The sequence below is a fragment of the Vicinamibacterales bacterium genome (genome assembly GCA_036504215.1).
Lineage (GTDB): Bacteria > Acidobacteriota > Vicinamibacteria > Vicinamibacterales > Fen-181 > FEN-299.
Genome location: DASXVO010000035.1, coordinates 230,687 through 288,357, shown reverse-complemented (window position 1 = coordinate 288,357; position 57,671 = coordinate 230,687). Strand labels below are relative to the sequence as shown.

The following is a 57,671-nucleotide window of genomic DNA, read 5'->3' as shown; positions in this document are numbered from 1 at the left end:
GGCCGCTGAGGCTCCAGGTCGAAGGCCTCGTGCAGTGATCCGAGAGTGGTACAATGGCGCCATGGGTAGCCTGGGCTTGCCGGAACTGATCCTGATCCTCGCGATCCTCGCGCTCGTCTTCGGTGCGAATCGCCTGCCCGACCTTGGCCGCGGCCTCGGCAAGGCGATCCGTGGGTTCAAGGACGCGTCGCGGGACCATCACGACGCCCCGCCCCCCGGCGACCGACCTCACTAGTCAGATCAAGACCCTCGAATCGCCCACCCTCCGTGTGACCCGCTCTCGGTCGAGATACTCCAAGAGAGGGATCGCGAACTTCCGCGAGATGCCGTAGCGCTCCTTGAACGTCGCCACGTCAATCCGCGTCTCGCCGCCGGATGCCGCCTTCAGCGCGGCGATCTCGCGCTTGAGTTGTTTCAGCGCATCATCGTGGAACACCAGCGTGTCGAGCTTGACGAGCACCTTCTGACGGACGAGCAACTTGACCACACGGTCGAGCACGTCGGGCGGTATCCCGCCGGACGCGGCAACCGCCTGCGGGTCAGGTGGTTTCAAAGCGCCATCCAGGATCGCCCGCTCGATCACCTGGCGTCCTCTCTCCTCTTCGCCTGACAGCGCCACGCGGTGCGACGCGAGTGACAGGCGGTCGCGCCCAGCGACCCGCCGTGCGTCCTGGAGGGCGCCCACGACGTGCTCGAAGACGCCAAGGCCGGCGCGGGCAAAGGCCCGTTCGCGCACTTCTTCACGCGGCATGCCCTCGGAAAGCGGTTCGGTGCGATGATACTCGCCGAGCATCGCCATCACCTGGCGGGAGAGCGCCTCGAGCACGGCCGGCGCGACCAGCACGTCGGCAGCGCGTACGGCGGTCCCTGAATGGACCAGACGGGCAATCGTCTCGGCCACCTGCTGTGGTGCCACGCCCGCGCGGCTTGTCAGACTCGACACCGCCAGTCCGGCGATTCCCCGCTCGGTCACCATCGAGGCCACGGCCTGGTCGGTGGCCTCCTCGGCGGGTCGCCCCTCTGGATCGAGCGCCAGGAACCGCGCTCGCGCCGCAGCGGTGCGGATCGGTCCCCGTAACGGGTGCGGATCGAGAACGAGACCGCCGGCGATGGTCGTCGGCGGTGAATAGGCGCGCAGGATGAACCGATCACCGCGCGACAGTACTGCGGGACGTTCGAGCCGGATCCGCACGTAGGCCTCGCGTCCGGGCGGAATCTCCGCCGTCTCGCCCGTGCGGGCAGGCCCCGGCTCCGCCACCCGGTCGAGCACCGCGGCGAGCGCCACGCGGCCAAGGATCTCGCTCGTCCCCTGGTGAACGCGAACCCGTGCGCCGTGACGAATGGCATGCGCCGTCACCACGACGGCCACGCGGGCGTCGATCACGCGGGTCGGCTCGAGCACGCCAGGCGTCACGAGCGAATCGCCGCGGCCGACCTCGCCGAGGTCGATCCCGGCCAGGTTGACGGCGACGCGCTGGCCGGCTGTGGCCGCACTTTCCGCCTCACCGTGTACCTGCACACCGCGCACCTTCACAGGTCGGGCCGGCGGCAGCAACTGCAGTTCCTCGTCCACACGGATCTGGCCCGACTGCAGCGTGCCGGTCACGACGGTACCGAACCCCTTCACCGAGAACGCCCGGTCGATCGGGATCCGTACCGCGCCACCACGCCCACGCGGCGGGACCCGACGCGCAAGTTCGATCAACGCTCGTTCGAACCGGTCCAAGCCGTCACCTGTCTTCGACGACACCGCGACGACGGGGGCGTCCGCCAGGAAGGATCCGGCCGTCAGTTCACGAACCTCCATGCGCACCAATTCGATCGTTTCCGCGTCGGCCAGATCTGACTTGGTGATGGCGATCAGTCCGCTCGGCACCTGCAGGAGCCGACAAATCTCGAAGTGCTCACGCGTCTGCGGCATCACGGATTCGTCAGCGGCCACGACGAGCACGACGGCGTCGAAGCCGCCGACGCCGGCCAGCATGTTCTTGACGAACCGCTCGTGGCCGGGCACATCCACGAACGAAAAGGTGAAGTCGCCGCTCGACCAGTGGGCGAATCCGAGATCGATGGTGATGCCCCGCGCCTTCTCTTCCTTCAGCCGGTCCGGATCGGTCCCGGTCAGCGCTCTCACGAGGGCGCTCTTCCCGTGATCGATGTGCCCGGCCGTACCGACGATGATGTGTCGCATGGCCTATCCAGCTACCGACGGAGGCGTCCCCATCAGTGCCTCGATCCTCGTCGCGATCCGCGCGCGTGGGACGGGCGCTTGCGCAGCGTCTCACGTGCCGGCGAGGCCTTGCGGCGGCCGCCATGCGCTCGTCCATTCTTCCGCACGGCATCGAGGATGTCGACGAGCCCCAACTCGATTTGCCGCTTGTCCAGATCGACGCGGACGACCCGGACCCGCACACGGTCACCGAGGCGATACACCTTGCGGGTGTTCTCCCCGCGCAGCGTGTGAGCGGTCTCCACGAAGCGGTAGTAGTCGTCGGCCATGGTCGAGACGTGCACCATACCCTCGACGAGGTGCTCGGTCAGTTCCACGAAGACGCCGAACGAAGCGACGCCCGTGATGTAGCCGTCGAACTCCTCTCCGACCTTGTCGCTCATGAAGCGGACCTTCTTCCACTGCACGAGTTCCCGCTCGGCTTCGTCGGCACGGCGCTCGCGGTCCGAGGTGTGCCGGGCGATCTCGGGCAGATCCTTCTCGAGCGCCTCCCGTTCGGCTTCAACCATCGCGCCACGCCGCGCGAGCCGAAGCAGGCGGTGGACGACCAGATCGGGGTAACGGCGAATCGGGGACGTGAAGTGCGTGTAACTGGTGAAGGCGAGACCGAAGTGACCGAGGTTGGCCGCCGCATAGCGCGCCTTCTGCATCGTCCGCAGCATGAGCACGGCAATCGGCCGCTCCTCGGGTGTGCCTTGAATCTTCTGGAGCAGCGCCTGGAAGTGCCGTGGCCGCACCGCCTGCGGTGGCACGGACAGGCTGTGGCCGAGGCTCGAGACGAATTCCTCGAATCTGACCACCTTGAGCGGGTCCGGCGACTCGTGCACGCGATACAGGCCCGGCACACCGCTCGTATCCAGGAACTCAGCCACCGTCTCGTTGGCGAGGAGCATGAACTCCTCGATGATTCGGTGGGCGATGTTCCGCTCGGACGCGATGATCGCGTCGACTTGCCCCGCCTCGTCCAACACGACCTCCGCCTCGTCGAAATCGAAGTCGATCGACCCGAGACGATGGCGGCGCGCATTCAGGATCTCGAACAGCTCTCGCATCCGCTCGAAGAGCGGCACGAGTTCTCCGTGGTGGGCCGTCGTCTCGGGCGATGTGCCGGTCAGGATCGCGTTCACGTCGGTGTAGGTCATCCGGGCGCGCGTGCGGATGATCCCGTCGTGGAACTCGTGGCGAAGCACCTGTCCCCGGCGGTCCACCTCCATCAGGCACGACTGCACGAGGCGATCGACCTGCGGGTTCAGGCTGCACAGACCGGTGGCCAGATCCTCGGGAAACATGTGCAGCGCACGCTCGGGGAAATAGACCGATGTCGCCCGCTCATAGGCCTCGGTGTCGAGTGCGCTACCCTCGCGGACATAGTGCGACACGTCGGCGATGTGAACGCCCAGCCAGAAGTGTCCGTTCGGCAGCCGCTCGACCGAGATGGCGTCGTCGAAGTCGCGCGCGTGCTCGCCGTCGATCGTCACGATGTCGAGATTCCGGAAGTCGGTCCGATCGGCCAGATCCTGTTGACGCGCGTGCATCGTGCGGGGCGTCCCGCGTCCGTCGAGGAGGCGCCGCGCCTCCACGATCGCAGCGTCTCCGTGTGCATCCGGCAGGCCGTATTTCCGGATGATGATCTTCGTGTCGACACCGAGATCATCGATGCTGCCGAGCACCTCGGTCACGCGGCCGATGGGACCACGGGTGGCCGTCGGCCAACGCGCGATCTCGACGGCGACCATCTGTCCCGGCCTGGCCCCACCCGCGTCGTTGGCAGGCACCGCGACATCGGTGATCAGCCGCTGATCGAACGGGGTGACGAACCCGAGACCCGCCTCGTCGAAATCGAACCGCCCAACGACTACCGCGTTCGCCCGCGTCAGGATCTTGATGATCCGGCCCTCCGGCCGATCCCCATCGCGATAGCGTTCTATCCGCGCGACCACGCGGTCGCCGTGCATCGCTTCCTTCATGTGCGGTGCCGGGATGAACACGTCGCGTTCGCCGGGTTCCTGCGGCCGCTCGGCGATCACGAATCCGAAGCCGCCTGCGTTGGCCTGCAGGCGTCCAACGACGAGATCCATCTTCTCGGCCAGACCGTATCGCTTCCCGCGAACCTCGACCAGATCGCCGTCGGCGGTCAGGGCCTTCAAGTACCGCCGGAAGGTCGCGCGCTCCTCCCGCGGAATCTGGAGGAGGTGCATCAGTTCGCGCGCCGAGGCAGGGTGTTGAGCACGTTGGCGAACGAGCCGCAGAACGTCGTCGCGGGTCAGCATGGGATCAATCCTTGACGCGATCGAGAACGTTCAGGGCTTCAGCGGCCCGAGCGTTCGCGGTCTGATCGACGTTGCCGGCGAGTTGCTGCGCCTCAGCAGCCTTGGCCGCCGCCTCGCGCACGGCGGCTGCGGAGTCGGCGGGCCCGTCCTTCTCCATGCGGGCACCGACGTCGGCCAGCGCCTTCTTCGCGCGCTCCAGGTTCCGACTCGCCCGCCCGAAGTTGAGCTCGAATACGTCGACGCGGGCCGCAGCCAACGCGGCGCGTGCCTCGGTGACCTGCAGTCGCACCTCGGCGTCGCGCGCCTGCCGCTCGACGGCCCACCGCCCGCTCGCGCCCCAGAACCATCCGAGGCCGAGCGTGACGAGCAGGGCGACGAGCACCGCACCGCCAATCTTCAGTTTGCTCATCTCGTGCCTTCCTTGTTCCGCGTAGTCTGACAGAATCACTCGCGAACCGCGACGGTTCGCCGAGTAGCGAGGGAGAGCTACACGGGCGCGCACTGGAGCAGCACGATCTGCACGTCCCCGACGTTGGTGTCGGTGGGCCCGATGACGACGAGATCACCCAGAGCGTGGAGCAGCGGATAGGCGTTGTTGTCGGCCAGAAACGCCTCCGGAGTCCCGAGTCCAGCCTGCTCGGTACGGACGAGCGTGGTGCCGTCCGCGATGCCACCTGCCGCATCGGTCGGACCATCAATCCCATCTGTCCCGCCACTGAGCATCGCCGCCGGACCGCCGAGCGCGGCGATCGCGCGGGCCGCCGACAGGACGAGTTCCTGATTGCGGCCGCCGCGCCCGCGGCCGGTGACGTGGACAGTGGTCTCGCCCGCCGCGATCACGCAAGCGGGCCCACGCACATCCCGGGTCCGGTGACGTACCATTGCGACAAGCGCCGGCCCTGCCTCGCGCGCCTCCCCGACCACGGGCTCGTCGAGGACGATGGTGGCGTACCCCAGCGCCTCCGCGGCACGGCGGGCGCCAGCAACCGCGTCCATGCGAGTTCCAATCACTCGCGTGAGCACGCGATCCAGCCGGGGGTCGCCAGGCTTGGGCGTTTCCGGTTCCTCCCCGGCGGTTCCACGCCGCAGCAGATCGACCACCGCGGCGGGATATGACCCCACGCCGCCTAGTCGCTCGAGCATCCGCCACGCGTCGGCAAATGTCGTCGGATCCGGCACTGTCGGACCGGACCCAATCACGCTCGTGTCGTTGGTGACGACGTCCGAGACGGCGAGAGCCACTGTCCGCCCCGCCACGGCGGCCGCCAGCTGGCCACCCTTGATGGCCGACAGGTGCTTTCGCACGGTGTTCAGCGCATCGATGTCCGCGCCTGCCAGCAACAGCCGACGCGTGGTGCTCTGCTTGTCCGCGAGCGTGATTCCCGCTCGGGGCAGCGCCAGCAGGGAGGACGCCCCACCTGACAGCAGCACCACCAGCGCGCCGTTGGCCGGAACGCCGCGCGCGAGCTCCAGGCTGCGGGCGCCGGCGGCGACGCTACGGGCATCGGGCACGGGATGACTGCCGGGAATCCACTCGAATGGCGCCGGCAGCGCGCTGGAGGCATGCGTGCCGACGACGACACCGGCCACGGCGGGTGCTCCGGCACTGGCGTAGGCCACCGCCATGTGCGCGGACGCCTTGCCTGCGGAGAGTACGCGGACCGAGCCGGCGTCGAGGACCGATTGGATTTCCGGGAGAGCCAGAGCGACCTCGAGCAGCCGCGGCGTACTGACCGCCTCGACAGCCGCTCGGAAGAGCACGAGAAGATCGCGGCGAAAGCGTGGAAGGATGGACCTAGTTCACTTTGTTGGGGTCGGACCATGCCGACAGATTGGTGACCACGTCGAATTGCCGCAGCAGACGGCACATCACCTGGTCCGCGTTCTTCGATCGACACAGCTGGTCGAGTTGCGCGAGCAGGCGGCTCAGCGCCTTCTCCGCGCTCGCGTACGCGCGTTCGGAATAATACTCCCGCTGCCGCTGCAGACAGCGCTGATGCTTGATCAATTCCTCGCGGTAGAACTCGAAGAGGATTCCCGGACGATGCGCACTCAATGGCCGCGGGTCGAACAGGACACGATGCATGCGACTCCTTAGCCAAGCAGGAAGAAGCGGTAGGCAATTCCCAGTCTAGTGAGGGCTCGCACGGCTGTCAACGGCGACCAAAACGCTCCGATCTGAACTCAGCGCAGCCGTCGCGCCGCGACGAACCCGCCGACACAGCCGACCAGCATCCCACCAACGAGGACGAGCAGCACCGTACCGGTCGACAGGAACTCGATGCTCGCCGGGTCAACGATCCCGGACGCCATCGACGCGAGCCGGACCCGGGCGACAGCGAGACCGATGCGCAACGAGACGAGCGCCAGCAACGCGCCGAGGCCGCCCTGGAGTACTCCCTCGAACACGAATGGCCCGCGGATGAACGCCATCGGTGCGCCCACCAGTTCCATGATCTCGACCTCGTCGCGGCGCGCATACAGCGCGAGGCGGATCACCGTCGTGACCGTCAGCGCCGCCGCGAGGACGAGCACGGCGGCCAGCGCGAACCCGGCCCAGCGGGTGAACACGGTCAGCGACGCGAGCCGGTCGAGCCAGCGCCGGTCGTACCGAACGTCGGCCACACCAGGCATACTGGCGACACGCGATGCGAGCTGCGCGAGACCCGCGGCGTCGGCCATCGCCGACCCGAGCCGCGCTTCGAACGATGCGGGGAAGGGATTCTGAGGGGCACCCTGCGTTGCCGGGGCGAGGTCCGGGAAATCGCGACGGAAGCGCGCGAGCGCGGCATCCTTCGACACGAACTCGACCGACGCGATGGCCCGATCTGCCTTCAGGGCCTGCGCAATCGTGCCCCGCTCCTCCGTCGTGGCGTCGTCTCGCAGGTACACGGAGAACTCCGCGGAGCGGCTCCAGCGGTCGACCAATCGCTCGAGGTTCGCCGTGACGAGCAGAAACAGGCCGAGCATGAAGAGCGCGATGGCAATCGTGAGGATGGACAACGCGCTGGATCGTCGGCCGCGCCAGACGCTCGTCGCCGCCTCGACGATGAAATGTTTCAGCGCGCCGATCATGCGTGGGCTCCCGGCGTCATCCCGCCTTCACCACCCGCCCGCGGTCGAGGGTAATCGCGCGACGGCCGACCCGGCGGATCAACTCGCGGTCGTGCGTCGCGACGATCACGGTCGTCCCGGTCGCGTTGATCTCGCGGAACAGCGTCATGATCTCGAGGGCGAGGTCAGGATCGAGATTCCCGGTCGGCTCATCGGCCAACACCAGCATCGGCTCGTTCACGAGCGCCCGGGCGATGGCGATGCGCTGCTGCTCGCCCCCGGACAATTCCACCGGGTATGCATTGGCGCGGTGCTGCAGGCCGACCCACTTCAGCACCTGGAACGTGCGCCGCCGCTGCTGGACGTCCGGCACGCCGAGAATCCGAAGGGCGAAGATGACGTTTTCGAAGACCGTCTTGCGGGGAATCAGCTTGAAGTCCTGGAAGACGAATCCCACCGTGCGGCGGTAGGCCTGCACCTGGGCCGAACTCAGGCTCGCCAAGTCACGGCCGTCCACCGCAACTCTCCCACCGGTGGGGCATTCCTGTCTCAGGAGGATTCGAAGGAGCGTGGTCTTGCCCGCGCCGCTGGCCCCCGTGAGAAAGGCGAACTCTCCCCTTGCCACGGTCAGCGTGACGTCGTCGAGCGCGAACACATCGCGAGCGTAGAGCTTGGACAGCCCTTCGATCTCGATCACAGTGGCTCGTCCGTGCAGGCAACAGGCAAGTGCGTGGCCGTCCTCGAAGGCGACCGCGAGTATAGCACGTGCAGACGCGCCGCCCGGGCTACCGCGCGTCGCGTCGTTCGAGTTCGATGCGGAACGCGCCGAACGGCGCCTCGATGTCGAACCGGAGGGGAATGCGCTGCGCGTCACGGCTCAGCCACAGCGTCGCCTGGATCCCCCGCTGGCGCGCGTTCCCGGCCGACTCGAACCGCGGCACGACGCGGAACGCCTCCACCGGCTTTCCGTTCACGCTCACCGCCTCGATCTGCTGGACGTCGAGATCGACCAGATAGCTGCGGCCGCCCTCGGTGACCGGGAATCGCGTGCGATACCCCGGCACCATTGGCAGCGTTCGCGCGAAGAAGAACGCGGTCAGCCCATCGCGCCCGCCGCTGGGCAACGGCAGCGAGGGCCCGTCGCCGGTCGTGACGGTCCGGCTGACATGGTCGAACCGGGTCGTCCGATCGATGACGCGGCGCCCCTCGCGCAGGTGCTGCTCCTGGCGGAGGGGCAGCAATTGATCGTCCGTCCAGGATTCGAACCGGTCCCGCGCCTCGAAGAACCGTGCCACCCACGGCGCCGTCTCCACGTCCACGGCGAAATGGTGGGTGGACACGTCCGCTGTGAAGGTGGCCGTCCCGGCGGCGACGCTCATCGATCCCCCGGTCAGCCAGACGATCCGGTACACCGACCGTTCGCTGACGGCAAACGGCAAGGCACCCGGAACCGGCGGGGGCGGCAACTCCGGCCGCGGAATCGCGGCTTCCAGCGCCGGCGTCCAGACCACTTCGTAGATGATCGCGTCGTCGAAGCGCGCGCGCTCGACGAGCGGGCCTGGCGCCAACCCTGTGGCCAGCGCCTCGGAAGCGACGACGAACCGGACGTTGAGGTCGCGGAGCGTCCACAGCGCGTCGGCCGCCGGCAGCCGGTTCAGCGTGTCGACCAGGCCCATGAAGAACGCGGGCCGCTGACCGCTGTAGCCGTTCGCGATCGGCCGGCCGTGTTCGAGGGACGCCACCATCGCCGGTGTGTTCTCCAGGTCGCTCGACAGCGGAAGGTAGAGGACGGCGCCGGGTTGCGGCGCCGCCCGGAGCCAGGCTCCGGCGGGCGTCGATCGCGGTGGCGCCGGCACGGACGGCAGGGGCACGTTGATGAACTCGAGACCCACGAGCAGGACGAACGCCAGCGGGTACGGCCACGATGTCCGTTCGCCGCTGCTGCGGCGCCCTCCCCACTCGCGCACGCCAAGGGCCGCGAGGCCCGCCAGGCCGAAACCCACGAGCACGCCGAATCGCGCGGGAGCGCGGACGGCCTGGAATCCGAAGATGAACCGGTGGCACGCGGCGTACAGGACGCGCACGCCGTCCGGACCGAGCGACAGCACGAACCCGCCGAGTGCCACGGCACCCATCGTCAACACGAACGGCCGCGCATCAGACCGCCAGCCCTTCCACGCGCCATACCCGGCCAGCGCGAGGAGCACGAAGCCAGGGAACAGTTCCTGTTCCGGACCCTCGTGCTTCGCCGGGTTCGCAGGGCTGGCGGCGGGCGGACGCAGCCATCCCGTCCTCCCGTAGAGCAGGTTGCCCGGCGGGACGCGGAGGTAGCTGATCGGCTTCGCCTCGTGCTGCGATGCCTCGTAGAGGTTGCGCGTGAAGCCCTCGCGCCGCTGCACCTGCCAGTACGGCCACATGACGGGCGCAATGAGCAGGGCACCCACGGCGAACGCCTGCAGCAGCCGGCGCGCGATCACCGCGCTTCGCCACCGGCCGACGCCGACAGCGAGCGTCGCCGCACCCAGCACGAGCGCAACGGTTCCGATCACGCCCCAGTACACGCTCGACACCGCGGACAGCGCGGCCATGACGCCGAGCCACGCGGCGTCGCGGCGGCGACGGCCCGCCATGACGCGGTGGAGGAACAGGAATGCGAGCGGCAAGAAGTACAGCGCCTGCAACTGCAGGTGCAGGAGGTGCGCGAAGTGGAACGGCATCAGGCCCCAGGCCACTCCGGCGACGAGGGCACCGGCCCGCGAGCCGGTCACCGCCCGGACGAACGCGTACATCGCCAGCACGCAGCCGGCGACCGAGCCGAAGAGGAGCGCGTTGTAGCAGACCGTCAGGTTCCGCGTGATCGCATACAGCGGCCACACGGCGAGGGACTGCAGGAGGAGGTGGTCGGAGTACGCGAGCGTCCGTTCGGCGGGAAAGAAGATGTTCGCGTCGAACACTCGGCCGGTGAGCCATGCCACCGGCGTCTCGGTGAGCGTCCGCAGATCCCAACCGAGGATCCAGAGATTCAGATAGGGATCGCCCGGGCCGACCGGTGCCATCAGTCGCGAGAACGGATGGGCCACGAGCGGCCATGTGCCAATGACCGCCGCCACGACTGCGATCAGGGTGACACCGGACGCTTCGCGCCATGTCCACCCGGCGGCGTCCGGCGGCGTCGCGGTTTCGGTTGCCGGCGCCGCTGTCCCGGCCCGCCCGTCGCTCATGTCCGCTCCAGTTCGCGTTCGACGAGCGCCGTCACGATCGTCGGATTCGCCTTCCCGCCCGTCGCCTTCATCACCTGCCCCACGAAGAACCCGAATACCAGTTTCTTTCCGGCCTTGTACTGCGCGACCGGCGCCGGATTGCCCGCGACCACCTGCCGGACGATTTCCGCCAACGCGTCGCGGTCATCGATCTGTGACAGCCCGTCGCTGGCCACGATCTCCGACGCGCGACGGCCGCTCCCCCACATCTTCTCGAACACGTCCTTCGCGACGCTGCCGCTGATCGTTCCCTGGCCGACGAGCTGGATCAACTCGACGAGGGCCGCAGGTGCGACGCCCGCGGCCTTGATGCCGCAACTCCCCTCGTTCACCCTCCGCGTGACCTCGCCGCTGATCCAGTTGGCGGCCTCCTTCGGCTGCGCGCCCGCCGCGATCATGGACTCGAAGAAGTCGGTCACCGCCTTCGACGCGCCGACGTGCGCGGCGTCGTACTCCGAGAGGCCGAACCGCTCCGCGAGACGGAGCCGGCGAGCGTCAGGCAGCTCCGGCAGACGCTGCCGTTGCCGCGCGATCCGCTCCGGCCCGACGGCCAGTGGTGGCAGGTCGGGCTCAGGGAAGTAGCGATAGTCCTGGGCCTCTTCCTTGCTGCGCATCACCACCGTGCGGCCGCCGGCGACGTCCCAGAGACGCGTCTCGTGCTGAACACGCTCGCCACGTTCGAGCGCCTCGCGCTGTCGCTCGATCTCGTGGTCCAGCGCCTTGTGAAGGAACCGAAACGAATTGAGGTTCTTCACCTCGACAGCCGTCCCCAGCGCCTCACCGGCCCGCCGCAGCGAGATATTGGCGTCGCAACGGAGCTGCCCTTCCTCGAGGCTGCCGCCGTTGACCCCAATCTCGACGAGGATGTCGCGCACGCGCTGGAAGAACGCGGCGGCATCGGCCGCCGCCCGCAAATCCGGCCGGCTGACGATTTCGATCAACGGCACTCCGCTTCGGTTGAAGTCGATGTAGGCCCGGGACGCCGAATCCGGGAATCCTTCGTGGAGCGACTTCCCGGCATCCTCTTCCAGGTGCACGCGCGTGATGCCGACGCGCGTGACCCGGCCGCCGCTCCCCCACTCCAGGTGCCCGTCGAGCGCGAGCGGCCGATCGTACTGAGAGATCTGGTAGCCCTTCGGGAGGTCGGGATAGAAGTAGTTCTTCCTCGCGAAGACCGATACAGGCTGGATCGCACACCCCAGCGCGAGGGCCGCGAGGATGGCGTCGTCCACGACGCGATCGTTGAGGACCGGCAGCGCACCGGGGAGCCCGAGGCATACAGGGCACACCAGCGTGTTCGGCGCTGCTCCCGCACGGACCGCACACCCGCAGAAGATCTTGCTGGCCGTGGCCAGTTGGGCATGAATCTCGAGGCCGATCACCGGCTCCCAGTGCATGCGCGTATGGTAGCAGAGGCCGGCCTCCGTTGACCTTCGCTCAGAGCCGGCCGTTCGGCCGGCACTCGTCATGAAGCGTCGAAACCGGCGTGGCCGAGAATCTGAAGCAGCACGGCGGCCACGCGCGGATCGAACTGCGTGCCACGGCCCTCGGCAATCTCGGTTGCGGCGTCCGACGGGGTCAGCGGCTCGCGATGTCCTCGCGGCCGGATCATCGTGTCATACGAATCGGCCAGCGCCAGGATTCGCGCACCGACAGGGATGTCGAGGCCTGCCAGCCCCTGCGGATAGCCGGTGCCGTCGTAGCGTTCCCGCATGCTGCGGACAACCAAGGCAGCCGAAGCGAGCGCCGGAATCCCCGAGAACAGCTCGTACCCGAGATCCGGCTCGCGCCGGAGGATCGTCCACTCCTCCACCGACAGTTCGCCCGGCTTCCAGAGGATCGTCTCCGGAATCACCGTCCGCGCCACTTCGTGCACGATCGCCGCGCGTTCGAGATCCGCCGTCTCGGTTGGCGAGAGCCTCGCTTCGTTCGCGATCTCAACCGCCATCGCCGCGACGCGAAGCGCGTGTTCGAACATCGGCCGATCTCGAATCGTGAGCAGCCCCAACGCGCCCCGAATGGCGGCGTCGCTGCTCAGGTCGAGCCGCAGCACGGCATCGCTGAGCTGCCGTCGTCTCGTTTGGAGTTCGAGTTCCACCGACTGCCGCCATCTCAGGGTGTCAGCCGCCGCGCGATGCCACTGCCGCGCCCGATCCATCGCTTCGCGGAACCGCTCGCGCCCAAACGGCTTGAGGAGGTAATCGACGATGCCGGCCCGGAGGCCGCCAACGGCGGATTCGATATCCTGGATACCAGTCGCGAGAACAACGGCCGTGTCCGGGTGGAACTGCCGGATGTGGCGCGCGAGCCAGAGACCGTCGTGCCCGGGAAGGTTGACGTCACAGATCGCGACGTCGCATGGGGTCTGCGACATCGCTTCGACGGCCTGTTCTGCGGACGCGGCCTCGGCTGGCGTGCAGCCCAGCGACTCCACCCACTGCGTCACCAGCCCCCTAATTCCAGTTTCATCGTCGACGACGAGCACGCGGTCCATGCGGCCTCCCAGACTGCCCAGTGCGGATTAGCACGCGTGGGATCGACGATTGCAACCGGTCTGCCACCTCGGACGTCGGGGCGTCAGCCCTTTCGGGCCGATTCTCGACGACCAGCCAGTGCCGGGCCGTCAAGCCGTGCGGGATCGCACACCGTCACCAGCGTGGCCTGTGACGCGAGGGCACGCGCTCCTACTCCGCGGTGACCATGTCGTGCCCCTTGCGGCGCGTGATCGTCTCGTCGAGTTGATGGCGCTCGAGCCGTCGGTACAGGGCGCGGCGACTCAGACCGAGCATCTTGGCGGCCGCCTTCTTGTTGCCGCCAACGCGCCGCAACGTGCGCATGATGTGGTCGCGTTCGATGCTGGCGAGCGATTCCTGATCGTCATCTGCCGGCACGCGCTCGGCGGCCGACACCTGGACCAGCGCCTCGGCGAACGTCGGCGGCGCCAGCGCGACGGGCGGGTCGCCCGCCGCCGGCACGTTCACGGCGAGATCCTTCTCGGTGATGAGGTCCCCTTCCGCAAGGATGCACGCCCGCTCGACGACGTTCCGCAACTCGCGGACGTTGCCCTCCCAGGGCGCAGACGCCAGGAGGCGCTCGGCCGCCGCGCTCAAGCCGACGAGCGGCTTGTGCAATCGGCCCGAGCACTCGCGGACGAAGGCGGCCGTGAGATAGGGAATGTCCTCAGGCCGCCGCCGCAAGGGCGGCAGCCTGAGTTCGACCACGTTCAGCCGGTAGAACAGATCGCTGCGGAAGCGGTTGCCGGCCACCTCGGCGCGAAGATCGCGGTTGGTGGATGCGAAGACGTGAGCATCGATCCGCCGGGTCTCGAGCGATCCGACCCGCTGGACTTCGCCCGTCTCGAGCACGCGCAGCAGCTTCGCCTGGACGGTCAACGGCAGCTCCCCGATCTCATCGAGGAACAGCGTGCCGCCGTCCGCCAGCTCGAAGAGGCCCTGCTTGGTGTCGGTCGCCCCCGTGAATGCACCCCGGACGTGACCGAAGAGCTCGCTCTCGAACAGCGTCTCGACGACCGCCGAGCAGTTCACCGCCACAAATCGCCGGTCGCGGCGCGGCCCCATCCGATGGAGCGCGCGGGCCGCGAGCTCCTTCCCCGTGCCGGTCTCGCCCGTGACCAACGCCGTCCGGACGTGCGGAGCGAGCCGCCGGATCAGACTGAAGATCTCCTGCATGATCGCGCTCCGGCCGATCATCTCGCAGAACTCCAGGCGGCGTGCCACCTCGCCTTCGGCCGCGAGCAGGCCCCGCCGCCGCTCGGCCTCGTCCCGGACCGTTTCCAGCACGTGCGCCAGGCGCTCGAAGTCGAACGGTTTGGTGAGGTAGTCCACCGCGCCCAGCTTGATCGCCTCGACGGCGCTGTCGATGCCCGCGTAGCCGGTCATCAGGATGACCGCGCACCCGGGGACCGTCTCGCGAATGGCGCGAAGGACATCGAGACCGTTGACGTCTGGCATCCGCAGATCCACCATGGCGAGGTCGGCCGGTTGACGGCGCAGCTCGTCGATCGCCTGTTTGCCGCCCGCGCAGGTGATGACGTCGAAGCCGGCGCGTCGGGCGAAGCGGGCCACGACGTCGAGAATCCGTTCGTCGTCGTCCACGAGGAGCAGGATCGGATGCTGGGAAGTCATTGAGTCTCCAAGGCGCACGCCGGTGTGCGCGGCGTCGCACAGACAAACGGCTAGACCACTCACCAAACAGGAAATCGGCCTGGGCACTGAAATCTTGAGCAAAAGACGCGATCTGGTCCCCGCCCTGGTGATGGTCATGGCGGCTGTCGTGCTTCTCGCGGCGTGCGCATCCCGCGCACCCGGGCGGCCACGCGTGGCTCCGCCCGTACACCCGTTCCCCATCGACACACTTCGTGTGCGGCTCGATGGCGAGATCGAGACGATCGAGCTCGACGAGTACGTCGCCGGCTGCGTGGTGGCTGAACTCGGTTCGGTGGCGGTGTCGGTGGAGGCGGCCGTCCAGATCCGCGACGTGCAGGCCATCATCTGCCGCAGCTTCGCGGTCGCCAGCCTGGGCCGTCATGCCTCAGAGGGCTTCGATGTGTGCGCCGCGACGCACTGCCAGGTATTCCAGCGCGTGCCAGCAACGGCGATCGGCCGCCTGGCGCGCCGGGCGGCCGCCCGCACCACGGGCCAGATCCTGCGGGCCGGTGGCGCCGTCGTTCGACCCGTCTATCACGCCGACTGCGGCGGACACACGAGTTCGGCCGAGGAGGTGTGGGGAAGCCCCGGCGACTCGTATCTCGTCGCGCAGGCGGAACCCGTCTGCGCGCGACGTCCCGGGTGGCAACTGACGCTGCCACTCGCGCGCCTGGAGGCGATCCTGCGCGACGATTCCCGCCTCGCGGTCGAAGGCCGGCTGCGCGAGGTGGAGATCGCCGGGAAGGACGAGGCCGGCCGGGCCATGACGCTCCGTCTGGTTGGGGATCGCCCCCGCATCGTTCGCGGGAACGACTTCCGGATGGCCGTGCTGGCGGCGCTCGGCCCGCAGTCGCTCCGCAGCACGTTGTTCTCGCTCGTCCGCCAGGGCAACTCCTTCACCTTCGCCGGCCGAGGCAACGGCCATGGCGTGGGCCTCTGCCAGGCAGGCGCGACCTCGAGAGCGGCCCGAGGCGACTCGGCGGCCGCCATCCTCGCGCACTACTATCCGGGCACCTCCATTTCCCACGGGGCCGGAGGCCCTATTTCGCCAGTCGGCCGCTGAGCAGGACCGGCGTCTGCCGCCCAGTTGGCCGGCGGCGCCGATCCGCCCCTTCGGCGAGCGCAGGGCCGCCCCGAGCAGCGTCGAGGGGCGACTGTGCGCCTTCCGCCCGCACGTGCACACCGCTCAGTTCAAGTTCCCGCACCGCGCGCCGATTTGTCGCTGTAGCGACGGGTCTCGATCCGGCGTCTCACAACCGACGACCAAGGATGCGGCAATGGATGTCAAAACGATCTTGCTGGCCGAAGACGACCCCTTCATTCGACGCGTGTCGGAGGTATCCCTCAAGCGCTCGGGCTTCGCCGTGCGGTCGGTTGGCGACGGATCTGAGGCGCTGCAGTTGCTCGAAGATGGCCTCGTGGACCTCGTCATCCTCGATGGTCTGATGCCGAAGATGGATGGTCTCGAAGCGTGCCGGCGGCTGAAGGCGAATCCGAGGACCTCCGACATCCCGGTCATCATGCTGAGCGCGCGCACGCAGGCGTCGGACCAGGACGAGGGCTTTGCCGCCGGTGCGGCCGGCTACATCAAAAAGCCGTTCGACGCCCTGACGCTGGGTCAGCAGGTCCGTGATATCTGCTCCCGTCTGGTCGCCGCGTAGGTAGGGGATACAGTCGTGGTCTCAACAGAGGTGGACGCCGAGCGGCAGCGAGACCTGCTCGCCGCGATTTTCAACGCGAGCAGCGACGGCTTGCTCCTGTACGACGAGTCGCGCCAGATCACGGCGGCCAACACCGCCGTGGCCGACCTGCTGGGCCTCGGCCATCGAGATCTCGTCGAAGAAGGGGCTGGCATGCTCCAGCTCGACATCGCAGCGCGCTCCGAGCACCCCGAAACCTACTACGCCCGGCTCGATGCGCATTTCATCGCCGGCGACCGCGTGCACCAGGATCGGCTCGTCATCCTCAGGCCCCGGCGTCGCGTGATCCGCCGGTCGTCCCGTCCCGTCCTGACCAACGGGCGTCCTGCCGGCCGCGTGTTCACCTACACCGACATGACGACCGAGGCCGACGTCGACCGGATCAAGACCGAGTTCGTCTCGATGGCCAGCCACGAGCTGCGCACACCGCTCACCTCCATCCACGGCGCGCTGCAGCTCGCGCTCGCCGGGTCGGCCGAGCGTCTCGAGGCCGAGGACCGGGAGATGCTCGAAATCTCCCTCAAGAGCACCGAGCGCATGGTGCGGCTCGTCAACCAGTTGCTGGATCTGTCGAGAATCGAGGCCGGTGCGCGGACAATGGTGCCGGGTCTCGTGGACCCCGCCGAACTGCTGCACGAGACGGTGAAGGCGATGCAGGTGCAGGCGGTGGACCGGCAGGTTCGGCTGGAAGTCTCTTCGGACGACCGACTGCCGAAGCTGCACGGGTGCCACGATGATCTCGCTCGCGTCCTCGTGAACCTGCTCTCCAATGCCATCACCTACTCACCCCGCGGATCGACAATTCGCGCGACGGCGGCGCGGACGCCGGACGGCATCGAGTTCTCGGTGACAGATTGCGGCCCGGGCGTGCCCAGCGAACACGTGGACCGGCTGTTCAAACCCTTTTCCCGCGTCGGCGTCGAAGACCGCCAGGTCACTGGCGGAACCGGTCTCGGTCTCGCGATCTCGCGTGCCATCGTGGACCAGCACGGCGGGCGGATCTGGGTGGAGCCCTCGGCGCCGACCGGTTGTCGATTTGCGTTCGTCATTCCCCCCGCACCCGCCACCCGTGTGAGGGTGCGGTCGTGACCCGCGCTCCAGGAAGCCATCATGACACCCCGTGAACCGCATGCGGAACCACCTGCCGAGCGACGGCTGGAACGCGACCTGGGCATCGGAGTCCCCAGTGGCGTCCGGGCGTTCGCCGATCAGTTGCTGTCCTCCCGCATGCTGACCCGTGAGGCGCTGGTACAGGCCATCGAGCAGGCCACCGCGAAGAAGCAGGCACTGCAGGACGTTGTCGTCTCAATGGGACTCGTGGCGGAGGCCGACAGCTACGCGGCGTTGTCGAAGGTCACGGGGGTGCCATTGATCGATCTCGGCGACGTGCGGGTCAGCGAACTGGCCGTGCGCCTCGTGCCTGAGAAGATTGCCAGAAAGCACACGGTGCTTCCGCTCCACGAAGACAACCGGACCATCACCTTTGCCGTCACCCGCCCGCACGACATGGAAGCCGACCGCGACGTCGGTTTTGCCGCAGGCCGCACCACTCGAGAATTCCTCGCGGCACGAAGCCAGGTGCTCGAGGCGATCGACCGCCACTACCCGAAGATGGGCGAGGTCGAGCGTTTGATCGTCCGGCTGAAGTCGGAAGCACCGGTCGAGTCGCTGGAAGCCGCCCAGTCCGCAGTCAATGCCTCGCCGGTCATCGAGCTGTGCAACCACATCCTGGCCGGCGCCGTGCAATCTCACGCGAGCGACATCCACATCGAACCGTTTGCCGGATCGGCTACCGTGCGCTACCGCATCAGCGGCATCCTCGAGCAGGTCATCGAGCTGCCGAAGGAGGCGCGGCCGCACATCACGAACCGCTTCAAGATCCTGGCGAAGACGAATATCGCCGTGAAGCACCGTCCGCAGGACGGGGCGTTCCGTGTGCGCGTGAGCGGCCGGGCCGTGGACGTGCGCCTCTCGACGTTGCCCACCGTGCATGGCGAGAAGATCGTCATGCGGATCGTGGACGGCACGAGCGAACTCCAGTCGATCGACAATCTCGGATACGACGCCGCCACGTCCGAACGACTGAAGCGCGCGCTGAAGCGGCCGGACGGCCTGATCCTCTTCACGGGCCCGACCGCTTCGGGCAAGACGACGGGGCTCTATGCGAGCCTTCAGCTTCTGCAGAACGGCCGCACGAACATCGTGACGGTCGAGGATCCCGTCGAGCGATACCTCGAGGGCATCAACCAGATCCCCGTTCACAAGGAATCGGGTACCGGTTTCACCCAGGTCCTCCGATCGGTGTTGCGGCAGGACCCGAACGTCATCATGATCGGCGAGATTCGCGATTCCGAAGTGGCGTCGATTGCCGGGCAAGCCGCGTACACGGGCCACCTGGTCCTCAGCTCGCTGCACACCATCGACGCACCATCGGCCGTGGGCCGGCTGCTCAACCTCGGCCTCGAACCGTTCCGCGTCTCGGAAATCCTGAACGCGGTATTCGCCCAGCGCCTTTTGCGACGACTCTGCCCCGACTGCCGCGCGACAATCCCGGCGGATGAGGCCCGGCGACTCGGCGAGGCCCATGGCATCAAGGCCGTGGTGGCCCGCCCGGGTTCCGGCTGCGATCGCTGCCGGCAAACCGGGTATCTCAGCCGGATGCCGGTCGCCGAGGCACTCGTACCAGACGATGCCATGCGGCGAATGATCCGCGACTCCGCGTCGGCGGTCGATCTGCGGGCGGCCATGCGTCAGGCGGGTTTCCGTTCGATGCGCGACGTGGCCCTGGACGCCGTGGCGCAGGGCATCACGTCGATCGAGGAAGTGAACCGCGTCCTGGCCGACGACGACACGGCGCGCGTCCAGACGCGCACCAGACAGCGTGTGTTGATCGTGGACGACGACCGCATGATCCGCATGCTCGTCAAGCTGCTCCTCGAGAAAGAGGGCTACGAGGTCCTCGAGGGCGAGAACGGCCTTCACGCGGTGGAGTTGTCACGTCGTGAACGGCCCGACCTGCTTGTTCTCGATTTGATGATGCCGGAGATGGACGGGTTCCAGGCCATCGACCGGCTCCGTCGTGAGTTGACGCTGGCGACGCTCCCCGTGATCGTGCTGACGGCCGAGAGCGGGCCGGACACCGAGCGGCGGGTCCTCGAGCTCGGTGCCGACGACTATCTGATCAAGCCGTTCGAACCAGGCGTCCTGATCTCGCGCGTTCGCGCGGCGTTCAGGCGCGCCAACCGGTCTTCGGCGTAGGATCCACGCATGATGCCAGAACCCGACGACGAGATGGCCGCGCTACTGGCCTCGATGCGGGTCGAATTCCTGGAGACGGCGACCGACCGGGTGGCCACCATCCGCGCCGAAGCGGACCGGCTGGCAATCGCGGCAGAGCCGATCCCAGGGCTCACCACGCTCATCCGTGAGGCGCATACGCTCAAAGGTGGCGGGGCGACATTTGGTTTTCCTTCGCTCACCGACGCCGGCGGCGAAGTCGAGACCCAGGCCAGGATCCTCGCGGCCGCCGGCACGCCGCTGCCGCCGGTCGAACCCCTCCACGCTGCGGTGGCTGTGCTCGAGGCAACACTGGCCTCGCTGAAGGTCTGACCTCCTCCCGGCCGTCAGCCCCGCAATCGTCGGGCGGCGCGTCATCGTTCGCCGGTCTCCGGCCGCGGTAGAATGTCCCTGTAAACATTTGCCGTCACGAAGCGTAATTCATAGCAGACAGGTGAGCGGTTCGGTGATGCCAGACGTCCGGATGCTCCAGTTCGCTCGCGACGCCGAACGGCAGGACGGTCCGACCGACGAACTGCAGGTGTCGCTGCCCGAACTCGCCAGGCCCGATGAGGACTCGCGGATTGCCGCTGAGGTCAAGGCGCTCGTCGGGCGTGCCGAATTCGGGGCCGCGCGCGAACGGTTCGCGGCACTCGTGGCGCGGCAGCAGCGTCGGGCATCCCGTATCGCCTACCATTTCCTGCGCGACGCGGCCGACGCGGACGAAGCGGTGCAGGACGCCTTTTTCAAGGTATTCTCGCACATCGAGTCGTTTCGGGAGGAGTTGCCGTTCGAGGTGTGGTTCACCCGCATCCTGATCAACGGATGCCTCGATCGTCAGAAGGCCCGACAGCGCCGGTTGCGATGGATCGTGTCGTCGATCGACGGCGACATGGGCGAGCGGTCCCGGATCGATTCCACACCCGGCCTGGGCCCGTCGCCCGAGGAACGGTTGCTGTTGCGGGAACGCCGCACGCAGATTGCATCGGCAGTGAGCCGGCTGCCCGACCGTCAACGGACCATCTTCCTCCTGTGTCACTACGAGGGATGTTCGTCGAAGGAGGTCAGCACGATTACCGGGCTCAACGAATCCACCGTGCGGGTGCATCTGTTCCGTGCGGTTCGCAAACTGCGTGCGCTACTCGGAGGAAACCTGTGAAACCGCTGGATCGTCATCACCCCGGCGACGACCGGCTGATCGCGCTCTACTTCGGCGACGAGGCGACGGCCGACGAACAGGGCAACGCGCTGCGTCAGCACCTGCTCGGCTGCGAAACCTGCACGTGGCGCTACACCGAGTTGACGGCGCCGCTGCAGCGCCTGCGGCACGACGCCGCCAGCGAGGCCGACGAAGTGTTCACGCCGGCGCGGCTCGACGCGCAGCGCGACTCGATCCTCGCCAGACTCGACCACGAAGCGGCCTCGCCGCGCGTCATCCCCTTCCCCGCCTCGACGGCCCGCCTCGACCGGATGGGCGTCCACCGGCCCGTCGCCCGTTGGATCGCCGCCGCGGCCGCGGCGGGTCTGCTGCTCGGTGTCGCGGCCGGACGGTTCCTCAACACGGGGCCCGTCCCCTCGTGGACCGTCGCAGAGGTCGCCGCCACGCGGCCGCCCGTGCCGACGACCGCCCGGGTCAGCCCGCAGGCGGACAACGCGGCCGTCATCAGCGAAACCGGTGACGAGGCGTTCCTTACCGCAGTCGATCTGGCGCTGACCCGTCACCGCATTTCCGCGCTCTCGGTGATCGACGATCTCACCCCGCACGTGCGTGAAGCCGTCATGGCGCGCCGGTAGACTGGTATAATTTGGGCATCCATGCCCCAACTCATCTACCGCAAGGGCTTTGCCCTCGAGCAGGCCGTTGCCGGCGCCCTCGACGCCGACTACCACAGCACGCTCATCCAGCAGATCAAGGACGGCAGCTTCAGCTACCGCCAAGGGCGCATCATCGTGCACCTGGCCCGCGAGTTCGGATTCTGCTACGGCGTGGACCGGGCGGTGGACTACGCCTACCAGGCGCGGCGGCGTTTCCCGGACCAGACGGTCTATCTGACGGGCGAGATCATCCACAACCCCCACGTCAACGACAAGCTGCGTTCCCTCGGCATCCGCTTCCTGTCCGACGCGGGGCAGGACGTCAGTCGCCTCGGCGCGGAAGACGTCGTCATCATCCCGGCCTTCGGCGTCACGGTGCGGACGCTCGAGCAGATGCAGCGGCAGGGCTGCACGCTGGTGGACACGACATGCGGGTCCGTGTTGAACGTCTGGAAGAACGTCCGTCAGTACGCCCGTGACGGCTACACAGCAGTCATCCACGGGAAGATCCATCACGAGGAGACCCAGGCGACCGCCTCGCAGGCGCTGCAGCACCCCGATGGTCGCTATCTGGTCGTCCTCAATCGCGCGGAAGCCTTGGAGGTCTGCAACTTCATTCGAAACCCGGACGATTCGGCGGCGTTCCTGGCTCGCTTCGGCAGTGCGGCGTCCGAGGCATTCGATCCAGACCGGGATCTCGGGCACATTGGCCTCGCCAACCAGACGACGATGCTGATGTCCGAATCGCTCGAGATCGCGGAGATGTTCCGCCACGCGATGCGCGACCGGTACGGCGAGGCGTGCGTGCAGGAACGATTTCGAGCCTTCGAGACGATTTGCAGCGCCACGCAGGACCGGCAGGACGCGGTCGTTGCCCTTCTCGACCAACAACCGCTCGATCTCATGCTGGTCATTGGCGGCTACAACAGCAGCAACACCTGCAACCTGGCGCGCATCTGCGCGAATCGCCTTCCCACCTTCCACATCGCGGAGGTGAACTGCCTGGTGTCCGCGGCCAGGATTCGGCACCGGCGCGTAGGCGGAACGACCGAAATCGACGAGGACGGGTGGCTGCCAGCCTCCGGCCCCGTTGTTGTCGGTGTCACTGCCGGTGCATCGACGCCAGACAACATCGTCGGGCAGGCCATCGAGCGTCTGGCAGCACTCGCCAACGGCCCGACAGAGGTCTGAAACCCTTGCCCTTGTGGTACTTCGCCGCGCACCCCCCGGTAAACGCCCCGTCCGGGACTGTCGTAATTCACTGATAGGCGCGGAGGTATGTCGACCGTGATGAGGGCAACGAGAACAGTGTTCCTGATGATCCTGCTGGCGACGGCGTCGGCGGCGTCGGCTGCGGGGTTGCCGCGGCACGACTTCCAGCGACCGCAACAGGCGGGTCAACGCGACCCGCAGCTGCCGGCGCACCGGGGTCCGCGGATGAAGTGGTGGCAGGACGAGCGCTACAAGAGCGAGCTTCGTCTCACCGCAGACCAATCCGCACGGATCGAGGAAGTCTTCCAGTCGTCCTACCCCAAGCAGGAAGATCTCTTCAAGGATTTCAGCCGCCGGGAAGAGCAACTCTCCAACCTGATCGCCGGCCAGGATGTCACCGAGGCGGAAGTCATCAAGCAGGCGGACCAACTGGAGGCCGTGCGCGCGTCGCTCGGCAAGGCCCGTATCCTGATGCTCTACCGGATGCGGCGTGTCCTGTCGCCGGACCAGCGGCAGAGACTGTTGAAGATGCAGAAAGAAGATGAGCGCCAGCGATCGTCGGAACGAGACGGCCGACGATAACGAACGACCAGCCATTCATCCCCAGTCATTCCCGAACGTGGGAGGCAGATCCGTGAAGACGTTGTTCAGCCCGATCAGAACTGTGTGCTTGGCGTCGATGGCCGTGCTGGCTGCGATCGGCGCGGCGCGCGCCCAGGCGGTCCCTGAGGCGAGGGTGCAGGAACTCATCGCCCAAGCCAAGGCGCAGGTGATGGCGCAGCAGCGGACGCCCGCGCAGATGTCCGCCGCGGAAGCCCGTGCGTTTCCCCTCACGATGGAAGAGGCGGTCAAGCGCGCCCTCGACCAGAACATCGATCTCGTGGTCGAACGGCTGAACCCACAACTGCAGGATCTCGCGCTTGCGCAGGTGCTCGGCGCCTACCGTCCGACGCTCAACGGGACCTTTGGCGACAACTGGAACCGGTCGCAGGGAACCTCACAGTTGAGCGGCGGGCAGAACATCGAAGTCGGCAACTACCTCTACAACGCGAGCGTCCAGCAGAGCCTCCCGTGGTTCGGCAGCGCGGTCAGCCTCGGGTGGACGAACACGCGCACGGAGTCGACGAGCAACAACGCCACCATCAATCCCCAGTACCGGACAGGGCTGACGGCGTCGCTCACCCAGCCGTTCATGCGGAATTTCAAGATCGACAACACGCGGCAGCAGTTGGCGACGACGACGATCAGCCGCGAGAACGCGGACGTCAACCTGCGGGCGCTCGTCATCAATACCGTCGCCAACACGCGGAATGCCTACTGGGATCTGGTCTACGCCATCCAGGCGGTCGACGTGGCGAGAACCTCGCTGCGACTGGCCGAGAAGCTCGTCGAGGACAACAAGACCCGGGTCGAGATCGGGACGATGGCGCCAATCGACGTCGTGTCGGCGCAGGCCGAGGCGGCAACGAGGCGTCAGGCGCTCGTGCAGGTCGAGGCGAACCGCCAGACGGCGGAACTCGCGCTCAAGCGCCTGATCGTGGGTGGCACGAGCGATGCCCTCTGGAATGTCCTGCTCAACCCGACGGACCGACCGGCGACCGGGGCCGGCGAGAAGGTCGACCTCGAAGGCGCCGTGAGGACGGCGCTCGAGAAGCGGACGGACCTGATCGTGGCGCGCAAGAGCCTCCAGAGCAACGACATCAGCATCCGGTACCTGCGCAACCAGATGCTGCCCGGGCTGGATCTGACCGCCACGTACGGGGCATCCGGCACGGGCGGCACACAGCTCATCAGGAATTCGCAACTCGGCGGCCAGGTCGTGAACACGGTCCCCGGCGGCTACACCGACGCCCTGTCATTCCTCGGCAAGAACAGCTTCCCGAACTGGAACGTCCAGTTGACCTTCTCGTACCCGATCGGCCGCAGTTCGGCGGATGTGAGCTATGCGCGGGCGAAGGTGCAGTACTCGCAGGCCCAGGCGCAGCTCCGCTCGCTCGAACTCCAGGTGGCCACCGACGTGACGAATGCGGCGCTGACGGTGCAGAGCAACTACCAGCAGGTGCAAGCGGCCGGCGCGGCGCGCGAGCTCGCGCAGAAGAAGCTCGAGGCCGAGCAGAGCAAGTTCGAGGTCGGCATGTCGACGAACTACTTCGTCGTGCAGGCCCAGCGCGACCTGTCGGATTCGCAGAACAGCGAACTGCGCGCCATCCTCAACTATCGCAAGTCGCTCGTCGACTACCAGCGCGTGCAGGAAACGTCGTCGTCCTCGCGTGGCTCCGGCGCCAGCGGCATCAGCACCGGCGGCGGCACCACGACGACGAGTGGCAGCAGCGGCTCGAGGACCGGCGGTTCCGGCTCGAGCACCGGTGGACTCTAGGCCAGTCAGGAACGCCCGAAGGTTCTTATGAAAAAGACAATCATCACCCTGGTTGTGATTGCGGCGATTGCCGCCAGCGTGGGGGGGTACTACTACACGCGACCGGGCCCCGAGCCGAAGATTTCCACTGCGGCGGTCAGCAAGGGGGACATCATCGAGAGCGTTGGCGCGACGGGGACCCTCGACGCGGTGACATCGGTGAACGTGGGTTCCCAGGTGTCTGGAATCATCAAGGAGCTGGGGGCGGATTTCAACTCGATCGTGAAGAAGGGCCAGGTCATCCTTCGGATCGACCCGGACGCCATCCAGACCCAGATCGAACAGTCGAAGGCCAACCTGACGCGGGCGCAGGCCGATGTCGAACGGCTGAAGGTGTCGGTGGACGACGCGCGGGTGAAGCTGAAGCGTACGAAGGAACTGTTCGCGAAGAACCTGGTAACGCAGAGCGACCTCGACACGGCCGATGTCAACCTGAAGTCGGCGGAGGCGCAGATGCGATCGTCGCAGGCCTCACTGCAGCAGGCCCAGGCGCAGCTCAACCAGCAGGACGTGAACCTGGCACATACGGTCATCCTGGCGCCGATTGACGGGATCGTGGTTCAGCGTGCGGTCGACGTCGGGCAGACGGTGCAGGCCAACTTCCAGTCGCCGACGCTGTTCATCATCGCCGCCGACCTCACGAAGATGAAGTGCACGGCGAACATCGATGAGTCGGACGTCGGCCGGATACGTCCCGGTCAGCACGTCCACTTCCGCGTGGATGCGTACGCGAACGAGGAGTTCGGCGGCACGGTCGTGCAGGTGCGGCTCCAGCCGATCGTCGTGCAGAACGTCGTCACGTACGGGACGGTGATCGAGGTCCCCAACCCGGATTTGAAGCTGAAGCCGGGTATGACCGCGAACGTGCAGATTGAGATCGCGAAGAAGACGGACGTCGTGCGCGTGCCGAACGCGGCCATCAGGTTCCGTCCGACCACCGACGTGTTCCAGGCGCTGAACCAGGAGGTGCCACCGGAACTGCTGCGCGGCGCGGGTCGCCTGGCCGGTGGCCCCGGCGCGACGTCCGGCGGCCCCAACCAGACCACTGCCGGCGCCACGGGCTCCGGTCCGGCAGCGCAGCCTGGCACCAACCCGGCCCGCGGCCAGAACGCCCGGTCCGCACAGCCGGCAACGGCCGCCGCGCCCCTACCGACGCCCAGTCAGGCGCCGGTCGCCGGAACGCCCGCACACCCGATCGAACGCGGCGGCGGCGATCGGCCGCAGGGCGCCGACCGCCCGCGAGGCGACGGCGCGCGCGGACCCGGGGGCGGAGGCGGCCCGATGGATCCCGAGCGGCGGGCACGGTTCATGGAGCGGCTGCAGTCGATGTCGCCCGACGAACGCCAGCAGATGCTCGCGCGGATGAAGGAACGCGGCATGGACGTGTCGGCCTTCCAGCAGGCGGGCGCCACCGCGACGCCAACCGCGAAGAAGGCCGCGGACGCGGCACCAATGAACACCAAGGGCGCCCAGACCATCGACTCGCTCTTCGGACCGCTGCCTCCGCGGATCTCGTCCGGCCGCGCCTGGACGTGGACCGCTGGAACCAAGCAACTGAAGTCCGTCCGCCTGCGCCTGGGCATCACCGACGGTCAGTACACGGAACTGCTAGAAGGCGAACTCCAGCCGGGCCAGGAACTGGTGACCGGCATTGTCATCGGCAATGAGAGTGCGAACAGACCGGGCGCGTCCAATACCTCCTCGCCGCTCATGCAGCAGCGCGGACCGATGGGACGGCCGGGCGGCGGGCCTCACTAGAACGGACGGGGCGCAGGGTGCTGCGCCCCCACGTCGTCGCCCACTGGACACCAGCACGCACAACAGGTCGGTCGACGCTCTATGTCAGTCATCTCCGTTCGCGATTTGAAGCGAAGCTACGTCGTCGGCGAGGTGGAAGTCCGCGCGTTGCGGGGCGTGAGCCTCGACGTCGAGCGCGGTGAGTTCCTCGCCGTGACCGGGCCCTCGGGCTCCGGCAAGTCGACGTTCATGCACATCCTGGGCTGCCTCGACCGTCCGACGTCCGGGCAGTACTTTCTCGATGGCAAGGACGTCTCGCGGCTGTCACGCAACGACCTGGCCCGCATCCGGAATCACCAGATCGGATTCGTGTTCCAGGGTTTCAACCTGCTCTCGCGGACGTCGGCGCTCGAGAACATCGAGCTCCCGCTGCTGTACAACGGTGTGTCCTCGAGGGGTTCGGAGCGGAGGCGGCGGGCACTCGAGGCGTTGAAACTGGTCGGCCTCGCGGATCGTTCACACCACTACCCGAACCAGTTGTCGGGCGGGCAGCAGCAGCGCGTGGCGATCGCGCGGGCGCTCATCAACAACCCGTCCATCCTGCTGGCCGACGAGCCGACCGGCAACCTCGACACGCGGACGTCGGTCGAAGTCATGGATGTCTTCCAGAAACTGAACGCGGAGCGTGGCATCACGGTGCTGCTGATCACGCACGAGCGAGACATCGCCGAGTACGGCACGCGCGTAGTGATGTTCAGGGACGGACACATCGTCTCCGACGAGAAGATCACCAAGCGGCGCATGGCGGTGGACGAACTCGCGGCCCTGCCTCCGGTGACGGTGTAGGAGAGCCATGTCGATACTGATGACGTTCCGGATCGCCCTGAAGGCGCTCAACCGGAACAAGATGCGCACGGCGCTCACGATGCTGGGCATGATCATCGGCGTTGGCGCCGTCATCACGATGGTAGCGCTCGGCAACGGCGCCCAGCAATCGATCGAACAGCAGATTCAGTCGGCAGGTACCAACGTCGTCATGGTGAACGCCGGCAACTGGACCGTCGGCGGCGTGCGCCAGGGCCAGGGCCAGTCGAACACGCTCACGCCGGAGGATGCCACCGCGATCCGCAACGAGATCCAGGGCATCCAGTACCTGGCCGCAGGCGTGTCGCAGGGCGCGCAAATCGTGGCCGGCAACCAGAATTGGTTCAGCCAGGTACAGGGCACCGACGTCGACCTGCCGATGATTCGATCGTGGCTGGTGGAAACCGGGGTGTTCTTCACGCCGGCTGACGTCAACAGCTCGGCGAAGGTGGCCGTTCTCGGCGCGACGGTCCGCAACATGCTATTCGGTGAAGGCGTCGACCCGATTGGCCAGATCATCAGAATTCGCAACCAGCCTTTCAAGGTGATCGGCGTGATGGCCAGCAAGGGCCAGTCGGCGATGGGGCAGGACCAGGACGACACGATCTTCGCGCCCTACACCACGGTGCAGAAGAAGATGCGCGGCATCACCTACATCCAGAACATGACGGTGTCGGCGGCGTCGGCGGACAACATCAAGAAGGTCGCCGAAGACATCAGCGCCCTGCTGCGCGTTCGCCACAAGATCCAGCCGGGCGACAACGACGACTTCATGGTCCGCACACTCGAGGACATTGCCGCGGTCCGCACCGAGGCCACCAAGACGATGACGGCGCTGCTCGCGTCGATTGCGGGCGTGTCGCTGCTCGTCGGCGGCATCGGCATCATGAACATCATGCTGGTGTCGGTCACCGAGCGAACACGCGAAATCGGACTCCGGCTCGCCATCGGCGCCCGTGGGCGCGACGTGCTGATGCAGTTTCTCGTGGAGGCCGTTGTCCTGAGCCTGCTGGGCGGGTTGATTGGCATCGGCCTGGGTTACGGTCTCTCGCGGAGCCTGACCCAGTTCCTCCAGTGGCCGACCTATGTCTCGCCCGACGCCGTGGCCGTCGCGTTCGGATTCGCCGCGGCCACCGGCATCTTCTTCGGGTTCTATCCGGCGCGGAAGGCCTCGGCCCTCGACCCGATTGAGGCGCTGAGATACGAGTAGGCTCGATGCGGACAATCCCGTTCAGTGGAGGCACGATGAAAAGAGTGGCATTGCTGACGTTCGTGATGGTGCTGGCCGTGGCGGCCATGGTGATGGCACAGGCGAAGCCGGATTTCTCCGGCACGTGGGCGCCAGACACGGCGAAGAGTGATCAGCCGAGCGGCGGCCGCGGACCGGGCGGTCCGCCCGCGCCGATGACCGTCAAGCAGACGGCCACGGAACTCACCCGCGAGATGAAGCGTGGCGAGCAGACGATGGCGACCACATACAAGCTCGACGGCACGGAAAGCGTCAACAAGGGGCCGATGGGTGAGGTGAAGAGCACCGCGAAGATCGACGGAGCGAAGCTCGTCATCAAGACCGTCCGCGAAACGCCGAACGGCACCATGGAATCCACCGAGACCTGGTCGCTCAGCGCCGACGGCAAGGAACTGACCGTGGTCAGCGCCAGTCCGCGCGGCGAGCGCAAGACCGTCTACACGAAGCAGTAGCTGGGGCCAGGTCGGAACCAAGGGCCGCGCCCGGCGGACACGCTGGCGCGGCCCTTGGCGCGTACACGTCAGGAGTCAGGAGCGAGAAGCAACCCTGTAGGGGAGCAGCTCGATGCGCCCCGAACAGGTGGCGTGACGCGGGGCGGCGGCAGCGTCGGTGATCAACGCGGACCGCGGACCATTGCCGCCAGCAACTGTGCGACGGTCTGTCCGGTTACCGGATCGATCAGGTCCGGCCCCACTTCCGCCAGCGGCGCCAGCACGAACGGACGGGCGCGGAACCGCGGATGCGGCACCTGCAGGCCAGGCTCGTCAATCACCGATCTGCCGAACAGGATGAGATCGAGGTCGAGCGTGCGGGCTGCGCCTCGGTGCGGCCGCTGTCGTCCACATTCGGCTTCGATGGCGAGCAGTGTCTGGAGCAACTGCCGCGCCGTGCCCCGATACGTGCCCACAGCGGCCGCGTTGAGGAACAGCGCCTGTGATCCCACGACGTCAACCGGGTCGGTTTGGTGATAGGTGGAGACGATCAGGTCGTCGGTCAGACCGCGCAGCCGAGAGACGGCAAAATCGAGATGCGCGCAACGGTCACCAAGATTGCTTCCAAGCGCGATCGCGATCGATGCCGCCATTACTCCACCCAGCGGGTGGACAGCACCGACCCGGCCGTTCGTTCGCCGCCGGTGCGGCGGCCGAGCAGATCGATCCGTCCCTCGGCCGCCTGCCGGAGCAGGCGCGTGTGCTCGAGGGATTCGCCGAGCACGAGTTGCAGCATCAGGCGATGCCGCGCGTTGGTCATCCGCGTCACCCGATCGCGCCAGCCGGCGACGAGCGACTCGAGCGCCCGCGCGTCGGCGGCGACGACGGCGAGCGCGTCCTCGTCCTGCTTCTGGCGCGACAGGTTCTCGACCGGCGGAAGATCGGTGACTGTCGTTCCCGTCTCACCGATGGCATCCGCCACCCAGCTCAGGTGCTGCTGCTCGCGCGCGATGATGTACTGATAGGCGTTGTTGCGATCGTACTGGCCGACCGTCCGGGCGACCGCTTCGTGACGGCGCTCGAGGGCCCCTTTCTCGCGATAGAACTGCACGAGGCACTCGAGGGTTTCGGCAGGCGTCACGCGTTCTGCTTCTCCTTGCAGGTCTTGCACACGCGGGTCCACGGAATCGCCTCGAGCCGGGCGGACGCGATGGGCTGGCCACAATCGCGACAGACGCCGTACGTGGACTTGTCGATGCGCAGCAGCGCCTCGTCGATCGCCTGCAGAATCTTGGCATCCGTCTGCTTCAGCCTGAGCTGGATATGGACTTCGTTGTTCCCGCTGGCCTGATCGGCGAGGTCACCCTGACGGCTGTTGTTGTCGTTCTGAAGCGGCTTGATCCCGCCGGTCGCCAGAATCTCCGTGCGCTTTCTGACCAGTGCGTCCTTGTAGTGCTGGATGTCCATTCCCGTCTCCTCGGAGCTCCGATAAACCCCAATCATAGCACGAGAGTCCGGCCCTGAACGCCCGTCCGAATCACTCCGAACACAGGCCGCCAGCCGCCGGAACGTAGCTCTGATTCACGTAGTCGGTCACCATCCGATCGGCGTTGTACCGCCACGCCAGACTCATGATCGATCGCTTCATGTACGTGACCCAGCGGTGCGGAACGCCAGAGGGGTCGCGATCGAAGAACAGCGGCACGAGGTCCTGCTCGATCGTGTCGTAGAGCGACGTCGCGTCACGCCGCCACTGCACGTCGGGGTTCGCATGGACGTTGCCGGTACCAATCGCAAACCCATTGTGGCCGTCGTAGGCCTCCGCCCACCATCCGTCGAGCACCGACAAGTTGAGGCCGCCGTTCAGCACGACCTTCTGACCGCTCGTGCCGCACGCTTCGAGAGGTCGTAGCGGCGTGTTCAGCCAGACGTCGACCCCCTGCACGAGGTATCGGGCCACGTTGATGTCGTAGTCTTCGACGAAGGCGATGCGGCCGGCGAAACGGCTGTCGCGGGTAATCTGGACGATCTGCTGGATCAGCCTCTTCCCAGGGTCGTCCTTGGGATGCGCCTTGCCGGCGAACACGATCTGGACCGGGCCCGCGGCGTTGCTGACGATCCGCGCGAGCCGCTCGAGGTCGGTCAGCACGATGGTGCCACGCTTGTACGTCGCGAAACGCCGCGCACACCCGATCGTCAGCGCATAGGGATTGAGCAGGTCGGGCCGGCCGCTGCGCCGGCACACGAAATCGATCAGATACCGCCGAAGCACGGAGTGCGTCTCCCACAGTTCGGTGTCGTCGATCCCCGCAAGCGCCGCCCACGTGGAGCACTCGCTCTGCCGCGAGGGCCAGTCCACGCCGAGATAGCGATCGTAGAGCCGGTTCATCGACAGCGCGAGCCACGACCGCACGTGGACACCGTTGGTGATGTGGCCGATCGGCACCGCCTCCTCGTCGCGGGCCGGCCAGACGCATTGCCACATGCGGCGGGCCACGTGCCCGTGCAGGCTCGAGACCCCGTTACGGTGGCGGGACCCACGCAGCGCGAGCACCGTCATGCAGAACGTCTCGCCATGGTCGCCCGGGTTCACCCGACCGAGCCCGAGGAACCGGTTGCTGTCGATCCGAAGGGCGGTGCGAAGCCAGCCGAGTTCGCGATCCATCAGTCCGGCGTCGAATCGATCGTGACCGGCCGCGACGGGCGTGTGCGTCGTGAACACCGTCTGCAGCGCCGTCTCCCGCAGGGCGTCGTCGAACGACAGTCCGTCCTCTTCGACCCGCTCGCGCGACCGTTCGAACACCGCGAAGGCGCTGTGGCCCTCGTTGAGGTGCAGGACCGCCGGTCGAATGTCCAACGCGCGCAGGGCGCGCAGACCGCCGATACCCAGCAGGATTTCCTGCCGGATACGGGTGACTTGGTCACCACCGTACAGGCGCGCCGTCAGTTCCCGCAGGTGCGGCGGGTTGGCGTCGACATCGGAATCGAGCAGCAGCAGGAGCACCCGGCCGACCCGGGCAATCCAGAGTCCTGCGTGGAGCATCTCGCCGTTGCACGGCACCTGGATGGTGATCTGCGCGCCGTCCGGCCCGACGGGACGCCGCATGGGCAACCGTTCGACGTCTGTCAGCCCGTATTCCTCCTGTTGCCAGCCGGAGGGATCGAGCCGCTGCCGGAAATAGCCGTTCGCGTAGAACAGACCGATGCCCACCACCGGCAGCCCGAGGTCCGACGCGCTCTTCAGGTAGTCGCCGGCCAGGACCCCCAACCCGCCGGAATACAACGGCAGGGATTCATGGAGGCCGAACTCCGCCGAGAAATAGGCGATCGGCGTGACCCGCAGCGCTCCAGCCTGCACCGAACACCAGGAGATCTCGGACCCGAGATACTCCTGCAGACGGCGATAGTGGAAGCTAATCCGGTTTTCGAGCGACAACTCCGCCGCCCGCCGGGCCACTTCGCCGGGTTTGAACCGCTTCAGCAGCGCAATCGGATTGTGGTTCGTCTCAATCCAGCCGGCGTGATCGAGCTCGCGGAACATCTCGAGCACCTGTGGATGCCAGTTCCACCACAGGTTGAACGACAGCTCCCTCAGTCGCCCCTCGATGCTGAGGGAGTCCTGATCCTGGCGACGGGCCGCATCTCCGAGCGTTCGAGACGCAAGCTCCAGCAGGTGTCTGTTCATTCAAGGCCTCCGCCGGGCGTGGGTGTGAAGGGCAACGATTCGTCAGATTATCGTTGGGGAGGGTCAAGAATGGAAGGGGCAAGGGAAAGACGCCGTGCGGCTGCCGGTCTATTCCGAACGGAGCGTCCCGAGCGGGCGCCGCCGCAGGATGTCGGCACTGGCGGCGAGGCCGACGCCGCACACGAGCACCGTCGTGATCGCGATGCCCGCGAGCGTGATGAGCGGATACGGCGCCCAGCGGATGTCGAGGGCATACCGACTGATGTACCACGTCAGCACAATGGCGGCGGTCGACCCCACAGCCCCGGCCAGGAGGCCGAGCACGCCGTACTCGAACGCCGTCATCACGGTGAGGAGTCGAGTTCCGGCGCCGAGCGTCCGGAAGATCGCCACCTCGTAGATGCGCTGGAACCGTGTCATCGAAACGGATCCGATGAGGATCAGCCCCCCGACGACCAGCACCAGACCGCCGACGACGCTCACCCCGAGCGTCACCTTCGACAGCACCTTCTCGACGTTCTGGAGGATCTCGCGCAGGTCGATGACGGTCACGTTGGGGAACCGGTCCACGAGATCCCGCTGCAGCCGCGCGCGGGTCAACGGGTCGACAGGCCCCCTGGCAGTCGCCACGTACGTCGCCGGCGCCCGATCGAGAGGACCGGGCCGGAAGACGAACATGAACCCTCCCTGTCGCGCGTCGCGCCAGTCCACCTGCCGAACACTCGTCACCCTGGCCGACACGACCCGTCCCATCACGTCGAACTGCATCGTGTCGCCGACGTGGATCTTCGACCGCTCGCTGAGGCCCTGCTCAATCGACACCTCGGGCACTTCCGTGCGCCCCGCCCCCCAGAACCGCCCGGCCATCACGCGCTCATTCGGCTGGAGGCGGTCCCGCCACGTCACGGTGAACTCGCGGCCCAGCCCGTGATTCCGGCGGACCTCGTCGTAGGTCTTCAGGTTCACCTCGCGACCGGTCACCGCCGTCACGCGGGCGCGAAGCACGGGCATTGGCGGCGGCGGCGTCCGCTTCGTGCGCTCTGCGATCAGAGCGGAAACGCCGGCCGCCTGGTCCGGCTGCACGTCGATGAGAAACATGTCAGCCGATGTCGCATCGATCGTCAGCGTGAACTGATCGAGGAGGTTCGCCTGCAGCGACCGGACGCCGACGATGAAGAAGGTCCCGAGGCCGACGGCGAGCAGCACCGCCCGCGTCTGGTTGCCGGGACGGCTCAGGCGCAGTACCGCGTGACGCAGCGCCACCGAGCGTGATGCGGCCAGCGGGCGGAGCGCGCGCACGAGCGCGATTCCCGCCAGATGCAGGACGAGCGCAACGGCTGCCAGACCGACCGAGACGGCAAGCCCGATCCTCAGCGACGCCGCCTGCCAGCTCGCGATGAGCACCAGCGAGGCAAGCAGCACGGCCAGGGCCGCCCATCGCACCCAGTCGCGTTCCTTCGCACGGATCGCATCGCGCAGCAGCAACGACGGCTTGACACGTCGGACATCGAGCAGCGGCACCACCGAAAACAGCACGGCCACGAGCAGACCGATAGCCACGCCCTGGACCACGGCAGACGGCGTGAGATCGTGGGCGATACCGGCCAGCGCCTGGTTGGAGAAGATCCACGGGATGGCCGCCAGCCCGGCAGCCGCGAGTCCCACGCCCAGGACGCAGCCGGCCGCCCCGAGGAGCAGTGCCTGCACCAGGTATGCCGTGAACACTTGGCGGCTCGTGGCGCCGAGGCACTTGAGGACCGCGATGCTCCGAACCTTCTGCTGCACGAAGACGCGGGTCACGCTCGAGACGCCGATGCCGCCCAGAATCACAATCACGAGACCGACGAGGCTCAGATAGTTCTCGGCGCGCGACAGGTCTTCCCCGACATGGTCCTCAGTGCCGCGATACGAGCGCACGTTGACGAACTGCCCCTTCAGATCCGCCTTCAGTCTCGCGACGAGCGGGGCCACGGCGCCATCGGGCAGCTTCAGGAGCACCTCGCGCGTTGCCCGACTGCCGAACCCGAGCAGGCCCGAACGCTCCAGATCCGCCGCGTCCACCAGCACGCGCGGGCCGAAGCTGAAACCCGCGATCCGCCGGCCGGGCTCGGAGACCAGGATGCCCCGAATCGTGAAGCGGTCGGTGCCAATCAGAATCTCTTCCCCGACCTTCGACTCGAGCTGGTACAGCAGCTCGGGGCGGACGAGCGCGCCCCGGCCCTCGAGCAGGCGATGCGAGTACCGCTGCCCGTCCTGGAGTTCGATCCGGCCGTAGAGCGGGAAGCCTCCCTGCACGCCCCGTACCTCGGCCATCTTGGCGATCGGGCGCCGTTCATCTGCGGGCCGCACCATCGTCGTCGTCTCGACACCCTCGACACGACCGGCGACCGGCGCGGAGGCCAGCGCCTTCTCGAGGCTTTCTCTCGACTTCGCGTCCCACGGACGTCCGGTGGTGATCAGCACATCGGCCGCGATCAGCCCGCGCGCGTCGCTCGCGATCGTCGCCCGCACGTCCTGCACAACCGACCGCAGCAGGACGATCCCGCCCACGCCGAGCGCGATGCAGACGAAGAACAGCAACAGGCGTCGCCACGACGCGCGGATCTCGCGAATGGCCATGCGCAGGACAAAGGACATAAAGGGCTCTGGGCTCTCGACCCTAGACGCTCGACTCCGGACCCTCGGGAACCCACATGCCGTCGCGCAATGCCAGCCGCTCGTCCGCCATCGCGGCCAGTTGCGCGTCGTGCGTCGCCAGGACCAGCGTCGTGCCGTGGCGCTGGTTCACGTCGCGAAGCAGGTCCATGATGTGCTGGCCGTTCGTCGTGTCGAGATTCCCCGTCGGCTCGTCGGCCAGCAGGATCAGCGGGTCGTTGGCCAGTGCGCGGGCGATCGCGATTCGCTGTTGCTCACCACCCGAGAGCTGGGACGGGTAGTGATGTCCGCGGTCCGTCAGGCCGACCTCGGCGAGCAAGACCGACGCGCGCGACGCCGCGTCCGCGCGGCCGGCAATCTCCATCGGCACCATCACGTTCTCGTACGCGGTGAGCGAGGGAATCAGATGGAAGAACTGGAAGACGAAGCCGATCTTCTGACCGCGCAGGCGCGCCAGCCGGTCCTCGTCGAGGCGCGTGATGTCGGTTCCGTCGATCACGACGGTGCCACTCGTCGGCCCGTCGAGTCCGGCGATCAGGCCGAGCAGCGTGGACTTGCCGCTGCCCGACGGCCCGGTAATCGCCACGAACCGCCCGGCCGGTACGTCGAGGTCGAGCGGATGCAGGATCGTCAGCGACGAGATTCCGCTGGCAACGGTCTTGGAAACGCCGCGCAGTTCGATCATCGGTGTGGCGATTGTCATCGTGCGACCGCCGGCAGCATCGGCTGCAACACCGCCCACACGTGGTCGGCGATGATGCGCGCCCCGGCGGCGGTCGGGTGTATGCCGTCGTTCTGGTTCAGGTCGGGCCGTCCTGCCACGCCTTCGAGCAGGAACGGCAGGAACGCGACGTGGTGCTGCCCGGCAAGGTCGGGAAAGGCCCCATGGAACTGCTGCCGGTACTCCGGGCCCATGTTCGTGAGCACTTCCATGCCGGTCAGCAGCACTTCGACCTTCCGGCGGTGCGCGCGCTCGATGATCGTGCTCAGGTTACGCCTCATGGCGGCGACGGGGAGCCCGCGCAGCCCGTCGTTGCCCCCCAACGCAACGATGAGGATCCGCACGTCACCGTCGAGCGCCCAATCCAGCCTGGCGAGGCCGCCCGCGGTGGTGTCGCCCGACACGCCCGCGTTCACCACCTCCCAGCGCAGTCCGACGCGGTCCAACCGCTGCTGGAGGAGCGCGGGGTACGCATCAGCCTTCGACAGCCCGAGCCCCGCGGTCAGACTGTCGCCCAGCACCACAATACGGGGACGTGGTGGCGCGACGTCGGCCGCCGGCGCAGGGGGCGGCGGCACGATGTCGCGGGACGGCTCGCGCCATTGACATCCCGCGGCGTGGAGCACCAAGACGACGAACAGTGCACAAGACGTGCGACGTGGTCGTGGGGTCACGGTCGTTCTATTATACTGGCGCGTGATCACGCCGCTACTCTTCTGCCTGCTCGTGCTGCTGGCACTTGGAGGGTTCGAACGTTTGGCCCGCGACCGGGCCTGGCGCGACGTTCCCATCCGCATCCACGTCAATGGAACCCGTGGGAAATCCACGGTGACCCGGCTGGTCTGGTCGGCCCTGCGCGAGGCGGGCGTTCCGACTCTCGGCAAGACGACCGGCACAGCGGCTCGTCTCCTCCTGCCCGACGGCGCCGAGCGCGACGTCGTACGCCGCGGTCCGGCCAGCATCCGCGAGCAACTGGCCTTGCTCCGCCTGGCGCGACATCACGGCGCCCGCGCCGTCGTCGTCGAGTGCATGGCCCTCGACCCTACACTGCAATACGTTTCCGAGCGCGCGATCGTTCGGGCGACAATCGGCGTCATTACCAACGTACGACTCGATCACACCGAACTCATGGGGCATGACCTGCAGACGATCGCGTCGACGCTGGCCAACACCATTCCGGTCCACGCGGTCCTCGTCCATGGCGAGCCTCTGTTCGACCCGTTGTTTCGTGCCCGTGCGGCGGCGGTCGGTACGCGCGTGACCGCGGCCGGGCTCGCCGGCGGCAAGGGCTGGTTCGAGGAGGATGTGGCCACCGCGCTGGCCGTCACGCGGGAACTGGGCATTGCCGATGACGTGGCGCGCACCGGTTTTCAACGCGCGCCGCTCGACCCGGGCACCGCCCGGGACGGCGTCCTGTCCCTGCGGAATGGCGAGTCGCACTGGCTGAATGCGACCGCCGCGAACGATCCGACCTCGCTGGCTGTGCTCGTGGACGGCGTCTCCGCAACTGACCAACCGCGCGGTTCGGCGCCGCGCCCGCCGCTGGTCCTCATCTACAACCATCGGGCCGATCGCGCACCACGGCTCGATTGCTTCGCCCGAGAAAGCCGCGACTTTCGCGATGCCGACCTGTTGATCATCACGGGATCTCGACCGCCGCGGACCGTGTGGCGCCGCTTGAGCGCAGCCCGCGGAGGTCGTGCCCCGGACTTCGTCCCGCCGCGGCAACTCGCCCACTGGCTGCACGCCAGAGCGTCGGGATGTTCACTCGTCTTCTGCGGCAATACGCGCGGCCTCGATGTGCCACGCGTCCTCGAGGAGGCCTCCTCACGTGGTTGAACTGGCAATCGGCATCGGCCTCACGCTGAGCCTGTTGATGTCCGAGTTGTTCGGTGTTGCTTCGGCAGGTCTCGTCGTCCCCGGCTACCTGGCGCTCTACCTCGATCAGCCCGGCCGGCTCGCTGCGACGCTCCTGGTCGCGCTGGTCACGTGGCTCGCCGTCCGTTTCGGAATCTCGCGGCTCGTCGTGCTGTACGGCCGGCGCCGATTCGGCGTGACGATCCTCACCGGCTTCCTGTTGAACGCCGCGTTCGCGCAGCTTCAACTGACGTTTCCCGCCGAAGCCGGCGGCCTCCGCGCGATCGGCTACATCGTTCCCGGCCTGATCGCGAACACCGCGCTCACGCAGGGAATCTGGGTCACACTCGGATCCACGCTGCTGGTCGCCGCGCTCGTACGCGTGATTCTGGTGGTGCTGGCGCATGTGTGATCGATTCGAACCGCCGCTCGGACGATTCAGAGTGCCTCCGCGTCTCCTCGCCGGGATCGGGTGTGGCCTCGCACTCTCGGTGCTTCTGGCCGGCCGGTCGGCGACGATTCCCGCCGGACCGGCCGCTGACGCGACCGGGCGCACGACCATTCCGGCCGATCTCGCTCGGCGGGCAGCGTTCGCCGAAGAGACGATGCGCCGGGCGGAGGACGTGATCCGGACCGCCAAGCAGCGGGATCGCATCGAGAGCGAGGCCGAAGCGGGCATCGATCGCTCGGGGCTGATCGGCAGCGAGGTGACGCCGCTGATGACCACGCTCGGCAGTCTCGAGGCCAAGCGGATCTCCACCAACCCCGCCTGGGCTCGCGTGCTCACCGAGCGGCTGTCGGCCGTCGGCGTCGGCCGCGGCGACCTCGTGACAGCCAGCTTCTCAGGATCGTTTCCTGGTCTCGACCTCGCGGTCGCATGTGCCTGCAAGGCGCTCGGCGCCGATCTGGCGGCCGTGTCGTCGGTCACGGCCTCCACGTGGGGCGCCACGCAACCCGGCTTCACGTGGCCGGAGATGGAGGCGCGACTCGTCGACGCGGGCGTCATCTCCCGTGCGTCGATCGCGGTGACCGCAGGCGGTGAGGCCGACATGGCTCTCGACCTCGAGCCCGACGGACGGGCGATGGCGTGGCAGACGCTCGAGCACAGTGCCCGGCACCTCGGCGTCCCGACGCTCCGTCCACGCGATTTCGCCGACGCCGTCCGGCAGCGGATGGACGCCTATCGTCGCATCGCGAACGGCCGCCCGGTCAAGCTCTACGTGAACGTGGGCGGCGCATCGGCGAGCCTGGGCCGATCCTCGGAAATCCTGCGCTTGAGAAGCGGCTTCATCCCGCCCGGCCCGTTCGACCGCTCGGTGGATCGCGGCGTCACGGCGCGGATGGCGGAACAGGGTGTCAGGGTCCTGATGCTGCTGAACATCAGGGATCTGGCGCTAGGTTGGGGCGTGCCGCTGACCGGCCGGCAGTGAGTGCCGACCGGCGTCGTTCAAGATCCCACGTCGAAGCCCGATTACCAACCTGAGACCAGCCGCCTCGCCAGTGTCCGAACATGACCGATCGACCCATCGAACTCGGCCTCGCCCGCCCAATCGACACGACCGTGAGCCCGCTGGCGCGGCTCGTCGACCAGCTGCTGGCGCTCATCGGCCAGGAGGCGGCCGACAGCCAGACGCTCAATACGACGGCATTCCGGCAGCGGATCCAGCGGTACCGTGAAGATCTGGCGAAGGAGACGACACCGAGCACGCTCGGCCGTCTGGCGAACGAGTGCAGTTCGACGTGCCGGGACTTCTTCGCGCGGGCCGCCGACTTCTCGGCCGAGCGCGAGACCGAGATCAAGGACTTGATCGGCACGCTCACGTCGGCGATCGACAAACTCGCCGGGGAAGCGGTGTCGGTCAACAAGCAACTGACAGGACACTCGGACCGGTTCCACACGCTGGCGGAAGTCGAGGACATCCGCGACCTGAAACGACGGATCTCGCAGGAAGTGTCAGCGCTGAACCGGTTCGTGGCCGAGAAGCAGGAACGCGAGGACGCGTACTACTCGAAGCTCAACATGCGGATCGACGCGTTGCAGGCGAAGCTCGTGGAAACGGAGGTCGCAGCCGCACTCGACCCGCTCACGCAGGTGGCCAACCGGGGCACGTTCGATCAGTCGCTCCGGCGCTGGCTGGCGCGCGCGCAGCAGAGCCAGACGCCCTTCGTCCTGGCACTGCTCGACATCGACAATTTCAAGGGGGTCAATGATACGTATGGCCACCTCGTCGGCGACCGCGTGCTCCTCGCCTTGGCCCGCGCGCTGACCTCGCAGGTGCGTCCCGATGATCTCGTCGCGCGCTACGGCGGAGAGGAATTCGCGCTGCTGATGAGCGGCACGTCGCTACGCCAGGCTGAGCCGCGCATTCGCGACCTGATCGCGCACGTCGCCGGGACCGTCTACGAATTTGCTCACGGCGGCCGGACCGAGCGACTCATCTACACCATCAGCGCGGGCGCCACCGAGATGTCGGCCGGAGACACACCGGAGACGATCGTCAAGCGCGCAGACGACAGCCTTTACGAAGCGAAGCACCGGGGCAAGAACTGCGTGGTAGCCAGGAAGTCATCCCTGTTCAGCCGCATCCTCGGGAGCTGAGCGGCCCGCCACGCCCGGAGTTCCGCTCACCCCTGCAACTGTTCATCGAGATCCGCGATCGCCCGCTCGAGCATCTCGCGGTGCGGCTTGCTCTTGGCCCGTCCGAGGTCCGCGACGGCTCGCGCCCGGGCGAGTTGGAGTGTTGCCCGGCGTGTCTGGTCGCGGCGCTCGTCCGCGCCAGCGTCTCCGGTGGTCACCGTCCGCATGCGCACGGCTTCCTCCTGCTGCGTCTCGACTCCCTTGCTCTCCCATCCTCTGGCCATGACTGGATCGTAGCGCGCTCCCGCCTGAAACGCACGCGAGTTGGCGTCGCGCGCCCGTCTCCGCCGCCGGTACGGGGACGCGCAGACGCACACGGCGCTGGCCTCATCGCACGTCGGTGATCATCCAACCCGTGACCTTCCGGGTCAGGCGGAACACGGCGTTGCCCTCTTCGTGGATCGACGTGCCGAACGCCGACGTGCCTTCCACGGTCCGGCGACACCGCGCAGTGGCTTCGGTACCGTTCACTTCGACGCGCACGCCGTCGAGGCGTACTTTGAGCGCCCGAGCCCGAACAAAGCCTGATTCCTCGCTCGACAGGGACGTGCGGACCTCGCCCAATACGGCCTCGTCACCGTGGACGAGCGCCTGCACGTAGCGTCCGAGCACCTCGTTGATGCGATTCACCGCAGCCACGTTCGACTGTTCCTGGCTGCCGTCGTACGCCTGACCTGAACGCCCCGCAAGCGCATCGACTGTGTCCTGCCTCAGCGTCTCGCGCCTGCCCTGGCTCGCCGTTACGCCACTGTCAAGGGGGGCGGTCCCCCCCCGCTTCCCAGCCGCCGGCGCCGGGCCGGCGGCGCTCGGCGCGGGTCGCGCATCCGTCTCCGTTCTGGCAGGCGCCGACGGGGCTGGGGGCGTCGACTTCGTCCGCTTGGGATCGGTCGTGTTGGCAGCCGACGCTGCCGGAGGTGGTTCGGCTGAAGCGGAAAGCTGCGTCGCCGTACTGGGCGGCGGCTCGACGGCGGCTGCAGGCTGCGCCACCGAGGGCGTTGTTCCGCTCTGTGCGGGCTGCGTGCCGGCTGCGCCGGCCGCCGGACCTGCAGGTGCCGTCGCGGACGTCGTCGCCGGTGTCTGGGCTGGTCTGAAGTACCACCAAGCTCCGCCGGCGACCGACAGCAGGCCGAGAAGGCCGACCACGAGGACCGCCACGACCGCGGCGATCGACCTGCCGCTCTTCGCGGGCGGTGCGGTCGCGGGTGCCGGCACCGGCGGCACCACGGGACGAGCCACGGCTGCGGCTGGCTTCGAAGCCACAGGAGGAGGCGGCGGTGCCACTGGGGCCGCGGCAGCGGTCGGCCGCGCCGGGGTCGCCGGCGGCGGCGCAGGCCGCGATGGCGGTGTCGACACAGGTCTGGTTGGCAGATCGAGAACCGGAATGGCGCCGGTTGAGGTGGGCATCGACCGCCCCGACGGCGCAAGCGTCTCCACCGGAGTGGCCTTCATGGCGACGGTCTCGATCTCGTGCGCGGGCTCCGGCAGCCGAACCGGTGGCGGGGTCGGCGGCGCCGGCGGCGGCGGGGTCGGTACCTGGGGAATCCTGGCCGGGGCGGCCGCGACAGGCGACTGCATGAACACGGTCTCGCCGTAGTCGTCGTCGGAGAGCCGTGCTCTCGTCGACGTACTCGACTCCCGCCCGAGAATCGCTCTCAACTCGTCGCGCACGAGGCCGGCGCTCGCCGGCCGTGCATCTCTGGGCTTCGACAACAGCCGATCCACGAGATCCGACACGCTTCTCGGCACCGACGGCGCCCGCTGCTGCAGCGGCACGTGCGGCGTCTGCGTGATGGCCATCAGCAGCCTCGCCAGCGGCTTGCCCTCGAAGGGCTTCGCCCCCGACAGCAGCTGATACAACACCGCTCCGACGGCCCACAGATCCGTGCGACGGTCAATCTCGTCGCCACGCACCTGTTCTGGCGACATGTAGTCCGGGGTCCCGATCAACGCGCCCGCGGCCGTCATGTGCAGCGACCCGAGGCGCGCGATCCCGAAGTCGAGGACCTTCGCGGTCCCGGATGGCGTCACGAACAGATTCGCAGGCTTGATGTCCCGGTGCACGATCGCGCGCTGGTGTGCGTAGTCGAGGCCGTCGCACACCTGCGCCATCACGTCGAGCGTCGCCTCGAGCGACAACGGCACGGCACGCTCCTGGATCAGACTTGCGAGCGACTTGCCCTCGAGCAGTTCCATCACCATGTAGATCTCGCCGCCCGACTCGCTCAGCTCGTGGATGGTGATGATGTTCGGGTGGTTCAACCGGGCCGCCGCGCGCGCTTCCACGTAGAAGCGCTGGCGGAGCTCCTCGTTGTCGGCGATCTCCGCGGTCATCTGCTTGATCGCGACCTTGCGATCGAGCACGGGGTCGTGGGCCATGAACACAAGCCCCATCGCGCCCTTCCCGAGGGTCCCGAGCACCCGGTAGCGCCCCCCCACCAGATCGAGCGGTGTCTCAGCCATGCGCTGATTATACGCGTCAGTACCAAGGATGGGGAGGCGGACGAATCGGGCCGGGTTATACTCTCGCCGTGTCCGCCCCGCCATTCCCGTCGTTGATGGCCCGGGCTACGGCCGCGCTCCAGCGCGGTCGCGGCGTGGACGCCATCGAGGCGCTCTCGCAGGCGCTGTCCGCTCCCGGGCTTCGCCGGGAAGACGAGTTGGGCGTGCGCTGCGCCATGGCGGAAGCCTGGCTGCTGCGCGACGACGTCCAGCAGGCGAGCACGGTGCTGGGCCGGCCGCCAGACGTGCTGCGGGAACGCATCCCGCCGGCACGGCTGTCGGCCCTGTGGCGCCTGCACGGTCGGCTGGCGGCGCTCCGCGGCGATCAGTCGCGCGCCATCGCGCTCCTCGGTCGCGCACTGCGCCAGGCCGAACTCGCGCTCGAGTCACGCGCCATCGGCCTCGCGCATTTCGAGTTGGCCTTCAGCTATCGGAAGGTCGGAGACGCCGCCATCGTCCGCGAGGAGATCGGCAAGGCGATCTCTGCGCTCAATGCGGTCGGTGACCGGCGGCACCTCGCGCTCTGTCATTCGCTCTCGGGCATCGTCTACGCCGAATCGGGTCGCCTCGACGAATCGATGGCGGCGCTGCGACAGGCGGAGCAGCTTGCGAGCGTCGCCCAGGCCGAAGACGTCCTGGCGATCGTCTGCGGCAACCAGGCGAACGTCTCGCTCCTGCGCCACCGCCACGACCAGGCACTGGCCCTCGCCGATCGCTCCGTCAGCCTGCACGAGAGAACCGGTTCACTCCATGGGCTCGCTGTCGCGCTCGCCACGCTCGGTCAGATCTGCGTGCGCCTCGGCGACCTCGCGCGGGCCGAGCGCGCGCTCCGCCGCGCGCTCGACATCCGGAGCCCCGTCCAGTCGCACGAGACCACGGGCGCGGTGTTCGACACCCTCGCGCAGATCCACCTGATTCGCGGTGAGTACGACGCGAGCGAGAGCTGCCTCCAGCGGGCCAGCGACGCGTACGGCACCTACGGTCAGCAGACGAGCCACTGGTATGAATGGTCGGTGCGGCTGCTGACCGCGCGCTTGGCACTGCGGCGCGGGATGCGCCCGGATGCACTCCGGATGGCGACCGACATCGCCGCGACCCAGGGCGTGCCGCCAGCCGACGCGCTGCAGGCGGAGTTGCTGGCGGCCGAGGCTGTCCTCGGCGACGAACGGCTGGAAGATGCGGAGCAGCGCCTCGCGTTGATCAGCGCCCGGCTGGATCCCCGCACGATGCCCGGAGCCTGGGGCGATTACCTTCGGCTCCGCGCGCAACTCCACGTCCGCCGAGGACGTTCGACCGACGCGTACCACGACCTCGCGCAGAGCGCGAGCATGTTCGAGTTGCTCGGCGAGCGGTACCAATCGGCACTGAGCCGACTGGCGCTCGGCCGACTCGTGGCGCGCGTCGGCGCCCGGTCGCTGGCCGAGCAGCACCTGCACGAGGCGATCGCCGTCTTCGAGCGCCTCGGAGCCGCCCCCGATCTGGCGGATGCGCGCAGCATCGACCTGCAGCCGCCGGCCCTGGCAACCGGCGAGTATCTGTCCGCTCCCGGCGAAGCGGATGACATCATCGTCCGCCGATTGGTGGATGCGGCAGTCATGCCGGCCCTGCTGGCCCTCGAGACCGCCTCCGCCCTGCACGAAGCCTCTGGCGGTGATGCCGCGGTCGTGTTCCTGCGTGCGGGCGACCAGCTGCGTATCGTGTCGGCTGCGGGTTGCGATCAGGACGCGGCGTCGGCGCTCGCCCGATCGGCGATCCGAGGCCAGGCGTACGGCATGGGCGAGATCCTCGTCGAATCGCTGGGCCACGAAGGCGACGACCAGCGGTTGGGCGCGGTGGCGTCGCCGCGCCCGATCGGTCAGCCCATCACCCGCCGGATCCGCATGATTGCGGCGGTGGCGCGCCAGGGATTCGCCCTCTGCGGAAGCCGCGAACGTGCGGCCCGGCCGGCGGAAGAGCGCGCCATGCGGACCTTGGACGCCATCCTCCCAGGCTTCGTCTGCGCCAGCGCCGCCATGTCGCGCGTCGTCGAACAGATTGAGCGGCTGCAGGGCAACGACCTCACCGTGCTCATCACGGGTGAGAGCGGCACCGGCAAGGAACTGGTGGCCCGCGCGATCCATCTCGGCTCGCCTCGCAGTGGAGGCATGTTTCTTCCCTACAACTGCACCACCACGACGCGGGAACTGGCCGACAGCCAGTTGTTCGGCCATCGGCGCGGGTCGTTCACCGGCGCGATTGAAGACCAGGCGGGCCTGATCCGGTCGGCGGCCGGCGGCAGCCTGTTCCTCGATGAGATAGGGGACCTCCCGCTCGAGGTGCAGCCGAAGCTCCTGCGTTTCCTAGAACAGAGCGAGATCATGCCAGTCGGCGAGACGCGGCCCCAGCGCGTGGACGTTCGCGTCATCGCCGCCACCAACGCCGATCTCGAGCAACGCGTGGCCGAGGGCAAGTTCCGGGAGGACCTGTACTACCGCCTCACGGTGATCCGCATCCACGTGCCGCCGCTCCGCGAGCGCCGTGAGGAGATCCCACACCTCTGCGCGCTGTTCCTTCGTGAAGCCTGCGAGCGGCTGGGCAAGCCGGACGTGCAGTTGAGCGAGGATTCCCTGGATCTGTTCTCCCAGCACTGGTGGCCTGGCAACGTCCGTCAGCTCCGCAACGAGATCCAGCGGGCCGTCGCCCTCAGCGGGCCCGACGGCCTGGTCCGACCCGATCACCTGTCGCCGGGATTCGCCGCCTTGCAGGATGAGGCGCCCCGGGCGACCGACTCGCGCCCGGGATCGTCACTGCGGACCGACATCCCCCTCGGCACAGCCGTCGAACAGCTCGAGCGCGAGATGATCCGCGTCGCGCTCGCGCGGAGCACGGGAAACATCTCCGAAACGGCTCGCGTGCTCGGCCTCACCCGCCGCGGCCTGTATCTGAAGATGCGGCGCCTCGGTCTGGACGGCGCCAAGCTAGATGGATGAGCTTAGCTCGCGATACTTAGTATCCAGTTGACGTCGTTACTGTTACCTAAGTATCCATACCCCCCGCACTGTCGGTCGTCCGTCACTCTTCCTAAACAGCATTGCCGCAGTCATTTACTGAGATCTGGACAGGACCGGCCAATAATTTGGCCTACTGGACCATGGATTGATACTGTTCGTAGGCATGAGCTCGACCTTGACGATGACCAGACAGACTGATCGGACGCGAGAACTTCGCCACGCGGAACGCCAGGCGCTCGGAGTGGCAGGGCGCATGGTGTGGAAAGATGCGCGTGGGACGACTCGATTCAACAGCGTGATGATCCGCAACATCAGTGAGACGGGCGCTTACGTGGAAAGCGTGACCGGCTCAGCGATTCCGCTGTTCAGGCTGGTGGCACTACAGGCCGAGCGCTGCGAGACGTCAGACACGTTGCCCGTGTGCCTGCGTCAGGGCAAGATCATGTCGGCGGTCTACCGGGTCGGTCCCTCGCGCCCTGCCACCGGCGCACCGGAAGGCTACGCGCTCCGCCTGCTCATCGAACCCCGCCGCCGCGCTGTGGGGCCGCAGCCATCCCGCTCAGCAGAGATGGTCCTTGCCGAAGCGACTGCCTGAGAGCCCGGGATCGATGGCTGCGAACCGCCGACAGCCACTCGCCACGACCACCTGGCAACTGATCATCCCCGCCATGACCCGTGGGCCATGGATGAGCGCGACGGAAGTCGATCAGCAATTCGCCGCAGCATGGGACGCGAGGCCGGCGGCCTGGCGGGGCGAGCATCATGCCCGAGGCGACCCGGCCTTCTGATGGAGGATGCCGTTCATCTCGCGCTTGTACGCCTCGACGCCGGGTTGCCCATAGGGGTTGACACCGATAAGGCGACCCTCGACGACGGTGGCGAGCATGAAGAACTGGAGCACTTGCCCGACGGAGTAAGGGTCGAGCGCCGACAGCCGCAGGTCAGCGGTGGGCCGGCCGTCTCCGTTGTAGGCACGGTTGGTCCCGAGCACCGCGGCGTCCATCACGTCCGTCAAGCGGAACTCCGACAGGAAGTCGAGCTGATCGAGATTGGTCAAGGAGCGGCCAATCGGACTGGCCGGATAGCGTACATGGCCGACCGTCACGTTGGTGATGAGCTTGTCCCGGGCGCCCTGCTGGTGCTGTTGTCCGCGCGAGTGGAGATCCCTGGTGTTGACCACCGTGATTGGTGTCGCACCGTGGCCGTCCTTTCCCAGGCTCTCGCTCAGTAACTGGTCGTACCAGTAGCCCACGGCCTCGAGCTGACGGCCCCACACGCTGAGCACCCGGCAGCGCGCGCCCCGCTCGCGCTCCATGAGGTGGCCGACCCCCACGTAGTCGAGGACCGGGTTTCTTCCCGGGGGCAGCACTTTGAACTTCCGGACCATCTCCGTCGCGCCGTCGAGCAGCGAGACGATGTCGATTCCCAACACCGCTGCGGGAAGCAGCCCCACCGCGGACAGAACCGAGAACCGGCCGCCGATATCGTCCGGAATGGGGAAGATGTCGGGACACCCCAGCGCGGCGGCGATCTCGTGCAAGCGGCCGGTGCGGCCGGTCACCGGAATCACGAGAGAACGCAGCACATCCCGATCTCCAAGACAGGCACGGTCGAGTCTCTCCAGGAGCATCCGGAACACAATGGCTGGCTCGAGCGTGCCGCCGCTCTTGCTGACGGGGATCAATCCCCAAGGGCAGCCCGGCGTCACCTCGCCGGAGTGGTGGTCCAGGAGCTGGACGAGATCTTCGAACGGGTCGCTGTCGACGTTGTACCCGTCGAAGTGTACGCGCGGCCGGCCGTTCCGTTCATCTCGCGAGCATTCGTTGTGGTACGGGCGGCACAGGCTCTCGAACAGCGCTCGTGTGCCCATGTACGACCCCCCGATGCCAACAACGACAACTCGATCGACGAGTTCCGCGAGGCGGTCGCCGGCGGCGCGGATCCGGCCCATCTCACTGTCGACACCGTGTTGGCGGTAGTCCTCCAGCAGCAACTCGGGAAGGTCGATGAAACCGGCATCGTTCGGCTCGTCCGCCTCCGCTGCCCTCCCGCCTGCCCGTAGCACGGCCAAATCCGCCAGCGTGCGGTCTCGAGCCTCAACGAGCCGCGGCGCGAGTTCGCGGAACATGTCGACCGGCACGCCGCCCCGAGCCTCGAAGACCCCGCGCGGATCGTAGGTGAGTTCACTTCGGTCCATCATTCACTCCGTGCGCCACAAACCGGCAGCGATCACAATGCCCGGGTCCTGGTTACTTGGAACATCGATCTCAGCCACGCCAGATGGTGTCGAGGATGGGATTCGGGCAGACTACCAACACCGGACGTTCCCAGGTTGCAGCCTGCCTCGGTTCACCCGCGCGGTGCGCCGACGGTCGCGCTGAGTATAGGCTGGCGGGCGATGAGCGCCAAGCCAAACCGAGCCCCACCGAGCCCCATCGAGCCAGTCGTTCGAACCGCGGCCAGCGAGCCGGCGGTCTCCGCACCAACATCACCGTGGAGCGATGGGACGATGATGCCTCGATGCGGCGTCACCATCCTTTTCCGCTCGCATCCACGGCCCCGAGGCCTTAACATATGAGGTTGCGCAGCGCGGGGCCGGCGAGAGAGCCGTGCCCGGCGTCTTGGATGCAGGGTAGCCCCCGAGTGCCCACCGCATTCCGTTCTCTGCCAGACAAGACAGCGGCGTCGTTCGGTCGTCGAGTCGGCCCGTACGGCAGTATAACAAGACCGGGTCTGGCCTGCCGGCATTCCGGCATCTCGAGTGGGTTCAGCACCAGACCACTACCGGTCGCAATCGGAGACAGCATTCATATGACACGTCCTCGAATCACGATCGACGGGAATGAGGCCGCCGCCTCGGTCGCCCACCGGACGAACGAGGTAATCGCCATCTATCCCATCACCCCTTCTTCGAACATGGGCGAATGGGCCGATGAGTGGGCGGCGAAGGGCAAGAAGAACATCTGGGACACCGTGCCGACGGTGGCGGAAATGCAGTCGGAAGGCGGCGCGGCTGGCGCTGTCCACGGCGCGCTGCAGGCGGGCGCCCTGACGACGACGTTCACGGCGTCGCAGGGCCTGCTCCTGATGATCCCGAACATGTACAAGATTGCAGGCGAGTTGACCTCGTTCTGCATGCACGTGTCGGCGCGAACCGTCGCGGCGCACGCGCTCTCGATCTTCGGCGATCATTCCGACGTCATGGCCTGCCGTCAGACCGGCTTCGCCATGCTCGCCTCCGGGTCGGTGCAGGAGGCGCACGACTTCGCGGCGATCGGCCAGCGGGCGACCCTCAAGATGCGCGTTCCGGTCCTCCACTTCTTCGACGGGTTCCGCACGTCGCACGAGGTGTCGAAGATCGAGCAGTTGAGCGACGACGACCTCCGGGCGATGATCACCGACGACCTGGTGGCGGCGCACCGCGCCCGGGCGCTCACGCCCGACAAGCCCGTCCTGCGCGGGACAGCGCAGAACCCCGATTCATTCTTCCAGGCCCGTGAGGCGTGCAACGGCTTCTACACCGCGGCCCCGGGGCACATCCAGGACTCGATGGACGAGTTCGGGAAGATCGTCGGCCGTCACTACCATCTGTTCGACTACGTCGGCCACCCCGAGGCCGAGCGCGTCATCGTGATGATGGGCTCGGGCGCCGAGATCACGCACGAACTGATCGAGTGGATGGTCGCCCGAGGCCAGAAGGTGGGCCTCGTCAAGGTCCGGGTCTACCGGCCGTTCTCGGTCGAGCACTTCCTCGCGGCGCTCCCCCGCACCGTCAAGCGGATCGCGGTCCTCGATCGGACGAAGGAGCCGGGCGCCATCGGCGAGCCGCTCTACCTCGACGTCTGCGCGGCGCTGCGCGCGGCGCACATGGACGAGCGGGGTCTGCCGAACTACATCGACGTGGTGGGCGGCCGATACGGCCTCTCCTCGAAGGAATACACGCCGGCGCACGCCAAGGCGGTGTTCGACAACCTGTCGGACGCGCATCCGCGCAACCACTTCACGGTCGGCATCGTGGACGACGTGACCCATCTGTCGTTGTTGGTGGACAACGACTTCGACATCGAGCCGGATGACGTGGTCCGCGGCGTGTTCTTCGGCCTCGGCGCCGACGGCACGGTGGGTGCGAACAAGAACTCGATCAAGATCATCGGCGAGGAAACGGACAACTACGCCAACGGCTATTTCGTGTACGACTCGAAGAAATCGGGGGCGGTGACCATCTCGCACCTGCGCTTCGGGCCGCGTCCGATTCGGTCGTCCTACCTGGTCAAGAAGGCGAACTTCGTCGCCTGCCACCAGTACGTGTTCCTCGACAAATACGACGTCCTGTCGTACGCCGGCCCTGGCTCCGTGTTCCTCCTCAACAGCCCGTTCCCGGCCGACAAGGCGTGGGACGACCTGCCGCAGGAGGTACAGGCGCAGATCATCGAGAAGAAGCTGAAGTTCTACGTGATCGACGCCTACGAAGTGGCGAAGGCCACCGGGATGGGCACGCGCATCAACACGATCATGCAGACCTGCTTCTTCGCGATTTCCGGCGTGCTGCCGCGCGATGAAGCGATCGCCCAGATCAAGAAGGCCATTCAGAAGACCTACGGCAAGCGTGGCGAAGAGGTCGTGCAGAAGAACTTCGCGGCGGTGGACGGGACCCTCGCCAACCTGCACCAGGTGAAGGTGCCGACTGCCGTCTCCGCCACGCGGAAGCGGCCGCCGGTCGTGTCCGCCCAGGCCCCGGACTTCGTGCAGCGGGTGACGGCCATGATGCTGGCCAACCAGGGTGACCTGCTCCCGGTGAGCGCCTTCCCGGTCGATGGCACGTGGCCGACTGGCACGGCGCGCTGGGAGAAGCGCAACATCGCGCTCGAGATTCCGGTCTGGGACCCGAAGATCTGCATCCAGTGCAACAAGTGCGCGATGGTGTGCCCGCACGCCGCGATTCGCGCCAAGGTCTACGATTCGGATGCCCTGAAGGGCGCGCCCGAGACGTTCCAGTCGATCGACTTCAAGGGCAGCGAGTTCAAGGGCATGAAGTACACCATCCAGGTGGCGCCCGAGGATTGCACCGGCTGCTCCATCTGCGTGATGGTCTGCCCGGCGAAGGACAAGTCGAATCCGAAGCACAAGTCGATTGACATGGCGCCGCAGCGCCCGCTGCGCGAGACCGAGGTCCGCAACTACGACTTCTTCCTGAACCTGCCCGAAGTGGACCGCAGCAAGGTGAAGCTGGACGTCAAGGGGACGCAGTTCTTCCAGCCGCTCTTCGAGTACTCCGGCGCCTGCGCGGCGTGCGGCGAGACGCCCTACGTCAAGCTGCTCACGCAGCTCTACGGCGACCGCCTGCTCGTGGCCAACGCGACCGGCTGCTCGTCGATCTACGGCGGCAACCTGCCGACGACGCCCTACGCGCAGAACCGCGACGGGCGCGGTCCGGCGTGGAACAATTCGCTCTTCGAGGACAACGCCGAGTTCGGGTTCGGCTACCGGCTGGCGATCGACAAGAACATCGAGCAGGGTCAGGAACTGGTCAAGAAGCTGGCGGCGCAGATCGGTGAAGGGCTGGCCGAGGCGATTATCGGCGCCGACCAGACCACCGAGGCCGGCATCGCCGCGCAGCGCCTGCGCGTGATCGAACTCCGGAAGAAGCTGGCGGCCCTCGGCACGCCCGAGGCGCACTGGCTCGGGAAGATTGCCGACTACCTGGTGAGAAAGAGCGTCTGGATCGTCGGCGGCGACGGCTGGGCGTACGACATCGGGTACGGCGGCCTCGACCACGTCATCGCGCAGAATCGCAACGTCAACCTCCTCGTGCTCGACACGGAGGTCTATTCGAACACCGGCGGCCAGGCCTCGAAGGCCACTCCGATCGGCGCCGCGGCCAAATTCGCGATGGCCGGCAACGCCCGTCCGAAGAAGGACCTCGGGATGATCGCCATGGCCTACGGCAGCGTCTATGTCGCGCACGTCGCGTTCGGCGCGAAGGACGCTCAGACGGTCAAGGCATTCCTCGAGGCGGATGCGTACGACGGCCCGTCGATGATCATCGCCTACAGCCACTGCATCGCGCACGGGTACGACCTCGAGATGGGGCTGGAGCAGCAGAAGCTCGCGGTGGACAGCGGCTACTGGCCGCTCTACCGGTTCGACCCGCGCCGGCTGGCGAACGGGGAGAACCCGCTGATGCTCGACTCCACGGCACCGAAGGCGGATGTCGGCCGCTTCATGGCGAACGAGAGCCGCTTCCGCGTGGTCGAGCAGCAGAACCCCGAGCGATACAAGACCCTGCTGACGAGTGCGCAGCACGAAGTGGCCTTGCGATTTGGTATCTACGAGCAGCTGGCGAAGCTGGGACTGCCCACGGGCAAGCCCACGGGCTCGGCTGAGTAACGGAGGATCCGATGGACCTGTCAACCAACTATCTTGGCCTTCGCCTTCCGCATCCGCTCATGCCGGGTGCGTCCCCGCTGGCCGATTCACTCGATACCGTCAAGCGGCTCGAGGACGCCGGTGCCGCCGCGATCGTGATGCGCTCACTGTTCGAGGAGCAGATCACCCGCGAAACCAACGGGCTCGTCTACCACATGGAGGTCACCGCCGAGTCGTCGGCCGAGGCCCTCTCCTACTTCCCCAAAGCCGATGACTTCGTCTTCGGCCCACACGAATACCTGGAGCAGATCCGCCGGATCAAGCAGGCGGTGAAGATCCCGGTGATCGGATCGCTGAACGGCACGACCAACGAGGGATGGCTCTCGCACGCGCTGAAGATCCAACAGGCGGGTGCCGATGCGCTCGAGCTGAACGTCTATTTCGTCGCCACCGACCCCAAGGAACCGGGGCAGGTGATCGAGCAGCGGACGATCGACATCCTGAAGGCGGTGAAGACGGCGGTGACGATCCCGGTGGCCGTCAAGCTGTCGCCGTTCTTCTCGTCGGTCGCGCACGTCGCGCACCGGCTCGACGCGGCTGGAGCCGACGGCCTGGTCATGTTCAACCGCTTCTATCAGCCAGACATCGACGTCGAGGCCCTCGAGGCGGTTCCGAGCCTGCACCTGTCCGACTCGTCCGAGCTGCTGCTCCGGCTTCACTGGCTGGCGATTCTGTCCGGCCGCGTGAAGGCGTCGCTGGCCGTCTCGGGCGGCGTCCACACGGGCGTCGATGCGGTGAAGGCCGTCATGGCGGGTGCGTCCGCCGTGCAGGTCGTCTCTCGCCTCCTCGAGGACGGCCCTGCCCGTCTGCTCACCATCATCCAGGGCCTCAAGCGCTGGATGGAGGAGCACGACTACGAGTCTCTCGAGCAGATGCGAGGCAGCATGAGCCTCCTGAAGGTGCCCGACCCGAGCGCGTTCGAGCGTGGCAACTACATGAAGGTGCTGCGTAGCTGGAAGGTCAGCGCGTAACAGAGGCCTCACGAGTCGGGATTCGGGCTCCACGTCCGAATCCCGGCTCCCGACCCCACCGTCCGCTCGTCCAATCTCCCACCCCGATCCCCGATCCTCGATCCCTGGACACCTGATTCCCGATCGCCAAATCCTGCCTCCTGTTCCCCCCAATCCTGGTTACAATCTTCCATGGCCCAACCGCAAACCTCCCCGACCACGTGGGCAATCATCGCGTGCTGCTGCCTGTTCCTCGGATTGGCGGCCGGATACGTCATCTTCGGCGGACAGCGCGGACCCGAACCGGTGGTCTCGCCGGCGGCCCCGGCCGCAGCTCCCGCTGCAAATACACCTCAGGCTGGCCTGTTCGACGAGCAGCAGGCGCAGGTACTGCGGACGGTCATGGCCAAGGATCCGAAGAACGCCCAGGCGCCAACCCAACTGGGCAACATGCTGTACGACGCAGGCCGCTACGCCGACGCGATCCCTGTCTACCAGCAGGCGTTCGCGCTCGATCCGAGGAACGTCGGCCTCAGCACCGACCTCGGCACTGCACTGTGGTACTCGGGTCGCCCCGACGAGGCACTCGCGCAGTTCGAGAAGTCGCTCGCGATCAATCCAGACCACGCGCAGACGCTGTTCAATCAGGGGGTCGTCAGGAAGGATGGCAAGCAGGATCCGACGGGCGCCATCAGGTCCTGGGAGAGACTGCTGGCCGCCAACCCAACCTACCCGGATCGCCAGAAGGTCGAGCAGCTCATCGAGCAGGCCCGCCAGCAAGTCGGCACGACCCCGATCGCCCCGGCGAGATCGACGAAATAGGCTCTGGGCCTCGGGCTGATGATGCAGGTCCTGTCGATCAGGAGTTCGGCCGGCGCCCCATCAGCAACCACCCGCCCATCAGCACGATCCCAATCGAGAACAGCTGCGCCGTCGTCGTCCCCGCAAAGACGACGACGTTCACCCGCACCAGTTCGATGAGGAAGCGCGTGCCGCCGGCGATGACGAGGTACCCGCCGAACACCGCTCGATCACTCGCGCCGCGCCGGCGCAGCGAGACGAGCAGCCACGTCATCGGGATCAGCAGGGCGGCTTCGTAGAGTTGCGTCGGATGCACGCGGTCGAGCGTGGGCGGCAGACCGTCCGGGAACGCGATGCCCCAAGGCAGGCTCGTCGGACGGCCGTAATCGTCACCCACGAGGAAGCAGCCGATGCGCCCGATCGCCTGACCGAGCGTGAGCGCGGGAGCGGCCGCGGCCAGCATCCCCATCAGTGGAAGCCGCCGCCACAGAATCATCGCGCCCCCCGCCAGGATGCCTCCCGTCAGCCCGCCGAACCAGCTCATTCCTCCCCGACTCAGCAGTGTGGAGGACAACGGTTCGGCGAGATGCTCGGCAACGTAGAGAAGCTTGGCGCCAACCAGACCGCCGATGACTCCCACGAGCGCGGCGTCGATCCCCATCGCCGAGTCGATCCGTGCGCGTTTCAGTTCGTGCCGCATGAGCAGCAGCCCCAGTGCGGCCCCGAGCGCGACCATCGCACCGAAACTGGTGATCTCGAGCGATCCAAGTCGGAAGAGCACCGGGTAAATGGCCTACCCCCTTTTCGCTCTGCGACGAGGAGGCTGAGCCAGGAGCGACGCGACGCGTGCCCGCGCGCGATCCCGGATCTCGGCCGGCAATTCGGGCTGGCCTTCGTCGTGACAGAGGTTCACGGTCTGCTTCAGGCCGCCGAGCACCTCCTCGCAGCAGGGGCAGTCGCGGAGGTGCTGCTCGATCGCCTGGCGGTCCAGCGGGTTCAGGTCGTTGTCCAGGTACATCGACAAGCGTTCGAGAAACTCCTGGCACCGACCGTGGTCCGGGTTCGTGATGTTCATTGCGCTTCCAGGGACTCGCGCAGCAGCAGGCGTGCGCGGTGCAACCGGGTCTTGACGTTCGCCTCTGAGATTCCGAGCACGTGCGCGACCTCACGCGTCGACAGCCCTTCGATTTCCCTCAGCACGACAACCACGCGGAACGGACGGGGAATGACCGAGAGGGCCCGCGTCAGCCGAGCCCGAAGGCCGGCGTTGACCGCCTGGTGCTCCGGATCACGTGCGGGATCGACCGCGTCCAGCAGCCGGTCGTGACCATCGTCGGTCCCGACCGGTTCATCGAGCGACAGCACGTGTGACGGCTCGCCCACCCGCTTCCGGCGGTTGATGAGGCACGCATTCCGAACCGTCCGATAGAGCCACGCCCGGAACGCCTCGGGCTCGCGAATCCGCGCGGCGTACCGATACGTCTTGAGCAGCGCCTCCTGCATCGCATCGTCGGCGTCATCAGGCCGGCCACACACGAGCAGGCTGAACCGATACGCAACTTCCTGCGCACGCATCAGGAGCGTCTCCATCGCGTCGGCCTTGCCCTCTTGCACCGCCCGGACCAGGTCGGCGTAGCTCGCCTCGCCCTGCGCCTCGCGGGCCTCTTGTGGATCCAGATTCACGTCGCCTGCTTTCGTCACAACCGCGGCCGTCACCTTTGTCGCCTCTGGTGAATCATAATCTACGTGGGGAGGACCTGAACATGCAGGAAACGCGTTACGGACTGCGGGTAGAGTTGCCGGTCGGGTACGACGAGGCAGTTGAGCAGACGACGGCAGCCCTCAAGAGCGAGGGTTTCGGGGTACTGACGACGATCGACGTCAAACAGACGATCAAGCAGAAGCTCGACAAGGACTTTCGCAAGTACCTCATTATTGGCGCGTGCAACCCGCCGCTCGCGCACCAGGCCCTGACGACCGAACTCGAGATTGGCTTGCTCCTGCCGTGCAACGTGATCGTCTACGAGGCCGACAACGGGAATTCGGTGGTAGCAGCCATGGCGCCGCTCGGCGCGCTGGGCGTCGTGGGAAACGAGGGATTGATGCCGGTTGCCCAACAGGCCGATGCGAAGCTGCGCCGGGCACTCCAGGCGCTCGAGGCCCGATGATGGACTACCTCTGGCCAATCGCGTTCCTGGCGGTCTGGTTGCTCCTCCAGACGGTGATCCTGCCGCGCCTGGGTGTGCCGACCTGAACCAGCCCTCAGTGCGACGTCGAGTCTCGACGTCAGAGAACCCCGCCAGCACCGAAACGTTGACCGCCAAGAACGGCGGCGCTCGCCATGCCAATCCCCCGGGCACCGGACTTCTCCCCCGGGGGGTGTCACCCTTGTTCCTGCAACCCCTGTCGCTTCAGAACGATTCAACGGCGTGAACGCCAGGTCCGGGTAAACGCTGGGGCTGTCCCAGCCGTAATGATGGAGCATGCGGATGGGTTGGCTTCGGATCGCGGTCTTCTGCCTCGTCACCGTCGTCTCGGTGGCGGCGTTTCATCAGCACGCGGCGGGCGCACACATCGCTTCTGCCTCCGGGCGGCCGAGCAGTGTGGAGATCGACAGGCCCTCGGCAAGCGCCACGCCCGCGACCGGGCCGATCCGCGTGGATGGTTCGTTCGACGAACCGATCTGGCAGTTGGCCCGTCCGATCGGCCCGCTCGTGCAACGCGAGCCCAACCAGGGCCGGCCGGCGACCGAAGAGACGGACGTGCGGG

The 57,671-nt window shown here is 67.3% G+C and carries 50 protein-coding genes (1 of these 50 cut by a window edge); 26 read left to right on the top strand and 24 right to left on the bottom strand.

The genetic code is table 11. The features are described 5' to 3' along the window. The first annotated feature begins 61 nt into the window (after positions 1-61). Complete coding sequence (gene tatA / locus VGK32_09885; protein HEY3382067.1) at positions 62-235, top strand: twin-arginine translocase TatA/TatE family subunit; 174 nt, start codon at positions 62-64, stop codon at positions 233-235. On the opposite strand, the gene selB is transcribed toward tatA, so the two are convergent. The 11 genes from selB to VGK32_09830 form a co-directional block, all read right to left on the bottom strand. Continuing rightward, on the bottom strand, positions 236-2,191 hold the full coding sequence (selB, locus tag VGK32_09880; protein ID HEY3382066.1) for a selenocysteine-specific translation elongation factor: 1,956 nt from the start codon (positions 2,189-2,191) through the stop codon (positions 236-238). 32 nt (positions 2,192-2,223) lie between these two features. Next, positions 2,224-4,500, bottom strand: coding sequence for a ribonuclease R (gene rnr / locus VGK32_09875; protein ID HEY3382065.1), 2,277 nt, complete (start codon positions 4,498-4,500; stop codon positions 2,224-2,226). A gap of 4 nt (positions 4,501-4,504) precedes the next feature. Then, positions 4,505-4,909, bottom strand: a complete 405-nt coding sequence (locus tag VGK32_09870) for a hypothetical protein (GenBank protein ID HEY3382064.1) — start codon at positions 4,907-4,909, stop codon at positions 4,505-4,507. Between the two features lie 77 nt (positions 4,910-4,986). Beyond that, positions 4,987-6,261, bottom strand: coding sequence for a DUF4147 domain-containing protein (locus tag VGK32_09865; GenBank protein ID HEY3382063.1), 1,275 nt, complete (start codon positions 6,259-6,261; stop codon positions 4,987-4,989). Between the two features lie 34 nt (positions 6,262-6,295). After that, positions 6,296-6,586: a hypothetical protein gene (locus tag VGK32_09860; protein ID HEY3382062.1), complete on the bottom strand. Its 291-nt coding sequence runs from the start codon at positions 6,584-6,586 to the stop codon at positions 6,296-6,298. A 98-nt stretch (positions 6,587-6,684) separates the two neighbouring features. Then, positions 6,685-7,575, bottom strand: a complete 891-nt coding sequence (locus tag VGK32_09855; protein ID HEY3382061.1) for an ABC transporter permease — start codon at positions 7,573-7,575, stop codon at positions 6,685-6,687. Positions 7,576-7,591: 16 nt separating this feature from the next. Further along, complete coding sequence (ftsE, locus tag VGK32_09850; protein HEY3382060.1) at positions 7,592-8,251, bottom strand: cell division ATP-binding protein FtsE; 660 nt, start codon at positions 8,249-8,251, stop codon at positions 7,592-7,594. Between the two features lie 88 nt (positions 8,252-8,339). Next, complete coding sequence (locus VGK32_09845; GenBank protein HEY3382059.1) at positions 8,340-10,775, bottom strand: DUF3108 domain-containing protein; 2,436 nt, start codon at positions 10,773-10,775, stop codon at positions 8,340-8,342. Next, complete coding sequence (gene gatB, locus VGK32_09840; protein ID HEY3382058.1) at positions 10,772-12,211, bottom strand: Asp-tRNA(Asn)/Glu-tRNA(Gln) amidotransferase subunit GatB; 1,440 nt, start codon at positions 12,209-12,211, stop codon at positions 10,772-10,774. Before gatB ends, VGK32_09845 begins: the two co-directional genes overlap by 4 nt. A gap of 68 nt (positions 12,212-12,279) precedes the next feature. Continuing rightward, positions 12,280-13,308 (bottom strand): HD domain-containing phosphohydrolase, encoded by a 1,029-nt coding sequence (locus VGK32_09835; GenBank protein HEY3382057.1) that lies wholly within the window; start codon positions 13,306-13,308, stop codon positions 12,280-12,282. A 190-nt stretch (positions 13,309-13,498) separates the two neighbouring features. Next, on the bottom strand, positions 13,499-14,959 hold the full coding sequence (locus tag VGK32_09830) for a sigma-54 dependent transcriptional regulator (protein ID HEY3382056.1): 1,461 nt from the start codon (positions 14,957-14,959) through the stop codon (positions 13,499-13,501). 94 nt (positions 14,960-15,053) lie between these two features. On the opposite strand from VGK32_09830, the gene VGK32_09825 reads away from it, so the two are divergent. From VGK32_09825 to VGK32_09760, 14 genes are all read left to right on the top strand, one after another. Continuing rightward, the gene (locus tag VGK32_09825; GenBank protein ID HEY3382055.1) at positions 15,054-16,043 is read left to right on the top strand and encodes a SpoIID/LytB domain-containing protein; all 990 of its coding nucleotides are present in this window, start codon (positions 15,054-15,056) and stop codon (positions 16,041-16,043) included. A 214-nt stretch (positions 16,044-16,257) separates the two neighbouring features. After that, complete coding sequence (locus VGK32_09820; GenBank protein ID HEY3382054.1) at positions 16,258-16,641, top strand: response regulator; 384 nt, start codon at positions 16,258-16,260, stop codon at positions 16,639-16,641. A 15-nt stretch (positions 16,642-16,656) separates the two neighbouring features. Beyond that, on the top strand, positions 16,657-17,769 hold the full coding sequence (locus VGK32_09815) for an ATP-binding protein (GenBank protein HEY3382053.1): 1,113 nt from the start codon (positions 16,657-16,659) through the stop codon (positions 17,767-17,769). 21 nt (positions 17,770-17,790) lie between these two features. Beyond that, entirely contained in the window at positions 17,791-19,938 is a 2,148-nt protein-coding gene (locus VGK32_09810) for a type II/IV secretion system protein (GenBank protein HEY3382052.1), read from the top strand. A 9-nt stretch (positions 19,939-19,947) separates the two neighbouring features. After that, a complete protein-coding gene (locus VGK32_09805) occupies positions 19,948-20,289 on the top strand; it encodes an Hpt domain-containing protein (GenBank protein HEY3382051.1) in 342 nt (113 codons plus the stop codon). A 136-nt stretch (positions 20,290-20,425) separates the two neighbouring features. Beyond that, the gene (locus tag VGK32_09800; GenBank protein ID HEY3382050.1) at positions 20,426-21,115 is read left to right on the top strand and encodes an RNA polymerase sigma factor; all 690 of its coding nucleotides are present in this window, start codon (positions 20,426-20,428) and stop codon (positions 21,113-21,115) included. Beyond that, positions 21,112-21,750, top strand: a complete 639-nt coding sequence (locus VGK32_09795) for a hypothetical protein (GenBank protein ID HEY3382049.1) — start codon at positions 21,112-21,114, stop codon at positions 21,748-21,750. Before VGK32_09800 ends, VGK32_09795 begins: the two co-directional genes overlap by 4 nt. A gap of 21 nt (positions 21,751-21,771) precedes the next feature. Next, a complete protein-coding gene (locus VGK32_09790) occupies positions 21,772-22,962 on the top strand; it encodes a 4-hydroxy-3-methylbut-2-enyl diphosphate reductase (protein HEY3382048.1) in 1,191 nt (396 codons plus the stop codon). Positions 22,963-23,061: 99 nt separating this feature from the next. Continuing rightward, a complete protein-coding gene (locus tag VGK32_09785) occupies positions 23,062-23,565 on the top strand; it encodes a Spy/CpxP family protein refolding chaperone (GenBank protein HEY3382047.1) in 504 nt (167 codons plus the stop codon). A 52-nt stretch (positions 23,566-23,617) separates the two neighbouring features. After that, the gene (locus VGK32_09780) at positions 23,618-25,360 is read left to right on the top strand and encodes a TolC family protein (protein ID HEY3382046.1); all 1,743 of its coding nucleotides are present in this window, start codon (positions 23,618-23,620) and stop codon (positions 25,358-25,360) included. A gap of 27 nt (positions 25,361-25,387) precedes the next feature. Then, on the top strand, positions 25,388-27,157 hold the full coding sequence (locus VGK32_09775) for an efflux RND transporter periplasmic adaptor subunit (GenBank protein ID HEY3382045.1): 1,770 nt from the start codon (positions 25,388-25,390) through the stop codon (positions 27,155-27,157). 81 nt (positions 27,158-27,238) lie between these two features. After that, a complete protein-coding gene (locus VGK32_09770) occupies positions 27,239-27,982 on the top strand; it encodes an ABC transporter ATP-binding protein (GenBank protein HEY3382044.1) in 744 nt (247 codons plus the stop codon). A gap of 7 nt (positions 27,983-27,989) precedes the next feature. Then, on the top strand, positions 27,990-29,210 hold the full coding sequence (locus VGK32_09765) for an ABC transporter permease (GenBank protein HEY3382043.1): 1,221 nt from the start codon (positions 27,990-27,992) through the stop codon (positions 29,208-29,210). 35 nt (positions 29,211-29,245) lie between these two features. Next, positions 29,246-29,701, top strand: a complete 456-nt coding sequence (locus tag VGK32_09760) for a hypothetical protein (GenBank protein HEY3382042.1) — start codon at positions 29,246-29,248, stop codon at positions 29,699-29,701. 161 nt (positions 29,702-29,862) lie between these two features. Here VGK32_09760 and folK read toward each other — a convergent pair whose 3' ends face one another. The 7 genes from folK to VGK32_09725 all read right to left on the bottom strand — a co-directional run bounded on the left by folK (position 29,863) and on the right by VGK32_09725 (position 37,415). Then, a complete protein-coding gene (gene folK, locus VGK32_09755; protein HEY3382041.1) occupies positions 29,863-30,333 on the bottom strand; it encodes a 2-amino-4-hydroxy-6-hydroxymethyldihydropteridine diphosphokinase in 471 nt (156 codons plus the stop codon). Further along, on the bottom strand, positions 30,333-30,821 hold the full coding sequence (locus tag VGK32_09750) for a hypothetical protein (protein HEY3382040.1): 489 nt from the start codon (positions 30,819-30,821) through the stop codon (positions 30,333-30,335). The genes folK and VGK32_09750 overlap by 1 nt, the downstream gene beginning before the upstream one ends. Then, complete coding sequence (locus VGK32_09745; protein HEY3382039.1) at positions 30,818-31,147, bottom strand: TraR/DksA family transcriptional regulator; 330 nt, start codon at positions 31,145-31,147, stop codon at positions 30,818-30,820. The genes VGK32_09750 and VGK32_09745 overlap by 4 nt, the downstream gene beginning before the upstream one ends. A 70-nt stretch (positions 31,148-31,217) precedes the next feature. Then, complete coding sequence (glgP, locus tag VGK32_09740; protein HEY3382038.1) at positions 31,218-33,365, bottom strand: alpha-glucan family phosphorylase; 2,148 nt, start codon at positions 33,363-33,365, stop codon at positions 31,218-31,220. 108 nt (positions 33,366-33,473) lie between these two features. Further along, positions 33,474-36,002 carry an FtsX-like permease family protein gene (locus tag VGK32_09735; GenBank protein HEY3382037.1) on the bottom strand — a complete coding sequence of 843 codons (2,529 nt, stop codon included), beginning with the start codon at positions 36,000-36,002 and terminating at the stop codon, positions 33,474-33,476. Positions 36,003-36,024: 22 nt separating this feature from the next. Next, the gene (locus VGK32_09730; GenBank protein HEY3382036.1) at positions 36,025-36,723 is read right to left on the bottom strand and encodes an ABC transporter ATP-binding protein; all 699 of its coding nucleotides are present in this window, start codon (positions 36,721-36,723) and stop codon (positions 36,025-36,027) included. Continuing rightward, positions 36,720-37,415: an arylesterase gene (locus VGK32_09725; GenBank protein ID HEY3382035.1), complete on the bottom strand. Its 696-nt coding sequence runs from the start codon at positions 37,413-37,415 to the stop codon at positions 36,720-36,722. Before VGK32_09725 ends, VGK32_09730 begins: the two co-directional genes overlap by 4 nt. A 22-nt stretch (positions 37,416-37,437) precedes the next feature. Between VGK32_09725 and pgsB the strand changes: the two genes are divergently transcribed. From pgsB to VGK32_09705, 4 genes are all read left to right on the top strand, one after another. Further along, complete coding sequence (gene pgsB, locus VGK32_09720) at positions 37,438-38,580, top strand: poly-gamma-glutamate synthase PgsB (GenBank protein HEY3382034.1); 1,143 nt, start codon at positions 37,438-37,440, stop codon at positions 38,578-38,580. Next, positions 38,573-39,010, top strand: coding sequence for a poly-gamma-glutamate biosynthesis protein PgsC (pgsC, locus tag VGK32_09715; GenBank protein HEY3382033.1), 438 nt, complete (start codon positions 38,573-38,575; stop codon positions 39,008-39,010). The genes pgsB and pgsC overlap by 8 nt, the downstream gene beginning before the upstream one ends. A gap of 31 nt (positions 39,011-39,041) precedes the next feature. Beyond that, positions 39,042-40,028 carry a poly-gamma-glutamate system protein gene (gene pgsW / locus VGK32_09710; GenBank protein HEY3382032.1) on the top strand — a complete coding sequence of 329 codons (987 nt, stop codon included), beginning with the start codon at positions 39,042-39,044 and terminating at the stop codon, positions 40,026-40,028. Between the two features lie 80 nt (positions 40,029-40,108). Then, a complete protein-coding gene (locus tag VGK32_09705; GenBank protein HEY3382031.1) occupies positions 40,109-41,197 on the top strand; it encodes a diguanylate cyclase in 1,089 nt (362 codons plus the stop codon). Between the two features lie 26 nt (positions 41,198-41,223). Here the strand turns inward: VGK32_09705 and VGK32_09700 are convergent, their stop codons facing one another. Both VGK32_09700 and VGK32_09695 read right to left on the bottom strand, forming a co-directional pair. After that, a complete protein-coding gene (locus VGK32_09700; GenBank protein ID HEY3382030.1) occupies positions 41,224-41,460 on the bottom strand; it encodes a hypothetical protein in 237 nt (78 codons plus the stop codon). A gap of 103 nt (positions 41,461-41,563) precedes the next feature. Beyond that, entirely contained in the window at positions 41,564-43,696 is a 2,133-nt protein-coding gene (locus VGK32_09695) for a serine/threonine-protein kinase (protein ID HEY3382029.1), read from the bottom strand. A gap of 68 nt (positions 43,697-43,764) precedes the next feature. Between VGK32_09695 and VGK32_09690 the strand changes: the two genes are divergently transcribed. Both VGK32_09690 and VGK32_09685 read left to right on the top strand, forming a co-directional pair. Further along, complete coding sequence (locus tag VGK32_09690) at positions 43,765-46,704, top strand: sigma-54 dependent transcriptional regulator (GenBank protein ID HEY3382028.1); 2,940 nt, start codon at positions 43,765-43,767, stop codon at positions 46,702-46,704. A gap of 316 nt (positions 46,705-47,020) precedes the next feature. Further along, a complete protein-coding gene (locus VGK32_09685) occupies positions 47,021-47,320 on the top strand; it encodes a hypothetical protein (protein ID HEY3382027.1) in 300 nt (99 codons plus the stop codon). A gap of 165 nt (positions 47,321-47,485) precedes the next feature. On the opposite strand, the gene VGK32_09680 is transcribed toward VGK32_09685, so the two are convergent. Further along, complete coding sequence (locus VGK32_09680) at positions 47,486-48,922, bottom strand: hypothetical protein (protein ID HEY3382026.1); 1,437 nt, start codon at positions 48,920-48,922, stop codon at positions 47,486-47,488. A gap of 614 nt (positions 48,923-49,536) precedes the next feature. On the opposite strand from VGK32_09680, the gene nifJ reads away from it, so the two are divergent. From nifJ to VGK32_09665, 3 genes are all read left to right on the top strand, one after another. Further along, positions 49,537-53,112 carry a pyruvate:ferredoxin (flavodoxin) oxidoreductase gene (gene nifJ, locus VGK32_09675; protein ID HEY3382025.1) on the top strand — a complete coding sequence of 1,192 codons (3,576 nt, stop codon included), beginning with the start codon at positions 49,537-49,539 and terminating at the stop codon, positions 53,110-53,112. A gap of 11 nt (positions 53,113-53,123) precedes the next feature. After that, positions 53,124-54,122, top strand: a complete 999-nt coding sequence (locus tag VGK32_09670; protein HEY3382024.1) for a dihydroorotate dehydrogenase-like protein — start codon at positions 53,124-53,126, stop codon at positions 54,120-54,122. Positions 54,123-54,293: 171 nt separating this feature from the next. Next, positions 54,294-54,923, top strand: coding sequence for a tetratricopeptide repeat protein (locus VGK32_09665; GenBank protein ID HEY3382023.1), 630 nt, complete (start codon positions 54,294-54,296; stop codon positions 54,921-54,923). Between the two features lie 37 nt (positions 54,924-54,960). On the opposite strand, the gene VGK32_09660 is transcribed toward VGK32_09665, so the two are convergent. From VGK32_09660 to VGK32_09650, 3 genes are read right to left on the bottom strand one after another with little or no spacing between them, the layout of a single operon-like run. Beyond that, positions 54,961-55,683, bottom strand: coding sequence for a prolipoprotein diacylglyceryl transferase family protein (locus tag VGK32_09660; protein HEY3382022.1), 723 nt, complete (start codon positions 55,681-55,683; stop codon positions 54,961-54,963). A gap of 12 nt (positions 55,684-55,695) precedes the next feature. Beyond that, a complete protein-coding gene (locus tag VGK32_09655; GenBank protein ID HEY3382021.1) occupies positions 55,696-55,977 on the bottom strand; it encodes a zf-HC2 domain-containing protein in 282 nt (93 codons plus the stop codon). After that, positions 55,974-56,585: a sigma-70 family RNA polymerase sigma factor gene (locus VGK32_09650; protein HEY3382020.1), complete on the bottom strand. Its 612-nt coding sequence runs from the start codon at positions 56,583-56,585 to the stop codon at positions 55,974-55,976. The genes VGK32_09655 and VGK32_09650 overlap by 4 nt, the downstream gene beginning before the upstream one ends. A gap of 80 nt (positions 56,586-56,665) precedes the next feature. On the opposite strand from VGK32_09650, the gene VGK32_09645 reads away from it, so the two are divergent. Together VGK32_09645 and VGK32_09640 are read left to right on the top strand one after the other, a co-directional pair. After that, positions 56,666-57,070 (top strand): DUF302 domain-containing protein, encoded by a 405-nt coding sequence (locus VGK32_09645; protein ID HEY3382019.1) that lies wholly within the window; start codon positions 56,666-56,668, stop codon positions 57,068-57,070. A gap of 321 nt (positions 57,071-57,391) precedes the next feature. Next, a protein-coding gene (locus VGK32_09640) for a DUF5916 domain-containing protein (GenBank protein HEY3382018.1) crosses the window boundary here: on the top strand, positions 57,392-57,671 show its start. It continues 1,919 nt past the right edge of the window; only the first 280 of its 2,199 coding nucleotides appear in the window; its start codon is at positions 57,392-57,394; the stop codon falls past the right edge of the window.

Coding starts and splice junctions, on each gene's coding strand:
- tatA (HEY3382067.1), top strand. CDS start 62: ATGGGTAGCCTGGGCTTGCCGGAACTGATCCTGATCCTCGCGATCCTC.
- selB (HEY3382066.1), bottom strand. CDS start 2,191: ATGCGACACATCATCGTCGGTACGGCCGGGCACATCGATCACGGGAAG.
- rnr (HEY3382065.1), bottom strand. CDS start 4,500: ATGCTGACCCGCGACGACGTTCTGCGGCTCGTTCGCCAACGTGCTCAA.
- VGK32_09870 (HEY3382064.1), bottom strand. CDS start 4,909: ATGAGCAAACTGAAGATTGGCGGTGCGGTGCTCGTCGCCCTGCTCGTC.
- VGK32_09860 (HEY3382062.1), bottom strand. CDS start 6,586: ATGCATCGTGTCCTGTTCGACCCGCGGCCATTGAGTGCGCATCGTCCG.
- VGK32_09855 (HEY3382061.1), bottom strand. CDS start 7,575: ATGATCGGCGCGCTGAAACATTTCATCGTCGAGGCGGCGACGAGCGTC.
- VGK32_09845 (HEY3382059.1), bottom strand. CDS start 10,775: ATGAGCGACGGGCGGGCCGGGACAGCGGCGCCGGCAACCGAAACCGCG.
- gatB (HEY3382058.1), bottom strand. CDS start 12,211: ATGCACTGGGAGCCGGTGATCGGCCTCGAGATTCATGCCCAACTGGCC.
- VGK32_09835 (HEY3382057.1), bottom strand. CDS start 13,308: ATGGACCGCGTGCTCGTCGTCGACGATGAAACTGGAATTAGGGGGCTG.
- VGK32_09830 (HEY3382056.1), bottom strand. CDS start 14,959: ATGACTTCCCAGCATCCGATCCTGCTCCTCGTGGACGACGACGAACGG.
- VGK32_09820 (HEY3382054.1), top strand. CDS start 16,258: ATGGATGTCAAAACGATCTTGCTGGCCGAAGACGACCCCTTCATTCGA.
- VGK32_09810 (HEY3382052.1), top strand. CDS start 17,791: ATGACACCCCGTGAACCGCATGCGGAACCACCTGCCGAGCGACGGCTG.
- VGK32_09805 (HEY3382051.1), top strand. CDS start 19,948: ATGATGCCAGAACCCGACGACGAGATGGCCGCGCTACTGGCCTCGATG.
- VGK32_09800 (HEY3382050.1), top strand. CDS start 20,426: ATGCCAGACGTCCGGATGCTCCAGTTCGCTCGCGACGCCGAACGGCAG.
- VGK32_09790 (HEY3382048.1), top strand. CDS start 21,772: ATGCCCCAACTCATCTACCGCAAGGGCTTTGCCCTCGAGCAGGCCGTT.
- VGK32_09785 (HEY3382047.1), top strand. CDS start 23,062: ATGAGGGCAACGAGAACAGTGTTCCTGATGATCCTGCTGGCGACGGCG.
- VGK32_09775 (HEY3382045.1), top strand. CDS start 25,388: ATGAAAAAGACAATCATCACCCTGGTTGTGATTGCGGCGATTGCCGCC.
- VGK32_09770 (HEY3382044.1), top strand. CDS start 27,239: ATGTCAGTCATCTCCGTTCGCGATTTGAAGCGAAGCTACGTCGTCGGC.
- VGK32_09765 (HEY3382043.1), top strand. CDS start 27,990: ATGTCGATACTGATGACGTTCCGGATCGCCCTGAAGGCGCTCAACCGG.
- VGK32_09760 (HEY3382042.1), top strand. CDS start 29,246: ATGAAAAGAGTGGCATTGCTGACGTTCGTGATGGTGCTGGCCGTGGCG.
- folK (HEY3382041.1), bottom strand. CDS start 30,333: ATGGCGGCATCGATCGCGATCGCGCTTGGAAGCAATCTTGGTGACCGT.
- VGK32_09745 (HEY3382039.1), bottom strand. CDS start 31,147: ATGGACATCCAGCACTACAAGGACGCACTGGTCAGAAAGCGCACGGAG.
- glgP (HEY3382038.1), bottom strand. CDS start 33,365: ATGAACAGACACCTGCTGGAGCTTGCGTCTCGAACGCTCGGAGATGCG.
- VGK32_09735 (HEY3382037.1), bottom strand. CDS start 36,002: ATGTCCTTTGTCCTGCGCATGGCCATTCGCGAGATCCGCGCGTCGTGG.
- VGK32_09730 (HEY3382036.1), bottom strand. CDS start 36,723: ATGACAATCGCCACACCGATGATCGAACTGCGCGGCGTTTCCAAGACC.
- VGK32_09705 (HEY3382031.1), top strand. CDS start 40,109: ATGACCGATCGACCCATCGAACTCGGCCTCGCCCGCCCAATCGACACG.
- VGK32_09700 (HEY3382030.1), bottom strand. CDS start 41,460: ATGGCCAGAGGATGGGAGAGCAAGGGAGTCGAGACGCAGCAGGAGGAA.
- VGK32_09695 (HEY3382029.1), bottom strand. CDS start 43,696: ATGGCTGAGACACCGCTCGATCTGGTGGGGGGGCGCTACCGGGTGCTC.
- VGK32_09680 (HEY3382026.1), bottom strand. CDS start 48,922: ATGGACCGAAGTGAACTCACCTACGATCCGCGCGGGGTCTTCGAGGCT.
- nifJ (HEY3382025.1), top strand. CDS start 49,537: ATGACACGTCCTCGAATCACGATCGACGGGAATGAGGCCGCCGCCTCG.
- VGK32_09670 (HEY3382024.1), top strand. CDS start 53,124: ATGGACCTGTCAACCAACTATCTTGGCCTTCGCCTTCCGCATCCGCTC.
- VGK32_09665 (HEY3382023.1), top strand. CDS start 54,294: ATGGCCCAACCGCAAACCTCCCCGACCACGTGGGCAATCATCGCGTGC.
- VGK32_09655 (HEY3382021.1), bottom strand. CDS start 55,977: ATGAACATCACGAACCCGGACCACGGTCGGTGCCAGGAGTTTCTCGAA.
- VGK32_09645 (HEY3382019.1), top strand. CDS start 56,666: ATGCAGGAAACGCGTTACGGACTGCGGGTAGAGTTGCCGGTCGGGTAC.